The organism is Spartinivicinus poritis, from assembly GCF_028858535.1.
Classification (GTDB): Bacteria; Pseudomonadota; Gammaproteobacteria; order Pseudomonadales; family Zooshikellaceae; genus Spartinivicinus; species Spartinivicinus poritis.
In genome coordinates, this window is record NZ_JAPMOU010000003.1 from 1 (window position 1) to 57671 (window position 57671).

Consider the following 57671-nt stretch of genomic DNA (forward strand, 5'->3'; position numbering starts at 1 on the left):
CATTTGGCGTGGTCTTAATAGACTATATGAACTGAAGGCAGGCTTTGAGCTAGCCCAAAATTGTGGGTAATTAAATGCCATGGAGGGTGGGAATGCAGTTTATGCATGGTGGTATGGATACCACTAATTAGAGCAATGCAGGAGCAATTGCCGAGGAGCATTTAACTGTCATCGCTCCTCACCCCAATCACCTATTTCAATAGGCTCATGAGGCTTCGTCACTTGATGGCCTCACCTAAAAACCCTTCGCATTGGGTATATACCATGTTATCTGTACGCCTAAAAATCATGCGCGAAGAGTATAAGATTATTTACGAACAATTTTCTTTTCAGACTGATAATCTGCAACTGTAATGGGACTATGTCGACTCATATACTCACTGAGTACCTCAGCATCAACAAAGCCACTGTTGACATAATTGGGGTGATTATCCAATTTTGGATACCCATCTCCGCCTGCAGCAATATAACTATTTAAAGCCATCCGATAAGTTTTTGCAGGGTCGATTGACTGCCCTTTAATAGTGGCTTTAATCAGTTTGCCTTGCTTTATCAATAAATGAACACCAGAAAACTGCGCAAATGCACCTGAGTCTGTTGGTTTAGCAGCAAGCACCTTTAAATAGTCCAATAGCTCTTTACCAGTCAAATCGACTTTAGCCACTAAATTGCCAAACGGTTGCACTTTTAAAACATCTTTATAGGTAACAGAGCCCGGCTCTATACTGTCACGAATGCCTCCGGAGTTCATGACGGCTAAATCTGCCTGCATTTTTTCCTGTTGCGCTTTAGCAACCAACTCACCTAAATTGGTTGGCTGGAAACGGACCACATGACGATCGCCTTCTAATTTACCATCCAACTTGGCAACCTCTTTACCTAACTCCACCTGCCCTTTTTCCTGATATGGCGTTAAAAAGGCTTTCAACTCTCTGTCTTCAGCAATCGCTTTGCCAATTAATACCCGCTCTTCTTTATTACCTTGTTTAACCTTTTTCGTTAAATTAACTGGAATGAGCTGATAGTTAGTCAGGGTCAATTCCCCACCTGTAAACTCAAAGTCAGCCCGGCCTACATATTTGCCCCATTCATAGGCCTGCAAAATCAATGTGCCATTTTGCTTATCCGGTTTAAATAAAGGATCTTGAGAGTGCCCTCCCACAATGACATCCAAGCCATTCACCTGCCTGGCCAGACTAACATCACCGGGTGCATTAATCCCATGCTTAGCATTAGGGTAATGCCCCATATGGGTCACAGCAATAACCACTTGCGCCTGTTGTTTTAACTGAGGAACTAGTTGGCTAGCCTCAGTAATGGGGTTACGAAAATCAACTTCACTAATATATTCCGGATTACCTAATTTAGCAGTATCTTCTGTTGTTAAACCTAAAACAGCGACTTTTAATCCATTTAAATTAAACGTGGTATGCGCAGGAAACAGCCGTTTACCTTGCTGATCATAAATATTGGCTGATAAAAATGGAAAGTCGACCCAAGTCTGCTGTTTACGCAATACCGCCAGTGGATTATCAAATTCGTGATTACCAAGCGCCATGGCATCATAACCTAACCGTTCCATTCCTTTAAAATCTGGCTCAGCATCCTGCAAATCTGACTCAGGCACGCCTGTATTAATGTCTCCCCCAGACAATAACAACACATGGCCACCCTCAGCAGCAACCTCTTGACGAATTTGGTCTATTAAGGTTTTTCTTGCAGCCAGTCCATATTCACCATGACGGTTTGGCCAAAAGCGTCCATGGTGATCATTGGTATGCAGCAGAGTAACTTTGTATGTTTTTTCATCATCATACGACGCAGGCAACCACGCACAACTTGATACGACTACGGCTGCAGCAGCTAACACCCCTAACCGATATAAACGTGACTTCATTATGTGTTTCATATGCTTTACTTATTGTCTCAGTTTTTTAGGCAGCCGCTACTATACCAAAACCATTACCTAGTGATAATGTTTTTTAGACTAGTCTGACCCTACATTAAAAATGGTTTAAAAGGAGTGATGCAGGCTGTTCAGCAACCGCAATAAAAGGGGGTTAGCTATTCTTTTATTCCATCAAACAGATGCACATGGGGCATTAATATATAAAATAATTATTCAATAAAAGCTAATACTGGAAGGTAGCTGTTAATCGCTATTTTTCAGCCAATTTAGGTTTATCAATACATTCTTATCTGGTGAGCTATTATCAGGCAGTATCTAGCACTACCTGTTTTTTCTAGCAATAACCATTAACTATAAACAGATTAGGACACCTCTAATAATTGAACTAAAAGCTCTCAACCACATTAATTTGAGTAACTCCTAGTTCTCTCAACACCCCCGTAGCATTATCCAGTGAGTGGTATAACTTTTCGTGACCATGTTGATCAGTTAAAGGAAACTGATGGCCGCTTAAGTCTTCCACCACAACAGCCCAACCATTCCCTGTCTCACTGGTTTTAAGCAACCCTTCCCTTACCTGGTGACAGTTCACCATGGTTTGTAACTTGGCATATTCCATACTCACACCTATAACGATGACTACCCTATAAAGTATAGCTAATATAAAAAATAGGTAGTGAAGTCACTCTATTACAGTTAGCAAACAGCTGTAAAAAGCCTATAAAAAAATAACTTTAATTTACTCGTGCGCTAATAACCAGGTTTTCATTAATTTAGCCAGTTGTGCTTTTTCTTCTTCACTAAAACAAGCCAGCATTTGTTGTTCATTGTCCACATGTGCTACAACAGCAGTATCAACTAGCTGTAGGCCTGTTTCAGTTAGCGCAATCAACAAGCTCCTGCGGTCTGTTGCTGATGGCTGTCGCTTAATAAGTCCCCGTTGCTCAAGCTTATCTAACCTTGCTGTCATGGCTCCAGAGGTTAACATGGTGGTGTTATAAAGTGTTGTAGGTGTAAGTGGCTCGCCTCCTCTTTTTAAAGCAGCTAACACATCAAATTCAGCAATAGTCAAACCATGCGACTTAAGCACAGCTTTTATTTTTGGTTCAACAATACTGCTCATTCGACTTAAGCGACCAAAGATAGCCATTGGGCTCACATCCAAGTCTGGCCGCTGTTGTTGCCACTGTTCCAAAACCAAGTCCACATGGTCTTTTCGCATACATTCCACCATTGATGAAAAACCTGAGCTAGTCTGCCAGTGCTTAACTATTTTTTAAAGTATATCTTTCTATAAAGATACTTGACGTTATCTTTAAGCTAATTTACTTTATATAAAGATATTTTACGTAAAGGATTCGTTGTACGATGAAGTACTTGATTGCCGCACTTACACCCATTTTTTGGGGGAGCACTTATGCTATCGTCAACCTATGGCTAACTGACTTATCCCCCTTATGGGTTGCAACTTGGCGCGCATTACCTGCAGGCATTATTCTGATTTTACTTACCCCAAAAAAACTGCGGGTACTGCCAGTCAATGCCTTTAAATTGACTGGGCTAAGCTTAATCAATATCACAGCGTTTTTTGCACTGTTATTTATCGCCGCTTATCGACTGCCAGGGTCGGTTGCCGGTACTCTCACTTCCACACTGCCATTACAACTGCTGTTACTTAACTGGGTTTTTAATAAAATAAGGCCAGCTTGGTCTTGGCTGTCACTTTCATTACTTGGGGTAGCGGGGATTGTTTTATTATTGAACCCTTCTGCTAACCTAGACCCTATTGGTGTTACAGCCGCCTTAGGTGCCACATTATTAATTGCTACATCGGCTATTTGGGTACAACGCTGGCAAGTTGAAAATATTATTGGTTTGACCGGTTGGCAGTTACTGATTGGAGGCCTGTTATTGGTCCCTCTTGCCTGGATAGTTGAAGGCCCTGTACAAATCCCTGCAATGAATCAAGTGCCCGCCCTTTTATGGCTAAGCCTAGTCAACACCCTGTTAGCTTACTTGATTTGGTTTTGGTCTTTAAAACACTTGGGTAGCCATATCATTGGCTTATTGGCGTTACTTAACCCAATCACTGCCGTTGGATTGGGCTTGTTACTGGTAGGTGAGTCGCTTTCTTTCATGCAGTGGTTAGGTGTAACGTTAGTGTTAAGTGCACTAATTTTAATGAAGGTAATTAATCGAAAAACCCTGGTCAAAGCAAAACCTTCAATAAATTCACCTTCGACCAAACATAAAGCAGTTTAAAGGGCATCTCTAATAATAATGCAGCAAATAAATCTGCTGCATTATTAAACTGTTTAGCCTTGCAAAATAGGCTAACTAAACTGCATATTCTCAACTTCCCTTCGTTTAGCCGCTAAATTGACAAGGTATTGAATATTATCTTCACCAAAAATAATTCCAGCATGTACATCTTGCCCAGCCTCTAAAGCAGCTGCTTGACGAAAATCTTGGGCATCATACATTTTTAATGTGAGTTTCGGCTTATTTTCTTCATAATCAGGTATTACTACCTGCAATTTTTCTCCATTAGCATGAGGAGCAGTACCCTCTATCACAAAGTCATTGCCACTAAAATAATATTCCGCCCCTATACTGATATTAAATGGCAACCAGAGGGTAATATCGTCATTCCCATCAACATCCAATGTTTTTACTCCCTTAGCAGTTGATGTAAAACGCACCTGGTCTTGTCCACCCTGTGGTTTAATGCGGTCATTGCCTACCGAAGCAATAATGATATTACTGTCTCCATTTCCCAGCATCACATCTGTTTCTTCACTATCTTTAATCATTGGTTGCTCAGCGGTAGCCTGTATCGGTTGATGTAATGAGTTATCAACCACCTGCTCTCGAAAGTTGTCCTGATCAATAATAAAGTGAAAATAGGCTAATAATTGAGCTTTTTCTTTATCATTATCATTTGGGTAATAAAGCTTCCCTTTGCTAATATCCGTCAACACCCCTTTCTCTTTGACAATACGCTGAAACTCAGCAACTGACACCCCCTGCGTCTGACGATGAGTTAATCGGTTACCAGGGCCTGAGCCACTATCAACCACTAAATGCTGGCCCCTGGCACCATCATAACGGAACCACATACCTTTTAATGGTTCTTTATCATCAGCATCCTGATAAATACGCCAAGTAGTGGGATCTACAATAAAAGATTGGTTCTTATCAGGGGTATCACCAAACAACCAACGCCCATCTTCCAACACCTTAGCTTCATAAGGCGCAATGCGGGTATTTGCCTGATTGGGGTCTAAGCGTTGCTGGCTATTTTCCAAGGTGTTAAATACTACACTATGATTATTGATATCATAGTGTGCATTCCCATATCGATTCCCCTGCAAGTCATATACATCCCCTGTTAAAGGGCTGGCAATCATGCCATTAGCAAAGCGCCATAAGGGGCCATCCAGCTGTGCTAATCCCACCGAAGTCTTATCTATTTCAGAAACACCTGCAGGTTTTGTTAAACCTTGCTGTGATTTAGCCTCAAACCCGTAGACAGATAACTGCCCCTGTGCATCGGTATGAAAACTAGCTACCCCATCGTCAAACTGGGCAACAAAAGAGGTATAACCCGGTATCTGACCAACATTTAATAAAGCGTATTTGTCTTTGCTCATCCATAAGGTATTACCAGACTGTTGAATGTCAGCAAAGTTAACACCCTTAAAGCGTAACTGACTGCCATCATTAATCGTATCCAAAGCCACTCCCACACCTTTATCAACATCCAGCAGACTCAGCTGACTGCCTGCTGCACGAATGTGAAAAGTCCCATTGCCTTTTAAAGACAGCTGACTTTGTGCAGCTGATAAATTAATTTGTTGAGTTTTCTCATGCACATAATGAGTCGTTTGTGGCAATAGCTGAGTTAACGACTGAGCCCGCTGTGTAAGCGATTGTAATTGGCTTGGACCAAGGGTAATAGCAGAACCAGATTGACCTTGCACATTGAGTACAATAGAAGAGTGGTCTTCAATACGAATAAATCGGTCATGGTTTTGTTTATCACGAATGCGCAGCCCTTTACCATCATTCGTAGCGAAAACTTCCAAATGATCTAAGGCTACCCAATCAGTTAAATCAACGGTATTAATTTTTCCCGGAGCCAGGCTATTGTTATTGAGTCTCAGCGACTGTACATCTTCTGTAAGATAAAATGTACTTTTATCCCCTTCTGATTTAACAACCCCTTTTTTACTGCCAATATGGAAAATATTACTCTCCCCTTGGCCGGTTCTTAGCTTCAGGTTATCAGCATTACCGAGGATAAATGTTTTACCAGCGATTACACCTTGACTAGCACTTGTTCTTAAGTCGGCATCAATTTCTGCTGTTTTTGAATTACCTTGAATAAGCAGTGTTTCAGTTTCCGCTGCAGTAAGACTTGAGCCAGAAACCGTTTCTGTTATTTTAATAAAGCTTTCTTGCTTATCTAATCGATATTTCCACTCATATTCGAAGTCTTGAGATGGCCTGACTCGAATAGTATTAGGTGTTGGATTTGCTTCAGAATCCGGTAGTGCCGCTATACTGAACGCTGCAGTGTCGTTTCCCTCTTTCCCTACAAAATAAAGCTGCTTATTAGCATGATTAGACTCACCTTCTTTGGGTTCAGATTTTATCGCCGGGGCCACATAACGAACTACATCTGACAGATGTCCTCCCACATAACTTTGCTCAACCGCTTCATCAGTATAAAAGGTGTTTTGCTTATCCTTAAATCCTGCAACAACTGGAATTTTACTATCGCCGCCTAATGGATAATCTGACAAAAAGGTACGTGAACCTGTATTGATGGTTTTTTCCAGCCGCCAGGCATTCAAATTACCATGAGAAACATAACCCGTTGCATCAATTAACTCAATCCCGCTCCAGTTAGGATCAAAGTATTCATTCATATTAAAAAAGGTCACTTTATTACTATCACCAAAGCCCCTTTTTTCTGTTAGTACATGGGCTGGATTAGTCCTTACCTGGTGTACTTCATCACCATGTTCATCTTTTTCTTTAATCCTTAAGGTATGAGGGTATTTACCAAATAAAAATAATTCACTGGTCGGGAATAACCCAGAAGTATCAGTGATTGAGTCGCCTATGGTTCTAAATACCTGTTGTGATATTTGATCCTGTTCTGTTATCAATTGTTTGCGCGCATTAATCGCTTTTTGTCGCCGGGCGTCTTGTAACTCCTGATGCCACGACGTTTTATCATCCAGACCAAAGAATGCCGCAGCTCCGTAGCCTAACTTTTCATACCAGGCTAGCGGACGCACTTCTTTTTCAAAAGTATCAACTGTTTTTGCTGCTTGAATGCCTTGACTGATAGCAGATGCCACTAGCGCACCTACAGCCAGGAAAGGCCCTGCTGGTGTTGCAGCAAAGGCAACAGCCGCAAGTCCTAAAGCACCACTGGCAATGTCAAATGTTGATGAGGCAATGCCATAACCATCACCATTTCTAATTGCAGCATCTAAACCAAACGCACCATTAACAATATCTAAACCACTGGTAATCACCCCTAAAGGGCCTGCTGCCTTGCCGAGTTTACCTAACTTGCCAAGCTGGGCTAAGCCATCGGAACCGCCAAATACTTTTGCCAATGCCTTAGTAGCAGAGCCCGCTTTTGGTAGTTTTAAATTAAATTTCTTGGCTAAATCACCTACACTGGCAACACCCGATAATACTTCTTCGGCTGCACCTAATAACGTTGATGATGCTTGTAAGCGCTCTAATGGTGAATTACCAATCCCATACTCACCTAGAACTCTTAAGCCATTGGCAGTACCAAATGCAGAGTAAGCTGACAATGCTCTAGAGCCTTGCCCACTATCAATGATTTTTTTCCGAGTGTTATATCGTTTCTGTACGATATCAGCCAAGTTAAGTGTTAATTTGTCTGCATCCGATAAGTTTGAAACAGCACTTGCATCAACGGAGCGAGTCACAGACGCTGCTTGATTACTATTACTTGTGCCTGCCAGGTTGTTTCTGTCGTATGTTATTTCATAACTGCCATCTGCGTTAATATTAATTTCAGTAACATGAGGGCCAGCAAAAGGATCTACAACAGCTGTAGTATCGGTATTAGGTTGGCTATTAAGTTTGCTGACAATTGTTGATTTTTGACTATCAGCCCAGGCATTTAGCTGACCAAGAAATTGATCATAATCACTGGCGGTTGACAACAACGCTTTGGTTTTATCAACAAACGTTGTTTCAGATTGCGTTAGCGGAGCAGTGGCTGCCGTAGTGAGCCTTGCGTTTTGCACTAAATGCTGATTACGGGCAAAATTAGTTGAGTCATGCAATAAAGCCAATGTTGCTTGGTCAAAGTCCCAACTTAGTCGATGCGAAGCATCACCTAACAACGCATCAGTGAAGTCAGTGGTACTGGTAATTTGCTTGCCATCTACTTTTAAGCCAAGTGTATAAGCTTCTGATTTTTTTAGGCTAATCCAGCCGTTTTTATCACTCCACACACTAATGGTGGCATCGTTGGCTTTGATCCGCTCATATTCGGTAACCACCTTTGTTACACTACGATCAGCAGGATTATATGCACCTTGACTAACCACATTAGGCCGATTTGTCTGGCTGCCTTGTGTCGTATAATCCGGGGCTGGTTCGTAAGGCGGTTGTGCAGCTATTTTAAATTGCTGGGTAAAATCTTTTTTCGCCACAAACACTTTAAATGCACTGCCATTACCCTCTGCTGTAACCAGCTTTTTCAAATAATCATCAATCGCTCCGTCTTGCTGATGATGCTTATTATGAAATGCTTTAATTTGCTGGCCCTGAGCATTATACACATTAACCTGATCATGTTGGCTACGTGTCACCGTATAAACCGGCAACCAATGCTCGCCCACCTGTTGCATGATGACTGCTCCACCCGCACCAGGCTGCTTCATTTGACTAGCCGCTTCTGATGCCGCCTGAGAGGCTGACGCTTTCCCTTTAAAACGGCTATGATCAATGGTTTCAAATAAACCATTGGTACCAAAATTAGCTTCTTTACCTAAGTTTTCTTGATAGGCATCAAAGTGAGCGATATCAGCTAGTTCCTGTGGTGAAGCCTGACCGGTTGCTTCCAGTTGACGAATCTTAGCTATTTCCTGGCTATTCTTCACAAAATCCTTTTGCCTAGCATGAGCGCTTTGACCTAAATCATTATAAATTAACTGTAGTGCACGCCCTCTATTTTGAAACAACGATGAAATGCCACGGGTTTTATCGGTAATATCGGAAACACCTAGTTTATGGTTGACTGTTTCGGTGTAAATAGCGTTTGTAAACTTCATTTCATTAGTACTATTCACACTAACAAATACCGCTCCCAACCCTCTTTTATGTTTAATATTTCTATCTTCAATTAGGTTATAGCCTGATAATTCAAAGCTATCTTTATTATCCAAAATAGCCTGAATTTTATTTTTATCTGTTTCAGACAAAGATTCAAAATCCTGTCCAGATAAAATAGTATTAATTTCCTGATATTTATTATCCCGTAAACGAAATTCAACATTTAGTGATGTTGTGCCACCTTCTGTTTTATGCTTCAGCGCATTCTGCAATCGCCATTTAGCATCTGGATCATTTTGGAAGAATCGCTCTAAGGGGGGATACTTTTTAATGGTGTTATCAAGGTTATCTGCCGACAACGGTATACTGGTAATGTTGATAAATCGATTGGCCTTAGCAGTCTCATCACCGTCTGCTGGCACAACATCAGTTGGTTTGGGCGACTCAGTGGGTTTTGGATTACCTTTTAGATCAGGTAGTTTTTTTTCGCCAAACGTATAACTAAGAAACGAGCCACCTATTGTTGATGAAATAACACCATCGGGGCTGATTGAAGGATAAGTCACTTTTGCTGGCCTACCCCATAAAAACCCAGAAACTTTAAATTCGGTATCAGAAAAATAGCTAGACAGTTTGTCGTTCTGATACGTTAAACTAAAATCTGGTTTATCGGCATCAAAGGCTGAATCTGCTTTCCATCGCAATACGACATCTTTAGTCACATGCAAAGAGATACCAGGGACGAGCCCAGCGGATTTACCCAAGCCTACCGCACCTGAATTCCCCGTATTAAATGGAGAATCAACCCCACCACCAAACTTACCTGCTAAGTCACCTTCAAGCGTCAGAGGCTTGATTTCAAGTTCTTTACTCACTTGAATAGTATTTTTACCATTTGGCTTACGCTGGGCATTTTCCACAACCCAATTAAAGTCTAATTTATCGGTACCGTCTGTATTCGCTAACTTATTAATAAAAGCGGTTAAGTTTTCATCACTAAAATAAGCAGAGGCCCGTTGGTCACGCTTAGTTTTAGCCAGTGTGGCATCTACTTCCACATGAGCCCCTAACATGTATTTTTCACCTGGTTTTGATGCATAGCCTCCTACTTCTAAGGTAAGCCCTTTAAAGGTTGAAGTACCCCCCATCGTCACTTTAACCCCAGCTGCATCACGGCTGAACTGAATACTGTTATCCCCTTCCACACCCGTTTTGACCATTACGCCAACGTCGCCAATTCCTGAAGGGTGTGCCCAAACACCAGTGCTTGGCCATTTTAAGTCGATACCACCTCCTGCACCTAGCGAAAAACTGGCCCCTTCTGGCATCGACTGAATAAACTTATTAAATTCACTGGCAATGGTTTGGTTAGATGCATTGGATGGCAGCCCAAGTAAACGTTTTAACTGTTGTTTAGCACCATCACGATGAAACAACTCAGCACTATCCGCTACATTACGTTCAATGTTTTGCTGAACCGTAGGATCACCACGAAATAAATTCCGAAAAGCAGACTTAATGTTTTTAGCACTTTTAAACCAGCTAACAACGGTGGGTACAACCCCTGCTTGGTTATTAGTATGTGAACCTTTCTGGTCCTGATCAAAAACCCCAATAGAAATATCCACTTTACCCAATTTGCCTGTGGTATACATACGTTCCCAGACACTTTCCCAAGGGGTTTTGTCTTTAGTGCGAGAGGTTTGTTGCTCACTGGCCCCCTGTTGTCCATCAACGGTTTCCTGTACACCATCAGGGGATCGATTTAGCAAAGCATCAAGAATTTTTCTCGCTGTTGGACTCCAACGATTGATCTGATTGACTTTACTCCTGTCATTCGCATCAGGGCGTTCTTCATCTTGGCTCGTCTCAGCAACAGCTTCATCTGCTGTCTGTAGTGAGGATTTAGATTTAGTTAACAGCCTGGTCAGCTGTTTCATTGATAAGTCGGAAGTATTGATACCTTTACTAGTAGTTGAGTCATCACGTTGATCCAAATCAGACTGGGTGATAGGTTGGTTTTTATTTGAGTCCGTAGAAGATATTATTGTCATGTATTACTCCCCTCAATTCGGTACCAATCACTTTTTCTAAGCTTTCTTTTCAATTTTTCTCTAAACTTTCTCTCAACAACCTCCCTGTCACTCCAGCTATTTAGATTAATCTTATTTAAATTAACTAAGCGTTGGTTAATTTAGTCTTTTATAAGTAGAAAGCACTATATTACTTTCTTATTAATCACTGTACTATAAACACTGAGCAATCCTTGCTTGTGAATTGTGAAATATCTTATCCATCATTATGCAAGTATTTTTAAAGCACCAATACTTTACCAACTCATAATTTATGATAAATTAGTCACATTAAAATAAAGAGCCTCACTCTTTTGTGTGGGTAAATCTATACAACTTTGCGCAATCAATAATACAAGAATAATAAGTCACCACTACCTACCATGCTCTCAAATATGCATATATCTGTTAAATAATACCAGTTATCCACTTAGTGAAAGAATTTACCCACTATTAAAAAAAAATCTAAGCAAACTATTAGTTTAGCTTCACATTTTTATTCAGTTTATGTCTTTTTTTATTTGTAAATTACAATTACAGTTGCCTTACCAGGTCCAATTTGATTAGGAGAAAAACAATGAGTGGTGTACAAGGTATTACTGGTTCAGGTTGTGTTCAACATACTCAACAGACATGCTGTCCACAAGATAATAGCCAAGGCAAAGGTGATAAGGGAGTGGGTCAGGACGACTTAATGAAGTTGATACAAATGCTCATTCAACTGTTAATGCAAAGTATGCAGAACGAACAAAACTCAGAAAACAATCCAGAAGAAAACAGTCAATGTGGTACTAAAGGTCCAGAACAATCCTCGGCAAGCCCTGTAAAAAGTGCAGAGTCTTCAGCAAGAGGCTAAATTCAAGCATTATATATCTAGTACTTGGCAACAAAAAATCGTTGCCAAGTTAAGATAAAATTTTTAAATCAATGTTGCTACAATATTTTTAGGTGCCTTGCCTAGCAAATACATATAATCGTCACTTACCGTTGAAAAATGGTTATTCATTGTTGCCAAAGTTAATAAAATAAATTGATTGCTGTAATAATAAGAGTAGCCTAATCTAATATAAAATGATTTCAAGTTGTCGATTGAAATATTTTTATACATAAAAGGTGTATTGAGATATTGGTTGAAAATAAAAGATACCTCATCCAAATCATAGTTAGTAGGCCCCGTTAGATGAATATGGTAGTGCGGTTGCTCACATTTAAGTCCTAAAAATAGGAGTATTTCAACCAAATCATCAAGCATAAAAAAACTAATCCGTTTATTATCAATGGCATCATAATAAACCTGATTGGATAATATAAATAAAAAGGGATTAACAAATGAATCAAAGCAAACGCCAGGTTTAATATAGAAAATATGCTTTGAAGAAGTAAAAGTATCCTCAACCATATTTTTAATCAAGCATGTATTATATTCATAAGGAAATGCATATAGCATCGGTTGATAGACAACTACCTTAGTGGGAGCATAGTGAGCAATATTCTTAAGCTGTTTTTTTAATTGGTTTACATAATGTTTAGATGCTATTGGCGGGCATAAAACATACAGAATATCTAAATAAGTCTGATCCGACAAAACAGATATATTATCAGTATTAATAGGATAATAGTGAGTAAAGCTACCTGAACAGATAGCGACTTGTACAGTTTCACTCCTATTACCAAATTCATTGACCAGTTTATGTTCAATTTTATCATGATTGAATAAATCAATAATCATAATCAACACTCCATACTGCCATAAAGCAACTATACCCTTCAATCTGTTTATCTTTATTATCAACCATTGAATGAGTATAGATATATTTTTTTGTTATTAGTTATTACCGTACACAATATTGATTTTATTCTTCTCTTTTTGTCTATAGTTTTTTACTATTTTTTTGATACTTTTTATATATATATCTGGCCCCCTTATATAAATGACAGACTCCAATGGATGATGCTTGATTGTAAACTTATCGTCGTATACCTCCAAGTCTTTTAGCAAACTTATTAATTTACGGTAACTGATATCTTCTATACTAAGGATTTCATTTTTAATATCATCTTGTTTAACAATATATAACTTATAACCATCAAAATACCAAGTCGTACCAGACAATCGGCATAAATAGTGTAAATACTCTAAAGCAGACATTTCAGGTAAATCAACTGGTTTAACTCCACTAATTTCTTCTGGTAGCTGTAATGGTGTATCCATATTGAAAGAAAAGTCAAGGAAAGCTTGCTTTATTGAACGGTCGTTACTTTTAAACAGGTAGGGACTATCTGCCCACTCAGGTTGGGCAACCACTTTACAAGTGCTTACTAATAATAACAGCAAAACTAACCGATTAGTTAACTTCATAATTAATTGTTTCAATAATATTCAATTGATAGTCAGGATGCAGCTCTTCTAGTGACAGTACATATGCATAGATTTGATTTTGTCGAAGTAATTTAAATAAATACCGCCTGACCTCTTTAGAAACAAAAAAGACCGCTTGCTGTTTGTCGGACTCAAATGGAAAGCCGGTTACTTTTTGTTTGAATAAATTAAATAAATTCTGTATTTGTTCTGCAGGTAGGTCAAGAAAGTAACTATTACCTGTAGCACGTATTGCATTTTCTATCTCTTGCTCTAGTTGATAGCTTAACTTATAAGCTGAAATTTTTCTGGCATAGGCAAACTGGTTTGATATTTGTAAAGCAAGATCTGCTCTTACTAATTCAATAAGTTCTTCAATATCCTGTTCATTTTTGCCATGTTTAACAACAGCTTCGAGAATTGCTCGTATATGTTTGAGTGGCACCCGCTCATCTAACAGCCGCTTTAATAGATCAGCGAGCCCAGCAATAGGTAATACTTCTAGGGTTTCGCTGACTAATACACTATATTCTAGGTTGATTTGATCTAGTAAAGATCGGGTTTCTTGAATCCCCATAAAATTGGCAGAAAAACGAATCAATGTATTTGACAAGTTATGGAAGAAAAATGACTTTGCTTCAAATGCTTTCCCCATCGTTCCTTTATCATAGACATTCGGATTAACCAAAAAAAACTGATGATACCCCCAACACTCATTGACAGGCGTAAAGTCTTTTTCATTATAAGTATCTGGTAGTTTTTTAAGTATCTTCTTATCTTTGTGGAATTTGCCTTCATACAGAGGTACATCATCAATAGCTATCAAGTAATGGTCATCTTTGATCTTAGAATCTATTATTTGTCGATGCGATGGCAGCCTGATGCCAAATACACTATGAAAACTTTCTTCGAGCACCTGAAACTGCCTAACAAAATGTTCATCTTTACATAAAAAATCAAGGGTTGGAGACACTTTGATGGTAATACCAGGAAAAGGCTTATACTTCTCTTCATCAGTTAAACTATTATCTCTATCATCAAACCAGGTCACTTCTTTGAGGGTTTTCTGGTTTTTTTCTTTAAAGATAATATGAGCTCCCATTGCACCTAAGGTACTTCCAAGCAGTAAAAATAGCACGGTAGGAAACCCTGGAAGGAAAGCGAAGATACACAACAAAATACCTGCAAATACCATACTTTGAGGATAAACAGAAATTTGCTTAGTAATTTCTGTACTTAAGTCTTCTTTGTCCTCATTAACAACTCGGGTAATAATAATTCCCGCAGCAATGGAAATAAATAAAGCAGGTATTTGTGCTGTAAGCCCATCACCTATTGTCAAAATAGAATAAATATTGAGGGCTTGATCAAACTCCAATTGATGTTGCGCCATGCCAATAGATAATCCACCAACAATATTCACTACTGTAATGACTAAACCTGCAATGGCATCTCCTTTAACAAACTTCATTGCACCATCCATAGAACCAAATAATTCACTTTCCTTTTGTAAGTGCGTTCTTCGTCTTACCGCTGTTTGCATATCAATCATGCCACTACGCAAATCAGCATCAATGCTCATCTGCTTACCCGGCATACCATCGAGTGAAAAACGGGCACAAACTTCAGCAACACGTTCTGAGCCTTTGGTAATAACAATAAACTGAACAAGTGTAATAATAAGAAAAATAATAAGACCAACTGCTACATTGCCTTGAATAACAAAGTCACCAAATGTGGAAATAATGTCACCCGCTTCAGCATCAAGTAAAATTAGGCGTGTAGTTGTTACAGAAAGAGCTAAACGAAATACTGTCGCAAAGAGAAGAACGGATGGTAAGGTAGTAAAGTCAACGGGATCTTTGAGGTAAATAGCAACAATAATGGTAATAACAGCAAAACTAATATTCAGGGCAATTAAAAAATCAACTAATAAGGTTGGCAATGGTATGATCATCATGACGACGATGAGCAAAATTAAACCAACAAAAATAACATCCTTACGCCCACTAAGAATAGAATAAACTTTCTTTTTACTGAGTTGGCTGGTAATATCCATCTCGCTTAACCAAAATTAGGCTGTTGGGCTAATCGTTTTACTATGTTGTTGACAGCTGTCCAGCTAATTGCAAATTTTCTACTCAAACTTGCAATAGGATAACGCTCAGAAAATAGCGCCACACGCTCTTCAAATGAGGTAGTAAACCGAGAACGAGGATTTGCCCAATCAACCATTAAAGAATGACAGCCATGGTTAGAACAATTTACCCGAGGTACCATTGTTGTAATGTAAGTTTTAAAGTCACAAGTGTCTAAATGCCGCCATTTTCGAGTACGCTTATCATAACGTGAGCATGACTCTCCGCATATTGGACAGGCAAAGTGGGCTTCATCTTTAAAATCAATAAAAATGTAAACCAATCGTTTTTGTTCATCTACATGAACAGCAGGTATATACCAGGGGTGCTCTAATGATAATAGTTTAGAGAACAGATCAACATCATACATTATTATTTACCTCAAGCTGTTCTTTAGTTTAGCAAGTTGACGATTAAAATAGACTTTATCAGGAATGACTTGCATTAATTCATGCAGTTTTTGTTTTTGCCCTGATAAGCTATAAACGATAGCCAAGTTATATAACGCATTTTTAGGATAAACCCGTGAAGCAATTAACTGCCTTAAAATAACTTCTGCTTCATGGTACTTCCCTTCTAGCAAGTAAGAAACAGCCAAGTTATTGTATACTTGTTTATCATTACTATTTTTAGCAAGTAACTTTCTATAATAGCTCCTTGCATGCTGATATTTACCAATAGAATCAAGCGCAACAGCCATTCCATTAAGTGCTTTATAATCATTCTCGTCAAACTTTAATGCCTTAGCAAAATGATTAATTGCTTCATGGGCATTGCCTTTTTGTAACGACACTTTACCAAGGCCTACCCATGCCGCTACTTTCGTATTGGCATCACTTGTCACCTGTTGATAATAAAATGCTGCATTGATTAAATCGCCTAATTTAAGGTAATTTTCTGCTAACTGTAAAGCTATTCTGGGTTCTTTTCTTTGTTTATATAAAGGCTGCAAAATCTTAATGGCATTGACATAATCATCGACAGAACTTGCTGTTGCTGCGAGATCTTGATGGGGCTTGGTATAATCCGTGGAAATAGCCGTTTCTTCGGTAAAAAAGGCCCTGTCAATACCTTTATTCAAGGAACATCCTGTTAGTAAAACGAAACTAATGAGCGTGATTATATTTTTCATTAAAATACATGCCCCACTGATGCAGGTAGTTTAATCGCATTATTATTGGGCTTTCTGCTAATCTTCCGTTCAAATGTATTAGGTAGCCGAACTGACTCAACCCAGCTATCCTGATAAGACTGCTGTGATAAGTCATATACTTCTGGAGTTACAATAACAATCAGCTCTCTAGCTGTTTGACTTTCCTTTTTTTGCTCAAACAAGCTACTGAGTAAAGGCACCCCTTCTAATCTAGGCACATTATTTCTCTCAATCTCTTTTTGTTTATAAAATAATCCACCGATAGCAAAGCTTTGACCTGATAGTAGTTCAGTAGTTGAGGTTACCCTTCTTACATTATATCCCGGTAAGACTGTTTGCCCATTATTATAAGTCACTTGACTTTGGTTGCTCACTTCTGCATGAAAACTGACGTGGATTCGATTACTTGGAAGCAATTTTGGAGTAAAGTCTAAAATAATACCATGAGATTTATAGTTAACATTTGAAAAGCCATCCTGATTAATAATTGGAATAGGTGTTTCACCTCCTACCAGAATTTTGGCTTCTTGCCCACTAAGTGTAGTTAAACTAGGTTCAGAAACAATGGATACCAATCCTTTTTGATGTAGTACATTGATGATTGATGAAATATCTGTTTTTGAAGTATTAAAACCTATAGAACTCGTAAAGCTGCCAGCATCTACAACATTATTAGCATTAAAAAAACGTAATGCATTACCAATAGCGAGAGTATAATTACCTAGTCTAAAAAGTGAACGCCAATTCGTGCCAAATACTTTACTTAAGTCTTCTTTGACTTCTACTATTTTTAATTTCAGGTTAATTTGTAAGTTATTTTCAACCTGAGTCTTGTCAACCAGATTAATTGTTTTAGGTATTATCGATTGAATTCTATTAATCGCTTGCTGTTGATCAGCCTGAGTTTTGAAGCTACCTTCCACAACCAAATTAGCATTATTTATCTTAATTTTAAGCTCATTGTCTATTATTGTATCGTTGATTAAATATTTTAGCTTATTTACATCATAGTACACTTCAACGTGCTTTCGCCAATATTCATTACCATCAATATCAACCGCTATCACGTCTGTATTACCAATCCCCACAGGAATCAAATAAAAGGTACTATCACTAATTTGTTTCAGTTTTGCTACACTATCCGACTGAACAAATAAAGTTTTTACCTGGCTATTAACTGAAAGCGTAAATCCTCTATCAAGTGAAAGATAAATTTTATCCACTTTCGCATAAGTGTTTGTGACAAGTACTATATGTAATAGTATTAATATTATTATCTTATTCATTATAGCCAACCACACTGGTTAAATACGATATAGGTATTGGTTCGCCTACTTTTAGATTATCAAATAATTCTTGAGCAATCTTTGCGTTATTTACAATTTTCATGTTTTTATTTCTTCCATAAGACAACATGTTTTGCATACTGGACTTATCTGCTTTACCGACAATCACAGGCACCTTATCCTCTTTAACAGATAACGCAACCGCAACCCCACTATTATCAGTAATAACAAAATTTGCACTACTTAACCCAACAATTTCACCATAGTTAAGTAACTCATTACTTTGTCGTCTAATTTCAGATTTAACCTCTGGATTACCTTGGGTATCTTTGGTTTCTTGTTTTAGCTCATATTGAGACATTTTCATTTCTTTTAGGAACAACTTTTTCTGAACAAGCAGGTCTATTATCATATAAAAAGCTAACATCAAAACAATAGCAATAATGATTTCTTTTAGAGACTCTTGCAACAAATACCAAAAACAATTTTTACCACAATCAATTATATTAAGTGCATCATTAATATACTTCATGATAATATAGGTAACTATACCTGCCACCAACATGGTTTTGATCAAATTAAATAAAAATTCAATTAAATTCTTCTTTTTAAATATATTTTTTAAATTATCTACTGGATTTATTTTTTTAATTTTAGGCTTTAATGGCTCAAACGAAAAAACAAACCCTGAAAAACCTAAACTTATCACCAAATTAATCAGTATAATCAACACATATAAAGGAAGTATAAACCCCCAAAATATATCAGACAATACAACAAGAAATGACTCACTTTTTATTAAAAAACCATATTTTGCATCTGCAGCTATATTTATAAACTCAGTAAGTTTTTCATTCAAGCTTGCATAAAATATAAACACATAAATAAGCAAGCAGCTAATAATAACGAAGTTAGAAACCTCTTTGCTTTTTGGAATTTGACCTTTCTCTCTTGCTTTATCTAGCTTATGATCGGTCGCTTCAAATGACTTTTCTTGGCTATCATCACTCATCTTATTATTCTTTCAAATTGTAATACATAGCATTCAAAACAGAAGTAATCACTAACCTCCATTTTCCCAACTAACAATATTAAAAACGCAGATATTAGAAGTGCTTTAATTGGCATAACAAGCATAGTTGGATTTAATTGTGGTAGTTGTTTTGCTAAAACTAGTGTACCTAAATCCACAAGTATAGAGATTATAATAACAGGTGAGATGATAAACAAAGCTTTTGAAAATAGCTCATTTAAAATATTCAACATAGCATTAACATCATCCAAGTCATATTTTGGGAACATCACATGTATTGGCCATGTTTTATATGTTAAAATACTATACTTTATGAATTCATCAAAATAGCCTGATGAAAACATAATAATTACTGACATATAACCAACCAGGGCTCCTGTTGGTGTTCCTTCTCCACCAGATAGAAAACTTCCACTATATGGAAGCTGAGCACCTTTAAAAGCATCCATTAAAGCTCCGGATAGTGAAAACACATGAAAAGGCATATTAAAAATAATTCCAATAATTATTCCCACACCCACTTCTTTAAAAATTATCATAAAAATTAAAAGAGAGTTCCCGCTTAAATCAACATGCTTTATACTCATATTATAACTTAGCGGTAACACCATCAAAGCCAACGCAGCAACTATCCCTATTTTTATCACTCTAGGTATAACACTGTTATTTGTGTAGTGAAGCCCCATAAATATTCCAGCCATTCTGGGCATTACTGCTATCAACGCATACACTACATTTTGATATTCAACCAAATTATTCATTCATTGATTTTTTATAATTTCAAAAATTTGATCTGTATAATTTGTTATATATGTAGATGACCATCCTAACGAGGCCATTAATACTATAGATATAGTAATTATTTTTACACTCATTGCTAGAGTTTGTTCTTGTATTTGAGTTAAAGCTTGTAATATAGCAATAATTAACGAGGCTAGTGTAGCAACTAATATTGGTGGAAATGATATAAGTAAGACTAACCATAGGCCCTCAACAACAATAAATCTTATTAAGTCACTTTCCATACAAAACCTACTAAATAGTATAAGTAAGTAATAAACTTTCTATTAAGATCGTCCAACCATCAACAGATACAAATAGCAGAAGCTTTATTGGTAATGATATTAATGATGGAGACATCATCATCGACCCCATAGCAAGTAATATATTAGTAACAACCAAGTCTATTATTAAAAAAGGTAAAAAAATCAAAAAACCAATTTCAAATGCTTTTTTAAGTTCAGAAATAACAAATGCAGGGACTACTATCAGAATTGAGTTTTGTTTAATATTGGACTTAAATTCTTTTGGCCAAACTTCTTCACTTATAGCAACAAACATTTCTTTTGCTTCATTAGATGCATACTTTTCTAAGTGTTCTCTTATTGGCTTCGTGCTTTTATCAACAACGACATACCAATCTGTAATTTTTTTATTAAAAAAATTACCTTCCTTTTCAATAATTTTAAATGTTGCATCAAATACTGGAGCCATGAGAAATATACTTAAAACCAAAGCAACCCCCATAAGAAGCATAGCGGGAGGAGTTTGCTGTAATCCTAATGCATTTCGAAGCAACATGAAAACAATACTTATTTTTGTAAATGCTGTCGTCATTACAACAATTAGGGGTAATAGTGATACGAAAAACCCAACAATAATTACTGGTATTGCTTCTTGCATAATTCTATACTTTTATTAACATAGATTAGTTATTTTTACACCGTAATGATCTTCAATTGCTACTAATTTACCTTGACCAAACCTATAACCATTTACATAAATATCTATACTTTCGCTAAGTTGCTTTTCAAGCTTTATATATTGATTATCATTAAAGCCCGATAAATCATCTACATTGAGTGTTAACTCATCAATAACAAATGATATTTTTGCTTTTAAATTGCTCATTTGGATTTTTGTACTCATATCTGTATACCAATTATCATTCAACTTATAAGTGTAGTTATCTTGGTTGATCACTAGTTTAGTAAACAGGTTATTTTGCGGCTCCCAAAGCCTCAGCTCACTATCCGCTGTATCTAATAAAATAACATCCCCTTGACTAAGCGACTTTATTGATTCAATTTCTCCATATAACCTATATTTTTCTACTAAACATTTAAAATTGATTTTGTTGATATTTTCTTGGTCAAGATACTTTAGCCACTTTCCACAACTAATTTTTATGTATCCATTTTTTAATTGTTTAACTTTCAACCACATCCAATCTGTTATTTTTGGTTGTTTCAATATACCTATATAGTGCAAATCGCTTACTTTAATATGTTTGCCAATATCAACCACTAAGCTTTCAACAAATATTTTCTTTAGCTTATCGTTTAAATATTCAATACCTGTATATATTTTCTTGTTAATCAGGTACTCATTCACTAATTCCACATTTACAGCCATTATTAACAAGTTACTTTTATATGACAGCTGCAAATAGATATATTTAATTTTTTTAACTTCAGTTTCAATTATTTCGATAGGACAAATTGATCTATTTATAAACTGATAGCCTTTATTAACTAAGTTGTGCTTTGCACACTCTCTTGTGTTTTTTTTAGGCAAAAGGAGTTTCTTGATTTTCATAAATCAATTCATATTTATATATTTTTCGACTAACAGCTATTTTTTTTTGTTTAACATCGGCTAACTCTTTATTTTTTTCATCGAGCCTTTGTTGCAACTTGTTTATTTGGTGAGAACTATTATTTATTTTATTGTTAAGATATCTGATATTTAATTTATTTTTTTTTATTTCCTCAATAGAGGTTGCTTTGTCTATACTCTTAATGCATTGCTTGACTTCACTATAAAACTTTTGTTGCTCCTGTTCTTGAATGGATATCTCATTTTTTAGTGTGGATATTTTTTTTTCAATATTTTGTATCGTTTGACAAAGCATTAGTTCTTTATGACGATAGACATCAAGGAGGGATTGGATGGTTTTAGCTATTGTTGGCCAAGTCGAGTAAGCCATTGCATGGTTTCTTCTATATCATTTTTATCAGATAAGCCTTGCTGCAAAAATTGATTAATCGCTTCTTGATTAGCAAGTGCTTGATCTAACTTAAGATCATTGCCAGCCGTATATTCACCAACACGTATAATAAATTGATTTTCTTTTACCAAACTAAGTTGGCTCGTTATTGTGTTTGCTAAGTTAATTTGTTGCTGATTGACTAATTGAACCATTAATCGACTCTTACTCTTCAGCACATCAATAGCAGGATAATGACCTTTTTCGGCCAACTGTCTCGATAAAATCAGATGACCATCTAAAAGCGAGCGAGCCTCGTCAGCAACAGGCTCATCAGGATTATCTCCTTCCATTAGTACTGTATAAAAAGCTGTGATGCTGCCTTTGTTGGTTTTACCTGGCCGCTCGACCAATTGAGCCATGCGCAAAAATACAGAAGGCGGATATCCGCCTCGGGCAGGAGGTTCTCCTGCCATTAACCCCAACATTCGTTGGGCTCTCGCATAACGGGTCAAGCTATCAAATAACAGCAACACTTTTAGCCCCTGGTCACGATAGTGCTCAGCTAACCGGGTGGCAGAGTTAGCCGCTTTAACCTGTTCTAAGGGTGTTTTATCTGAAGTAGCACAGACAATAATAGTACGATTGATTCGCCCTGTTTCTTTGACCAATCTCACAAACTCTTTTACTTCCCTACCCCGCTCACCAATTAAGGCAATAATGACTAGATCTACTTTGGCATGAGCAATCATCATCGCAAGTAAGGTTGATTTACCTACACCTGCCGCAGCAAAAATGCCTAAGCGTTGACCTACACCACAAGTGTTTAAACCATCAATGGCACGTATGCCAGTTTCAAACGTTTCATCAATTTCCTGACGATCCCAAGGTGATGGCGGTTTTGCTTCAATATTGACCATCACAGGTTGCTGATGCTGTAGATGAATACAGTTTAGCGCTTCACCTCGGTAATTAACCACTTTGCCAAACAGCGCTGATGATACTTGTAGTGTTAAACCCTGTTCTAACTTAACTACTTGAGCACTTAAACTCAGTTGAGAAATGTGATCTGTTGGCGCCAACACAGACTTATTTTGTTCAACAGAAATCACTTCAGCAAAAAAAACGTTTTGATTAAAGTGATCAATTATTTTACAAAGCTCACCTAATTTTAGATCAACCAACCCAGTTTCAATGGTGGTTTGAGACACTTTAGTAACAGCACCCGCTTGGCTATAGGGAGTCAGCCGGTCCAGCTCAGTGAGCACTTGTAAAAAATAGTTTTCTAACATAATAAAAATTCAAGTACTAACTTCTTTACTCAGTTTCTGTTTGGCTCGGTCTAATACTTGGTTTAATAGTTGAGTTTGAGAAGTATTATCAGCAACAATTGTCATGTCTTTGGTCTGAATGACAAATTCATTCAATTTTAGATTGATATCAGTCTTAAAGAATAAGACTTTACAGAGAGGATTTTCACTACATTGTAAGTTAGCTTTAGCTTCAGCCAGAATATCCGGGTGAATGATAATAGCCACCTCATTTGCCCTGAGTAAATTAGTCAATTCATCATGTAGTACCTTATTAATCCTGGCAGATACCTCAAGCGTGCCAATCATTTTTTGATGTAATTGCTTTATCAAATCATCAAAAAAAGGAATAGCCGAAGTAATCAATGATTGCTTCACTAGCTTGTTAGTCAACATTTCATTTACCACATGCTCATAAGCGTGGGCATAAGCATCATAGTAAGCTTGTTGTTTCAGATGTTGTGTTTGTTCTTGTGCTTCTGCTATCAGCTGTTGTGCTTGAGTCCTAGCCTGTTCAATTTTATTATCTAATTCAGACTTTATTTTATCGGCAATCTGCTGTGAAGCAATAATTTTAACATGCTCATTGTTCTTTATTACTTGTAAACTCATTGCCTCTCCACTGCCCAGTATAAGTTGTCAAAATATTGGCTTTGGTTACCAAAGCTCGAACATAAATAACGATTAGGTAACTTTAACTTCATACGCGCTGATAGAGAGCTGGGTAACATTAATACCCAAGTACTCATCATTTCACATAATGTGCAACTAATATGTTTTCTAAAAGAAAAGTAATCTCTAATCACTTTATTAATTTTTTGCTTTGGTGAACTACTAATAATAAGAGATAAATCATCTTCTGAAATGAGCTTATTGAGTGCTATTAATTTACTTCTATCAATAACAGCACAAAGAGAATTATAGTGACTACGTAAAGCTGCCATATAAAAGGCTTTAACAATAAAGCCTCTTGGCTTCAGAGTCAACTTCAGCTCTGGTTTACTATCAAAGGTATAAAAAAACTGATTATTATAAACTGTTTTGTTAATGTAGAGAGACAGGTCTTTTACATATACATCATCGTTTAATAAATGTTTATGTAGGTTTCTATTGATTTTATAATACTGACAGGCAAGTTTGGCTAACTCATTGGGGTGAGAGTAGCTAATTGGTCGAAAGTTTAAGTCTATAATATTACTTTCCATGAGCGAAGTGGTTTTCATATAATCGAAACCCAAGTAAAGATACACCAACAATTGAGCACATAACTAACAATGTAATTAATAAGTTTATACCTGTATTTGTTCCATTATTTTTATCACTTGCTACTACCCCTATACCACTAGTGTTAGTTTCAGCAAGGTAAGGAAATACTGTAACAGCCACATTTTTGTATGTCACCCCAGTGATACTTTTTGCTACCATTTTCTTTATCTGAGGCACATAGTGGTTAACATTATAGTTAGGCAATGCTTTTATCATTACTGAGGCTGTATTTGGCACTTTAGGTTCTTTTGAGTAACGTTTCTTTTTGTCATTTATAACAATGTGTACTCTTGCCTCAACCACTCCATCAATCATAGAAATAGTATGACTAAGCTCCTCGCTTAACGCATATACTGTTCTGTTTTTTTCTTCCGTCTGGCTAGAAATCAATCCATCCTTCTTAAAGACATCCCCAATACTTGCATACTTCTTTTTGGGTAACCCATGGCGTTTCAATACCATTGATGCTTTTATAAAGTCATCTTTAGCAACAATTACTTTAACCCCTAATTTTTTAGTAGTTACTACTTCAGACTTTATATTATTTCTAAAAAGTGTTACAGAAACTTCATTTGCTTCTCGTTCGGTAAGCCCAGTTACTAATTCTTTATCACATCCAGATAGCACTATTACTATCAGTAGCATAATTAGTCTTTTCATGATGCGCGTGTTAATTCCATTAGTTTGGTAGGAATATTTGTAGCCACTTGTTTCATAATAGTAAATGTTAAATATTTCAGTGACAAACTATATATATGGTTTGCATCTTTTTTGTAACTTTTTAACAAGTCTTGAATAGCTGCTATACTGGATTCGTCATAGTTACCACTTTCAACCATCGTTTTCTCTATTCTTGCAGCTACTTTCTCGACTTCCCTTACATACTGCTTACCACTATATAAGGAAGTATTATCAAAAATTTGTGAAAATGACTGTTGATTAGCTATTTGCGGTGCCATTGCAAAGTTAAATAGTGAGTCCATTAATCCCCCTTTGACTTTATACTGAACCAATAAATGATTTTGTAAACTCAATCATCTCAGAGTTCATCAACTCATTTTTTTCAAAGTCATTCAGCTTAAATTTTGCTTCACTTTTCTTACCTGACATTATCATAGCAAACAGCAAAATCACCCTTGCTTCTTCTAAACAGTTAGAAGATTGTTTAATTGTTTTACTAAGCAAGTTTATAGCTTTATTATAATTACCGTTATAAACTTCAATCAAAGCATAACCCACATCTCCTGCAGCAGACGTTGGATATATTTCTTTTATGCAATCAAAAATAATCTTTGATTTTTTCCCTTGACCACTTTCGACTCCTGCAAAAGCAATTTGTATCATTTGCCCTCTAATCTCATCTGGCATTTGGTAAAACTCGCTCATTATGATGCCCCTACTTTTAATGATAATCTTTGACCACTATTATTACTAAATAATAATATACTTTCATTTATTTTATTTAAAACCCATCCACTAGGTAATTTAGCTCCTATATGATATTTAACGCCATTACTGAGTTTAATATAGGGTTTTTCACCTATCCACATACCAGCTACAACAAGATCTTGCAAGAGTACAGAGCGATTATCTATATATGTTTTTTTTATCTCACTTATATTGTATTTAATTTCAATCAACTTAATTATTTCATCAACAATACCCGTCTGTCTTCCAATAAAGTTACCTGCAAGATAAAACTTATCATCCCTATATTCAATGTACGATCTCTCAATAATATTAAAATCTTTTAGCTGCCTTTCTAGTGTTGAGTTTAGATCTTTTAGGGTAAAAACACGCTTAGAATTAACCAAACCAATTTTTATATTATTTTTTAATTCTAATATTAATTCGTTCAACTTACTCTCACTTTCAATAAACCCTTGAAGCTCTACCCTATCTTCACCAAGCTCAACTGAAAGTCTATTACTATACTCACTCGCTATTATCTCTAGAGACGTATTCAGAACAAACTGATCAGGCTTATTAGGTAATACTATACTGGCATAGGCTACTTGATCTTTTTCTCCTATTCCCAAAAGAAATGGTAAGAAAACTGCTCCTATTGTTAACAGCATGAACAAATAGTTACTACTTAGCCACTTACTTACCCGCACACTATGTTTGCTACTTTTATTTAGTGTTAAGTTACTCTTTTTATTTAAAATTTTAATACACTTAAAAGAAAAATCATCAATATTAAAATAGCTATTATATTTTACTTTTTGTTTTTTATCTTGCCCTACGCTATCTACCTCTAAAAACTTATCAAAAAAAGAGACTGTTACTACTCCCTTTATTCCATTAATAACAACCTCACTACTTAAGTCCGATGACATACGTACTATATTATCGCTTATATCAACCCTATTTATAAAGTCACTATCTTTATAAATATACAAATTATAGCAAGCAATATCGTTATTGTTTTTCATAGCAGAACTATTTATTAGCTACCAGTGGTTGATAAAGCAAGATTATAATTATTGGACTTATTCACCCACTATTATCAGAATCACTTTGCTCTGTGTTCCCTCCCTCTGCTTGACCTGCTAGTGCTTTATCTAGCTTTTCACTAATACCTTTAAGTAAAGCAACTATTTCAGATAAATATCCTAGCTGATTTTGCTTTTGCCCAGTAATTTCTTCTACTTGCGCCCTAAAAGAATCTCCTAATGGTCCATCTAACCATGAAACACCAAAATCGCTCATAATATAACTCCTATAAAAAAGCCTCCGAAGAGGCTTACCAAGCTATTAATAACGAATGTTATTAAGTTGTCCAAGTTCACTAACCAGTTTAGTTAAAACTTGTCTAGCCCTAGCCAATTCACCAAACTGCTTTGCTAAATTCGCAACTTTTTGTGCATCTTCAGCAAACTCATTGGCTACACTTGTGTTTGCACCATTAACCTGACCAGTTGCATTACCGGCTTGTGCTTGACCATTTGCATTTACTGGCATATCTATACCTCCAATTGTAGTTATTTTTGGGGTTTTCTATTTATAACACTTTATTTGCCCCATGATTGCAGCCATAAAAGCTGCATTACCTGCTTGACTAAAAATATCAACTTCAGCCAAACAAATAATAGGTTTAAATATTTACAAATAAAAATCAAGACGAACCTGGAATATCATTCGCCAACATTATAGCTGCTTGATATGCATTTTTAATCAAGTTATTTTTCTTATTTTCTTTTGGCGAAAGTCCTTTATTTTTATATCCAGCTAATTTAGCCAACTCGATTTTAAATTCTTCTATTAAGTTTTTTTTGCTTTCTTTTGTTAGCTCAAATTGACTTGTTAACATAGGTACACCTTTTTTCTTTTTTTATAGTTATACGCTCTTCCGTAATTATTACTATGATCTCGCGCATATTTGAGCAAAGTTTCATTATCAAAAATCATGATATAACCACTTCTAAACCCGCGTATAAATATATTAAAATCCAAGCTGTTATTAATATAAAAGCGCAATTTTTTACTGTTCAACTATTGCTAATATATACTAAACTATTGATTTATATAACATTAAAAATACCCAAGTGATTTCATTTACACTTTGACTATACATAGTCTTGGCTGTTATTATGTATGTAAAATTCACCTCAACAGGTTACTTCATTAGCTATTAAGCATATTTATCTATAGTTTTATAGTTAATGTATTAGTTGAGTATGACATTATTATTTCTTTATATGCCAGCTTACAGTTTAACGCCAAAGACCAACCTATTTATTCCACACAAAAAAATGAATCATTCGATAAACTAACGACACAGTTAACATTTTTTACCTTACCAACTATTGCCACATCCATTAATCTTTTGTTTTATATAAAGACTTTTTTGGGGTAATCACCCCATTACTGCCTTACCCACCTAGTTTTAGGTGGGATTTTTTTATCATGATTACACATGTTGAGTTGTCGATTTACATCCACTTAACACAATAAGCGTCTCACCTTCCCAATCAACAGGTGCTAATAAGCAACCAGCTTGTTTTGCAAGCTGTTGAAGTATTATCAATGAATGAATGTAATCTTTACTGGGTAGGCAAGAAATTGTCTATGTAAAGTCTAACCGTCTTTCTTTACAGAGTAGCTCTAAATCTTTGGCTAAATCTACGAATGGTAGAATGCTATGAAGACATTGTCTTCAGCATTCGTATTACTGGCAGCTAGTTATTTTTGTAATATCAAAAAAAAAGCAGGCCAAAGGCCTGCTTTTTTTCATCGCATTTTTAACTGACTATTGAGAAGCTCTCTTAAATAGTTCTTCTACAATACTAGTTAATGGTTGGCTATAACGAGACATCCAAGTTGCTTGACTTCTCCAGCTTTGAGGAATACTTTCACCTTCTTTCCACTCACCGTTACCAGTCACATAGCTCATCGCACGATCGTTAGGGCCAGGTGTCCATAAGAAATCAGGATGCTTATTGGTATACCACTCACCACCAATAATATTGCCACTCTTATCCAGCTCTAAGTCATAGGTATAACGGACAGATGTGATACCATCAAAACGAGAGTCGTCATATTCACGATGAGATGGGCTGGTTTCAACCACATAACTCATCCGCATTCTAACCCCTACAACATTTTTGGCATTAGATGCACGATATTTCTTAAACTTATCTTTTGAGTAATTTTCAATAGCAATCATTGCATCTTTGGCATTGTCATAGGCAACACCTGTTTCTGGGTTAAAGTAAGTATAAGAATAGCTGTAAACTGGCTGGTTCCATACTTGATAGTCATAGGTTGCATCAATAATAAAGCTACGCTTGCTTACACCTAACTGGTTAACAACAGACTGGTGCCAGCTACCTGGGTTAGTATCAAAGCATTTTTGATCTTTAACCCGACCATTTTCATCTCTAGCTGGGTTTTTGGTGTTACAACGACCACCAATAAAGCGCACACCGGGTGATGCTTCAGCCCACAGTAAAGTACCCAGTGCTTTAATATCTGATGGATAGAATTTAATGTCTTCGCCATTAGCACCTTTAACTACAATGCTGTGTTTTGGTCGAGGTAACATATAGGCAGCTGGAGCCCAACCATGACATAATCCCATCCAACGCTCAACACTACCATTACGGTCGTAGTATGATTTACCCATATTCCAGTTTGAAGCCGTCATACTATAGCCACTATCACCTACTAGCAGGTCATATTTTTCAGAAGGCGATAAATCATCAATATTACCAGCTACTACATAACTGTCAGGTGTTTTAGTTTGGTTTGTATAGGTCCAGTAATCATTCCAATCACTACTATTCCAAAAACCATTGTCAGCATAACGAGCGCCTAGCCCACCTTTGTATAAAGCCCAGTAGTCATCAGACCAAGGTACTTCGTCTAACTGAGCACTATGCAGATTTTGCTGGTCCATCGTATGCACATTACGAATTAATTGGTAACCGCTATCAACTAAACGAGCAGGATTGTCATTATACTGACTGGCTGCTCTCGCATACCCTACTCTTTTTTGTGCTTTTACAATGGATTTTTTAAATTGGTCTTTTTTAGTTACATAAGCTTTTGACTCGATTTCTTCTTGAGAAAACTTAGATACGACAGTAGCAGCTTGCCCTTGGTGGTTTTCTTTTACTGGAATTTCATCCATTACCTGCAGAGGATTTTGATGAAATCTATCTAAAAATTGTGTTATATCTGCTTGCTCTGCCTGACTGACACCTGCATTAGCTTGAATTGTTGCAGCTAATAAAGTCATTGCAAAGAGAGGTTTGTAAGTTTTCATTAAGTCTTCCTTTATTTAGATTTTTATTACTGCTTTTTTTTAACAAAAGCAATTCCCTACCAGCCTATATTAAAGTAGCCAGTAAACCTTTTATTTATGGCAGTAAATATACGCCATATTAAAACTATTTTTTCTTTATAAAAGCTCTATCTAAAGCGGATACCCACTTCATCTATTATAATTCTAAGTATAAATAGCCCTGTAAAACATCATAAAAAATAAAATGCCAATGAATATCCAACTTGACAAAATACATACTAAAGCGCTGAAAGTTAGTGTTATTGTCTATTAAACACAGCCACTAACCAGGATAAATCTGGCAGGAATACTGAAGATACAAATACACAATTTTTTAACCGATATGGTTTCAAGTTTATCCTTGTACTTTTGTACTGGATCATCATTGCTGCTTTCACCTAACTTTTGAGAAATTAAATTTTACAATCTCTCAAGCAATCACATCATTTAGGTTTATTATAATCATCAGGTGTTAGTGTAATCATGACATAAATCAATCGCCAACACCCTGTTTAATGGGCCGGATTATGTCACATTCATGTTTTATTTGGCTAGTTTTCCTTTAAAAAAATAGAGAGCCAATTAATACACAACATAAATCGTATGCAAGTACTTACAGTTGTGTAACATTAGAACAATTTGACGTTTTTATAGCTAAAAAAATAATATATATACAACTAACGTCTAATACACCATGAGTTATATGATTTATTTTCCTACTAATTATGAATATTATTTATTTGGCTTATTATATAGTCAGTTCTTTACTGTTAGAAAGGGCTAAATAATGAATAATATTACGTAATCACTTACTTGATAAGCTAGAAAAAATGCATTATAGAAAATTTATTGAAGGGGGGGGGCGAAGGGTATAAAAACTACACCCTTCATTTATTGATATATTTTTTAGAGCGCGGCAGTTTCAGCCAGCTCAAAGTGCTGTCGATACCTAACAATATCCTCAATGGATACAATTGGCATATGGTGAGCATTAGCAAACTGTAGAATTTCTTGCTGATTAGCCATCGTGCCATCAGCATTCATTAGCTCGCATAAAACGCCAGCAGGCTTTAACTCTGCTAATGCCATTAAATCAATAACACCTTCGGTATGCCCTCGGCGAGTCAGTACCCCACCAGCTCGCGCCCTTAAAGGAAATACATGGCCAGGACAACGCAAATCCGCTGGTTTGGCATCAGAAGCAATCGCTGCTTGAATGGTTGTAACTCGATCAATAGCAGAAACACCGGTAGTGACTCCCTCTGCCGCTTCAATGGATATGGTAAAAGCCGTGCCATAATGACTGGTATTTTTAGCCACCATCATGGGTAAGTCCAGCGCCTGTAGGGTTTCATCAGTGAGGCATAAGCAGACAATACCACTACATTCTCTTATCAACATGGCCATTTGCTTCTCTGTGATAAATTCTGCAGCAAATACCAAGTCGGCCTCATTCTCTCGATCATCGTCATCAACCAGTAAAACACCTTGGCCTTGTCTTAATGCAGACAGAGCCCGTTCCACTCGTTGGGTAAAAGCATTTAACTGCTTATTTAGAAACTGATTCATGATAGTACTCCAATGCATAAACATGAATCAGGGCATGGGAAAATGCATACCTTTAGCTATGAAATACAACCTAGTGGCCCATGAGCAAAATAAGGTAACAACTGTACCCATGCTTACCCACACCCCACTAGCAACAGCTGAACAACAAAATTCCAACCAAGTAGATATTCAACTTCAATAGTTTTGGCTGTAATCGCCTATACTCGCTAGCTTAATAGCGAGTTGTGTTTTCAGCTATAGCTATATTGCATCCATAAAAGAACAATATAAGCTGTACTACATTATGCAACTATCGTAGTAGCATACGCCACCCTCTCCCATCCGGACTATCACCGTCGGCTTTGGAATTACACCAAATCTGCTGACCTTGGCCATATAGTGTTCAACCTTGTAAAGGAGAGCTACTAACCAAGCGCTCGCGGGCTTTCTTAGTGCTGAAACCATTTCGAGCCAATAAGATCACCGCCGGTGGGGAATTTCACCCCGCCCTGAGAATAACGAAATTGACGGGTGCTAATATATAAGAAGAGATAGAGAAAAGACAACCCACTTTAGGAAAACTGATATCAGTAAGTCTATACTGAGCAGTAGCTTGTCGTTAATAAGAATAAATGAAGTATAAATGCCTCAACAACTTTCAATGCCCAATGCCATTCATTACTTAGTATTTTGCATTGTCTTCATACTAATAACACCACTTTCAGCCTCTGAGGCTGAGCAGCCGCTTGAAGATTTACTAACCCTTGAGTTAGAAGAGCTGATGATGATTACAGTGGTATCTAAACGAGAAGAATCTATTGAAAATGCGCCCGGTATTGTAACCATAATCTCTTCTGATGAAATCCAAAAATTTGGTGGGCGGAATTTACGCGATATCTTAAACCGTCAAATCAATATGATGATTGTTGGAAACCATATATTTCAGGAAAACCAAGTATCACTTCGAGCAGCACTAAATGGCCTGTTAGATAATCAGGTTCTGTACTTGTTAAATGGTCGCCCATTAACAAACTCACAAGGCCAGGGTGTGCACATGGACTTATACCTAAACTTTCCAATAGCGATTATTGAGCAAATTGAAATAGTAAGAGGACCAGGGTCGGTACTTTATGGAACCAATGCTTTTGCTGGTATTATTAATATTAAAACCAAGCAACCTTCAGAGTCCTTTTCACCATTATTATCACTGACTGGTGGTTCTTACGACACTAAATCCGCAAGTTTCACACAAGGAAATACATTCGATAAGTTTTCCTTTATAACAGCAATTCACGTAACCGATTTCAATGGGGATCAAGATATTAATTATCAAGATGCATTTGGCAATACTGACTCCTACCCCGCAGGTGGAAATGGGCTAGGGCTTGTCTCTAATGCAACATATGATAACTTAAACTTCAATATGTATTTAGGGCAAGCAACTAGAAATAACCTTGGTGCAGTTATTTTGTTCCCTGAGCATGAAGCCACAGTAAAGCATTTAACATTTGATATAGGCTATCAATATGATTTCAACCAAAACTGGTATTTAAAGACTAATTATGCTTTTTACAAAGACTGGGTAGATTTTACTAGTAACTTTGATCTAAGCAATCATCCTGAAGGTTTAGATACAGAAGTCAATAGTGACCTTTACTCGTTCGAACTCAATTTATTAGGTAGTATTAATGACCAGACCAATTTATTAGCAGGTATTAACCCACTGTATTCAGATGGAAACTCATCAGAGGGTGCAACTAATGGAAAGTGGAATACCTGGCAAGCTAGTGCATATATGCAAGTTGATCATCAGCTATACAAGTGGTTAAAAATAGTAGGAGGTATTCAATTAAATAAAGCCAAAGAGTTAGACAAAGATTACTCCCCAAGAGGAGGATTGATTTTTGACTTTGATAATGGCTGGTATAGTAAATTGTTGTATGGCAGTGCCTTTCGAATAGCTAATGTATCATTACGCTTTTTCGATGGTGCTTTTTTTCAAAACAATAGAGATTTAAAACCAGAAACAATAAATACTCTTGATTTTCAAGTTGGTCTCAGAAAGCCTAATTACAGCTTTTCTACAACTTATTATATGAGTAAAATTAAAAATTCTCATATATTTGAAGAAGTTCCCAATACTTCCAAACGCCAAATGATTAATTCTGGCTCAGTTGACTTTGAAGGGATTGAAATTGAAGGAAAATGGAACTTATCAAATACGATTAATGTAGTTGGAAACATAGCATACCAAACAAATGAGAATAGTGATGATATTAAAGACTCAACCTTTGTACCTAACTTAATGGTAAAGCTTGGTATTTCCTACAAGAATCAAATGGGCTACAGCTTTTCTTTATTTAATAGCTATTTTAGTGAACCAACGCCTCTTGATAAAGTAGCACCTGCTTTTAGTTTAAATGTTAACCCTAAAGCCAATAGTTACAATCTACTAAGTGCCAACTTAGCACTAAACCTAGGTAAATTAACAGAAACAAGAGAGCTCTCAAATATAAAAGTCAGCTTTTATATTGACAACCTACTAAATAAAAATATATTTTTTCCCAACTACGCAACAAGAAACGTTAGTACTTTTCCAAACTACCAAGGCAGGTCAGTTTATGGTACAGTTGAAATTTCTTTTTGATATTACCAAGTGCACTACACTCATAGAAAATAAATTTGCAAGCCTATCTCAAGTTTTCCAATTCTCAAATAGGCAAGATAAGCTCATTAAAGACAGGTTAGGTATTTCTTTAAGGTTAACTCCTGTTACATCGATAGGGTCTTACACCACAAAAGATTGTGAAAAGAGCTTATGAACGAGATGTTGCTAAAATTAATCAATGGAAAAAAGAAAGCCGTCCAAAGATAAAGCGATTAGAAAAAAAGTACGTCTATTTGTAGCTGGACTGAAAGGTAAACTAATCATTGTTCTCCTGCCACCCCATGCCCCTAATCTTAATTCTGATGAAATGGTATAGAATTACATCCTGCAGAAGGGTACTGCTCGAATGCCACTTAAGAAAGGTGAGTCATTGTTAGAAGAACATTTATCAATTTAGAATTAATTGCACAAAATAAAACATAAATAAAGTCATTTTTTAGAGAAATAACGGTATCCTTTTGTATACTCAAGAGCACCTATAGTAAAAAAACACACTGCTGTTTACTCTATAACCTCGCCACATAGAACAATCCAACAATTATCAAAAGTTCAGTACCATTTATTATAAAACAGGTCGTTAATTGGAATGCATACTATTAATCAGCCCACTTACAATCTATTCGTTTAAATAACTGTGTCCCTTAAAGGCCTAATTTAATGTACAAAACTGTATATACTTTAATAAAAACGATTGCTCCCTTATGCTTACTTATGGCATCACTAGCACAAGCTCATGACTCAGTTCAAGAGCTAGCCTATTGTGAAGCTGAGCCAGATGGTAGAAGTCCTGATTGTTATAATATTAGTGACAGAAGACGAATTAACAGTAATTTTAGAGACATGTTAGATGATGGTTGGCAATTAACCAGTGTAGTGGCAAACTCAACCACTGGATTAAATTACTTTTACTTTACCCGATTACGCGATTAAAGCCCTATATTACATGAGTTGTTTCCTATTTGTAAAAGGCTGCTATTTAATAATAAATAGCAGCCTTTAATTGAAGTAACTCAATTTGTTTACTGATGTGTGACTAGGCTTTTTTCCAAAGTTTGAGGGTTAATGGTAAACAATTTCCCATCAGCCGATTTAAAATGAATATGCCGATGCCAATCATCTTTTCTAAATTGTTGTACCACTAATCCAGCTTGATTGTCCGCTGTTCTCAATACAATACTATCATCTAAATGAATAGATGCCTGCCAGTCTGAGTAATCGATAGCATTAACTAAGATATCATCATAGTTTGCATTAAATAATGCAGTATCCGTTTGTAAATCTTCTGAGAAGTTGTCAATGACCACTAAGCCATCTCGACCAGGCTGATAAACATACATATCTTTACCATCTTCGCCTTTGAGCGTGTCATAGCTGTATAACGACCCGCCATTACCTCCTCCTCGCAGTACATTGTTTTGTTCATTGCCAATGAGTCGATCACCAAAGGTGCTACCGGTCAATTGCTCCATACCCTCTCTTACCCATTGCTTAGCATCAAAGATAACACTTTCACTAGCAGAAGAGGCATCAACACCTTGCTTTTTAACAGTCATACGACCATTTTCGTCTTTATCAACAGTAAACTTGATAAAATCTTTGCTGACAAAGGTCATATGTTGATAACTATCACCTAACGTATAATTTTTTACCGTTAATGATATTCTTCCTGCCTGGGAGTTATGAACCAAAGACTGCATTGCTTGCGTTTGCGTTCGGTAATCCTGGCTGACGGTTTCATATCGATTCGCTAAATTTTTTATTGCGTCTGCAAATGTTTGATCAGGATTATGACTGGCGACAAACTCTTGGGTAAATTGTCGTAGTCGACCACCCAGTTCTTTGCCTAATAATAAGTCAATTGCATTATAGAAATCACTGCGGACTGTTTCACCACTCAACGACGCTGTCTTAGCGGTTAATAAAGTCTTAAACTGGTGTTGAGTTAAATTTGGGGTGACTTGCAGCTGCTCATTGATGTAGCTTGCAGCATCTCTAAATAGGGTCGCACGTTGTGCCAGTTGATCTGCTTGCTGTTGCGTTTTAACTTTATCTGCCTTTGCTTGCATAACGAGATCGTTACCTTTAAATGCCACCACCACATCATCGAACCGCGCATCCAGCATAACCATATCTTGCGCTTTGTCTTGCGCATAATTATCAATCGCTACATCATTAGTGCGATCATAATAAGATTGCACAATATATAAGTCACTATTTTCACCCCCTTTCAGTTTATCTACACCCACCTCACTGGTTCCATAGCCATTGATAATATTCGCTTGTGCATTACCCGTTAGTGTATCAAAAGCTTTACCCCCAGTTATTTGTGTGACTTGGGTATAGGGTTGCTCTCTGCCATCAAAGATATTAACATTCGTTGACGCTGAACCATCATACCCTACTACCGTTAAATGCACTTCGCTATTATCATCCACGGTTTTAAATCGATGATTAGTCCCATCATGGTGTTCTGATAATGTTCTGCGACCCTGCGTATGATCTCCCCAGCGATCTTTTACTTTATTATCAATAGATAAAATAAAACCATCTTTACTTTTAATTTGTAAGTGTTGATTTGACTCACCTTTAAACCAGTCTGTGACATTGACTTGGCGTTCTTGCCCCTTACCATCGGTATATAATACTAATAAATCATTACTCCAACTTGCAGACTCCCCCTGTAGCGCAATTTTTGTTGCTACTTTCGCTTGTTGTTCAGTTAATGGTTTTTCCCACAGTTGCTGAGTCAATGCAATTAATTCATTCATTGACTTACCTGCTGCTTTAGCCTCTTGTAAAGGTTTGCTTAGTTTTTGGGTAAATGCAGCACTGAACAGATTGGTAAACGCATTTTCTACTCGTGTTCTAGGCCGATACGCACGAATATTCATTAAGTTAGCGTTTAGATCCAAGGTATCTATTTCAGCTTTGCCTTGTTGATCAAGGTTATCTATCGTTAAGACTTTCGCTGCATGTTGTCCACTCACATAAGTATCAGCACCATCACCGCCCTTAACCCGAATTTGCTGAGGCCCTAAATAAAATAAATCATCGCCAGCTTCTCCATCAATACTGTACTGATAACGACTAATATCAGGCCCCACCGGCTTTCCCTGTTCATCTTTTGGTTGTTCTTGAACCGTATAAAAAACATTATTTAACTTATTACCTTTATACTCACCCTGTAGTGAGTTAGGGTCAGTCGGTATGCTGCCGTCTTCATTTCGTTTAATCACATGTTTGCTATTTATAGGAATAACCCACAGCATTTTAACCGTACGTTCTTCCATTTCTGTCTTAAGTGACTGTCCTATCCCCAACACCATATTCTGTACATCATCAGTGCTGGGTGTATAAGTTCTGGTTTGCTGCTGGCCAGTCACATCCGGTACATTATCAATACTTAATGTTGACGCTTCACCAGGATTAGCTAAATCAAATTTAATTCCCCCTCCATAGGGTGCCGCAGGCCCACTTGAAAAATCAATTGTGGCAGCCCCACCTGTTTCAGGTCGATGAATACTGTAATAATTTCGATAGTTACTCAACATATTGAGTAATTGCGCATCCTCTCGAGACTGTTTTTCAAGTGCTTCACTTTGCCTAATAGCATTAATAATATTGCCAATGGGGTGAAATTGATAAAATAACTGTTCAATCCCATCAGCCAAACCGGCGAAAAAGGCTTCTGCTTTTTTAGTCCACGGCGCATCATCGGCAACCGCATCCATTTTAGCTTTAATACTGTCGTATAAGGTACCAAAGCCAAGCCTTGCAATACTAAATACTATCGACAGCGCTTCAAATACGGGGGATAATGGTGAAGGAATAGAAGCCAATACACCGGTGACCGTTGCTAATAAATCCAAGGTAAAATTAACCGCACCCCGTACTTTATCAGGATCCTTTAGGTCTTCAACCATCCCATGAACACCCAGGCCTATACCGATTAAAGGTGTGGCTTTACCCAAAATTTTACCCAGCATTTTTATACCAGCAGCACCGGTTAAACCACTTTTTAAAATTTTGGCCGAAAAATCAGCACTGACACGTCGGGCTGCTATTTCCGAAAGCTCTTCAGCGAGCTTAGAGGCCCCTTTGGATAGATATTTACCGGTACCTGAGACGAGTTTTCTTGGTAAATTACGCCCAGCACTGTCAGTGGTTAAATCAGCAACCCCATAGGCAGTCAGTGCTGAATTTTTTATCACCCCTCCCACATCACCTTGCTCGGCCGCACGCGCAATCCCTTCAATACCCATCAGGGTCATATAGATACCAAAAGCACGTGATGTTTGATTCACCCCTTTTGAGAATTTACTGCCACTGGTTTGAAGTTCTTGTTTAAATCCTGCAAGCACCTTGGCTTCTTGTAGCCGATTAGGGTCTATTTGGGCTTGATAACTTGTTAATTGATCCCCTTCCGTTACAACTCTAAATGTAATTTTTCCATTATCATCCACTTGCCATGAAGCCAATTGGCCTTCAATGCCATCTTGGTTTATTTTTGCCAAAGCAACATCACGAATTAATTGATTATCATGATGTTGTGCTGCACGTAACTCTTGAGCGGGTTTAACCAATTCAGACAGTTCATAGCCTTCAACTTCATCAGTTAAACCACTCAAAGATACACTTGGACTCGAGTTTGTGATAAAAGGCTCATTAAGTCGAACAACCTGATTTTGAAGTTGCCCATCAGCCATAAAGTATACAACTTTTGTTCTATAACGAGGTACACTATTACCACTTATAGAACTCCCTTGTGAATCTTTCGAATTATCGTGAGGTTGAATATACTTCCGACCAGCGCTGTCGACATAAGTATACCCAGGCCTTGCACTGACACTGGTTTTAACGCCTTCAACATGAAGTGCTTGCATCAGTGATGCACCAAATCCATTAATATCAGTAGGGTCTTTACTTGCTGAGTGACATGACACCAAACTAATGCGACCAATATCCCCACCTTGATATTTGCTACCAAAAGTACTTTTGAATACACCATTTTCACCAACCAATGCTGTTGATAAGGCTTGAGGGGAAACTGCAAACTGCGCACTATCGCCAATACCATTTACTTGTCCATGCCCAACAACAAAAATGCGCGTTTTTCCATTAATCGCTGGCAAGTCTTTAATTCGGTTACCATTTGCACTAGTCATGGTATCAGTAGCTGGGTCCCATTTAAGTCGGGTCGTTCCTTTATACTTGCCTGCTAATCGTTCTGCACTTTGAGAGACAGCCTGGTCATTGCCAATTTCAAGAATAATATTATTGTTGTATTTTATCTTTTCTGGTGGAAGGGCATGGTTTTTCGTTGCTGGTTTATCCTTATCTATTACATTAGAAGTTTGACTAGTAGACTGTTCTGTTTCTATAGTAAGCGCTGGATTAGTAGCTTCTGAGTTGGTAAACCTGGTCCTATTTTCAGTAATCCACTGTTTTGCATTATTTTCATTTAAAGTCCAACCGCTTTTCATTTCCTCTTCTGTGAATTGGTTTACTTTTTCAGGATCAAAGACAAATAGCCTATCATTATAGCTACGGTTCAACACATCTTGTTGGGACGAATATAAGCTATTGACTATTTTATTTGCTTCAAAATTATATATACCAGGCCCTGTTAATGTTATGGTTGCACGAGCACCAGGCTTCAAACCATCATTGCGATATGACAATACTGCATCTATTAGCTTTAAAGCATTTTGATCATCTAGTCCTGGCATCTTTGTTTTAACCGTATTAAGAATAACATCCATATTCTCGTTGACCACTGTAGGATCAACATCATTTATGATAAAGTCATAATTTATGTCTTTTAATGATCCAAATATACTGTAATTTTTCTTAATCGTGCCAAGCATATTATCGAAGGCCTGACTATTACTATGTCCAGCTACCAGCTGATTAATATAGCTAACAGTACCATTTTTTGGCAAATTACCACTACCAGCTCCTACTAAAAACCCAGTCTCATTGACATGTAACTGACCTAGTGATACAAAAATATCAGATAATTGGCTAAACCGAGTATCACTGTTAATAACAGCTTTTTTTAGCTCATTTTTTATATCTTGAGGGAGCTGACCATATTGACGACTCACTTTAGGCTTACTCGTTAGCTCACTGCACTGATCGATCAACGCTTGGGTTTTTATCGCATCCCATTCAAAGTCTGATAAATTATTAGGCTTTTCGATATGATCAAAAATAGTACTAATATTTTTCTTGTTATTACCAGGTAACATATCAACATCTGTATACACTCCCCCCATTTCTTTGAGTGCAACAAGCCTTATAATATCTGAAGACGCTGCTAAGTTATGGCGAAGTCCCATTTCTTGCTGATATATTTTTTGTAAGTCTACGTCTACAAAATATTGAGAAGCATCTTTTAGGTGAAACCCCTGATTTTTTAAATTTTTCATTTCACTATAATTAGCTTCTCTCTTTGCTTCTACTGTTTTTCTATCTAAACCTAGTCGATCAACCAAAAAATCTATTCTATGTTGATCCGTTAATAATCCACCATCTGCTTTTTTATATAAATAATTTTGAAGCGTTACGACTCGCCTTGCATACTCCTTAAAAAATTCTTTCCTCAACGTTATATCACTTCCATCAATATTTTTATACTTTTCACTTTTAAACAAATCCTGCTTAACATGATCTTCAATTCTTTTTTTAGTTTCATGAGCTAATAGTGCATTTGAATCATACCAAACAACGGCTTGATAATGAGGGTTTACCTGTTGCCAAAGTGACATATAGTTTTTCTGGACATCACCAAGTGCTCCGCCAACCCATACAAAGTGAAGGTTTTTATTAACTGGCTTCGCTTGGTGTAAGTAGTCAAATACATTTTTTGCATCTGAAACTTGATTAAGTAACTGCCCCATTAACTGATTTCTTTTAGAACTTGGATGATAACTTATATAAGCCTTAGCAGCTGACTCTAAGTTACTTAATGCTTGCAATCTTTGGCTGATATCTTGAGAAACGGTCGCTTCATAGTTTTGATAAGCATCCAATACACGTTGATATTTTTCTCCCTTTGTTTTAGGGCGACCTAAGCTATTTGTGAGTTCACTGTTTTTCTTCTCGAAGACATCTAATGGCACTACTGGATTAGGTAATTGCGCTTGAAGTTCACCAAGAGAACTACTGCCAGCAAGCGATAAATCACCTCTGGATTGTAAGCTTTTAGTTAAGCCTGGCTTAGTCGTGTTTGGAAATGAAAACGCAGGATTTTTCTCGACAGAATAACCCTTGTTTTCTAAAAATTGATAAGTTTTCTGAAGTTGACTATCATCATGAATGATATAGGGCTTTTGTTCACCAGGCACAAATAAAATTAATGGAAAATCCTGACCTGGGCTAAATGGATTACCGGATTCATCATTATGATGGATTAATCGTCCACCTTGGTATCCAGCCGCATTAATTTTGCTATTCAGTTCAGTCATTAACTGTTGTCCATAGGGATGAAGATTACCAATATTAGGATCTTCATTGCCACCAGCCCCCTGGTTTCTTACATGGTTAATGTATGGTTTAGCCACCTCACCATGTATCGCCCTAGGTGCAGGATTTAATGGTCGCGGGTTAGCATTTCTATTTTTTGTTGGCCAAATACCAAATAAATCATAATCTGCTGTTACTACGGATTTTGCACCACTCGGATTCACTGCATCTGGAACAGGTGGGTTAGTTAACCCCATCACTGGCCTAGGGTTACCATGATGAGTAAGTGATTGATAGTCTGGTAAATGCTCTAATTGCCAAGATCCACTAGCCGTTTGGGTTAGCCTAAAATAGGTTTGACTACCATCTCCATAGTGACCTTTAATGATTTTAGTCGTCGCTGTAGATGACACCGTTTCTATTAGTTTTTTAGCAATTAGATACGCAATTCGATGATCGGATAGCTCAATTTGTACTGCTTTTGCGCCTTTTTGCATTGCCTCATCAATCGTTTTTTGTTGCTTTGTTACTGCAGCTACACCCTGCCCTCTCACTTTACTGAGCATTGGATCTGTGACAACAAAACCCGCTGTAGGCCCTCCAGTACTGGATTTAGCTTTAATATGAAAATTTTTAGAGGCGTAACCTTCTTGTAACAAGCCTATAGAATGTTGATTAGGTGCTCTTACTACCAACACCGTTTTATGTCGATTCGCAACGGTTTGAATTTCATCTCCATAGAGAAAATTATCTACTGATGATAAATTGAGTTTGCCATCCTGTTGTTGGCCTTGATTCCCTTGCCCATCTTGTTTACCACTTAATGACTGAATTGCTCCTGGTACAACTACTTGCGCTAATACTGAAGGGAGACCAGTTTGAGGCTTGTTTTTTAGTACCTTTCCTTTTTTCTTAGGTTGACGAGTTTTGGTAATTGGCTGAATATCATCTGTTAGATCAGATGGACTAGTTGAACTTGGCTGATTAACTGATGGAATATCCATTTACCTGGCCTCTAAGACAATTGAATAATGAAAGGGAATATTTAATTTCCAGGCAATTATTCAATAATGCATTAGTAGGCGACAACAAAGAAATTCAAGCCCCATCACATAATGTCATACAAAATTTTTTTTTGTGTGGGTGATGAGAAGGCAGCCAACCCATCTGTTTGAAATGAAACAGAGTGATCTATACAAACCCACTAATTGATAGTCTTAAAGGATAATACGTTATTTTATTTCAACTTTATATTTAGTAAAGTAGTCTCTTACTTTCCCCGATTCAACCAACTCTTGTATTACTTTATTAAATTTATCCTTTAATACTGCATGAGGAGACCCTTTGGCAACAGCATAGTTATGCAAAATTATGCCTTTTGGCCGATAGTTTAAATATCTAAAACTTATATTTTTATCGTTTAATAGCTTTTCAACGTCTACAATTTCTGTTTCAGATGCCGTTAAAATATGAATTTTTCTTTCATCAAATGCTTTAATTAAAGCAGGTAAAGACCGATAATAAATTTTTCTTAGCGTCTCCGCTTGGTCAAGTGCTTTAAAATAGGAGTTACCTTGAATTAATCCGAGCCTGAATTTAAACTTCTCCAGAGTAACAAAGCGCCCTACCTCTATTTGACTAGCCTCTTTAACTAAAAAGTAGGTTTTATGCTGCTGTTCGCCAATCGGTTTAACAAACTCGACAACCTCATCTGTTTGCAGCTTATCAGGTACATTCGGTATGATATCTACCAATCCTGTTTTTACATCTCGTAAAGTCCTGTCCATAGAAGACTTTCGCCAGATCACTTGGTAACCAAGCTCTTCCGCTGCCGCATTTAAAATATCCACTAATGCACCAGTTGGTTCTCCATCTTGCTCATACATTAATGGTGGTATATCTCTGAAATCACTTCGCAATATTTTCAAGTTAGCAAATGCAATCTGTGGTAAACAGTAAGCAACCATTAATAGTGTAAAAAACAATCTCTTCATACTAGCCTCATTAAGCTTAGTATTAATTGTAACATGTTTCGAATGTATACGAAAAACAGTCTGACCTGGTTTATTCAGACCAACAGATAGCTCATTCGTTATGTAAAATTAGTTGAATCAGTTGGTATATTGAAAATGTCTTAATTATTTTGTTAAAAAGTAAACAGCTTCATTATTTGAAATACATCACATAATAGCTACATCGTATGTTTTTCAGTCTAGCCAACCCCCACCATTCACTGTATATAAAACAACCATATTAGCTTCTCACAACAAGCCATGTAGCCATTAATCGTTCATATCAACTGGTACTGAATGAAGCCGGATAAAGTACCCTCTAATCATTTAAACAATCATTGGAGGTTTCCTAAAGTCCAACATAGACTTTCAAGTCAAACCACAAGAACTTTAATTTGAAGAGCAAATACAAGCTGCTACTCTAAATCAGCGCAATATCATCTAAAAAGATGTCAATTGTTGTATTTCTATCTTAATCAGATGGAAAAATTGTATATATGAAACTTTATGACTACACAACTTGAAATACAGGTTATCAACCGTTGACTCTTTTTCTTATAAGTTATTTATAATTTTAAAATGAAAATTCAATAGTGATTTTATTGTGATCATTTTTACCATCATCATCCTCGGGCTTGGGCTCACCACAGGCTTTATTGCTGGATTTTTGGGTTTCGGCGGGGGCGTATTTCTTGCTCCTGCGCTAATCCTATTAGCACCTATAATGACTGGCAATGTACTGAGTTTAGAGCAGATAACAGGCATTACTGCAGCACAAGGGCTGATCGGCTCGATCAGCAGCTGGTATTTTCATCGCCAGCATACTCAAAGTGTAAAGTTTGGCTGTACTATTGGCGTCCCTATGGGGCTAGGAGCAATGACGTCTAGTTGCTTTATATTACAGCTTGGTGAGTTATGGATTTTAACAACATTTACATTAATGCTGTCTTTTGCTTTGATTATTAGTATTACTGTACCTAATTTTGTTGCATATAACGGGTCAAATCATTCACTATTATTTTCTACCTCATTAGGTATCGGATTATTAAATGGTGTCATTGGCCAAGGTGGTGCTTTCTTTTTTATTCCTTTTTTCGCTTATATTATAGGCCTACCCATACGCCAAGTGGTCAGCTCAGCTGGCATTATTGGGGCATTCTCAGTCAGTAGCAGTTTGATGCCCCGATTATTTTGCGACTTAATACCCTGGCTATGGGTTATTATCATCACGCCAGCCGTCATCATAGGCAGTTATATCGGTACTCACCTGCATCACCAAGTAAGTGATCGAAAACTTCGATGGTCTATCACATTCTTTTTAGGACTGTCACTCGTTCAACTTATTAACAAGATGAAAGGGCTTTTGTTTTAGTCGCTTATAATGATGTTTTTCGTCATTCATTACTGTAAACACAAGTGTAGTGTTCTACTTCTAGTATCATGCTATATGCCCCTTGCTATATAGCCACTCCATTATCTTACTTGATACTAATGAGCAGTTCTGTTTATCCTGATGACCTAACCATTTTACTTCCTCAATTTCAGCATGAGCTCGAATTTCACCACTAAACTCTGCTAAATAGCAGGTCATCTTAACCTGAGTACCTTCTGAACGACCATGGGCTTGCGCTTTAAATGTTGCTATATATTCAAGCGTCTCAGGTTTAAGCTCGATTGATAATTCTTCTTTAATTTCTCGAATAAGTGCTGCTTGGTCTGTTTCACCCACTTCCCGTTTTCCTCCAGGAATATAGTATGTATCTTTACCTTTAGATCGAGTACCCAGTATTTTTTTATCTTTTATAAAAATCCATGCCAACTTATCTATTTCTTTCATTGTTATCTCATTCACGAAGGGTAGACCATTGCTGCTTAGTGATTTTATACAACACATGCTCCCGTAATGGGCTTTCTGCAGACACACTAGGGTGCTCAAAATTTTGCCTGGTATTGACCATCCCCAGCCTTTGCATCACCGCTTGTGATTGTTTATTAGTTACTGATGTAAAAGAAACCACTTCATTCAAGTTCAACGTATCAAACGCAAACTGTAATGCAGCTTGTGCGGCTTCTGTTGCATAACCAACTCCCCAATATGCTTTAGCCAAGCGCCAACCAATTTCAACACAAGGGGTAAAAGGCAGCTCCGCTTCAGGTTGATGAAGGCCCACAAAACCAATAAATTGTGCAGTATCTTTTAACTCTACCGCCCATAATCCCCATCCTCGTTTGGCAATCAAAGAGACTAATTTATCCGCAAATGCATCACTTTGCACAGCTGATAAACAACTGGGAAAGTACTTCATAACTACAGGATCAGCATTGAGAGCAGCAAAGAACTTATAATCCTCCGACTGCCATTGGCGAAGTGTTAACCGCTCTGTTTTAAGTGTTGCTATTTCAACCATTTATACTACTTCCAAACAACGTGTCGTAAAAGCTAGTTAGAATATAGTAACTAAGGCAATGCGACTACCTTTGCCAACTTCAACTCTGGCCACATGACCTCCTTGAATTTTTAACTATTAATGAACATCACTCTGACGTACAACTGCGACCTTATTTGACGAAAACTCCCAGATAGGCCTAACTTTTCTATCGTGTATAAAAGTCAACCATATGGCTCTTAAAGCTACCTAGTGCTCCTCCTCACTTCCAATAATCGATTACCGATACTTATCGAATATTGCCTTTAGTGTTCCATTTGAGTGTAGATCCCTGATCAATGGATTCAGTTGCTTTGTAGAGATAGGTGTACTTTCCTTACCATCAACGCCCAATCATATCTTTTTCGGGGTATCAAAACATAATCCACATCAATCGCCAGCTCTCGAGCAATAGTGTCACCAAGATCCTTAATAATGCCTCTAACCAGCTGCTTATCTTCAATAAATGCATAAGGTTTGGCATTTGCCTGATCAAAAAGAATCTTAAAGGTATCAGACACAACGAGTTTGGAAACCGAAAGAGTAAAAACAATCAAGATGATTAAACTGCCTGATAACCCAATTTTAGTGGCACACGTAGCATCTGTTTTAGATCGAAAAAAACTCATAAAATCTTAACTTTCAGTCAACTTTCAATGGCTGACTTGCACCTATGTATACCAAGTTACCATTCATGGTTAGTTTAGCAGCCTGCTGAAAAAGAGGGTTGGCTAGGGTCTCAACCAAAAATAGACTGTGTGGCATGAAGCTAAGTTACTGCGTTTATCAACAACAACTGGGCGACTTCATTAGAGCACTAAACTGCTGGAGCAAGCAGTTATTCACTGGGATTGAGCTATGCCATTTTTCGCCATAGTTTACCTTAAAAAATCACTTTATTTACTCCTAGTAAGGCTATAATGGTCTTCTAGTGTGCAATTATTTGTATGAAATCAAATAGTGAAAGGTAATGTTTTAAATCTTATAAAAAATAATGCCAAAACTATTTTTTATAAAATCTAGCCTGATTACTGCCGATGCGCTAACTTGTAATAATTAAATTGGAGTATAAGAATTTGTTTAAATTTTCCTTTACTAGTTTTTTTATTTGCTGCCTATCTTTTACCATGTATGGCTGCACAAGCTATAACTCTTCGAGTCCGACCAACACTAATGTCACTATAAATACCCAACTAGAACAAGATTTTCAGAGGTTAGAGCAAAGTGTAAATGGGCGTTTAGGTGTCTATATTTTAGATACTCAAACCAATACGACTTGGCTATATAACCATGAAAGTCGGTTTAGGATGATGAGTACCTTTAAGGCTTTGGCATGTGGGATGGTGTTAGCTCGTGTAGAGACGTCAGACGAAAATTTAGATCGAATGCTTACTATAGAACAGGAGGATATCATTGCCAACTCATGGAATCCCTATACTGCAAAACATGTAGGCGAGCAAATTTCAATGAAGAAGCTGTGCGATGTAGTAATGGCTCAAAGTGATAATTCAGCTGCAAATATGGTGCTTACCTCACTCGGTGGACCCAATCAACTAACAACGTATTTACGCTCAATTGGAGATGATAGGACGCGATTAGACAGATTAGAACCAAAACTTAATTATGCTGATGGCGATAAAGATACAACAACACCTCAAGCAATTGCTGAAACAATAAATAAATTTGTATTAGGTGATGAACTATCTGATCCGAGACATAAGAACATAATGATTAACTGGTTGAAGTCTAACAAATACAGCAGTAACCAACTGAGAGCTGGAATTCCATCCCACTGGGAAGTGGGTGATCGAACAGGAGCAGCTTCAGATGGTTCAAAAGGAATAGTCTCTATTATCTGGCCACCACATAGAAGCCCTATAATAGCTGCAATTTATGTTACAGATGTGACACATCCAGGCGCTACTGAAGAAGAGATCAAGACTGTAAAGTTGAAGATAGATAAGCTTTTTGCTGATGTTGGCACACTCATAGTAGAACAAATTATTTCAGAAAACAAAGACAACTAACATATACACATTGAGTGACTCAAAAGTGTGCTTGATCAAAAATCAACCTTTTAGTACCTGTTGTTTTCAACAGTAAAGGGTAGTTAAAGTAGAGTATGCACATAAATGAGTCACCATTCAAAAAAATGACTAACATTTTTCAATGTCAATTCACCTTAATCTTGAAATCAACTTAGTTTAGTTTGATAGTGCTCTGAAATCACTATCTATAAATTTGCTTAACCTACGACTCATTATTGCCTTGTAAATGCCAATTTTTTTCACTTCGTTGAAAGCTTCCCTTGTTTTATTAACTATACTTATAGGTGTTTTTTTACTATATGCCATAAAAATTCCTTGTGTAAAACCCTTAAGGGTATAGGCATTTTGCAGTAAAGAGCAGTCTAATGTTTTATTAGACTGACAAAATTGAAATACACCAATATTACTCACAGGAGTTAAATCAAACCTATTTGCTAATAACATTTTAAGATTTTGATCATATTTATTATTAAGGATTAAATTTTTAAAGCCATTTTTTACTAAGTATTGATGTCTTACATCATTTCTCATAACTCCAATAGTGAATTTTTTTGCATCCTTTAAATTATATATATCAATATCATCTCTAAATTTAAGCTTATAAAATCCATACGTTAATGGAAGAACTTGACCTACCCAATGAAATAGCTTTTCACGTTCTTTTGATCTAACCATAGACATTACAAGTATATTTTCTTTTTCTAATGCCATAGTGTAAACCCTTGCCCATGGTTTAATATCAAATTCATAATCAATAAACCCTGCATAAACAATGGTTATCATAGCCAATTCTGCAAGTTCACCTCGAATTGATCTATTTTCAACAAAATAAAGGGAGTTCTCTTCCGATAAAATCTGAATTTTATCAGCATTAACAAATGCTGTTTTTAGAAAAAACAAAGATAAAATAGATAACAATTTCACTAAACGAGTCATTTGAATAATGGGGCTACCTAGTAATTGATTATAAGCTCTTTGTTCCTTGGTGTTACGTGTTTTTTTGACAATGTCTAGCTCCTAGCTCATCGTATCCTAGGATTTATTTATAGACTAGCATCACTGGGTTAGGAATACCTGAGTATGTAGCTACTGGTTGTATTGATAGTTACCAAGTAGATACCCCTTAGCTCATAGTAATCAGGGCAATAACCATAAACCACAATAAATCCAGAATTTCGGAGTGACAGCTTGGTGCGAGATAGGTGGTAGCACTGTGATATAGCTATTACGCGACTGCCTTTTTCAACAAAGCCAAATGTATTCTTAGAGGTCTGGCTTGACGTGTAACCATCAGCATCAACAATGATTGCACCATTTGGAATGCCACTTTTCAATAGGTAGTACTGTATAACGTCAATTTCACTGAAGCCTTCTTTTCCCATTCCACTACTCACCACCGCCCTAACCTGACTACTTTCAAGCAGTGCGATTGATGGTGACTGGGTGGTTTGATAGGCATTATCATATCATACCTACCCAGGTACTCTTCAGTTACAACTATAATAACTACATAACAATGAGTTTTACTTAGTAGAAAAAGATGTTTTGGTATAAATTTAGCGTACTCATTTTAGCGTTATTACTTGCCTGTACAAGCAGCGCTCGAACAAATGAAAAGATAAGTGTTGTTTTTATCAGTTGCTGCCTGCCTAAAGGTTTTTTTTGGCCAAAAGTAGAATCATTTATGCGTGCAGCTGCTCAGGATTTAAACATAAATCTTGAGGTGCTATACGCAGGAATGGATTATATGGTTATGAGGCGTATGGCTGAAAATGTCGTCAAACGAGACGTTAAACCTGATTACATGATTATAGACAACTATAAGCGCATGGCAGGAAAAATAATAAAGTCCACTAGCCAATCAAAAGTAAAGATTTTTTTGATGGCTAATGGTCTGACTGAGGAGCAAACATCTATATTTGGCCAACCTCGTGAGAAATATCCAAATTGGATAGGCGAGTTGACACCTGACAATTACTTTGCTGGACATCAGTTGGCTAAAGCCATGATTGAGGACTACCTGAAGAGAGACCTTAAAAAAGTAAAAAAAACGATCAATATAATTGCTTTGTCAGGTGATACTGCTACCCCTGCTAGTATTGAGCGAGTTAACGGATTAAGAGGGGCTGTATTAAATTACAGTAATGTTTCTATCAAGCAGGTTATTCCATGTAACTGGCAAAAGCAAGAAGCCTATAGAAGGACAAACCTTATTCTTAAGCGATATTCTGATATTAATATTTTTTGGGCTGCTAATGATGAAATGGCTTTAGGCGCAATAGAAAGTGTAATTAGGTCTGGTAAAACTCCCGGCAAGGACATTATGTTTGGTGGTATAAATTGGAAAAAAGCAGCTTTACAAAAGATTAGTGATGGCTCAATGGTTATAAGTATGGGAGGACACTTTATGATAGGGGGATGGAGTCTAGTAATGTTACATGACTATCATTTTGGAAAGGACTTTATCTATACCGAAGGCCTAAAACTTAAAATGAAAATATTTGACGAGCTTAATAAAAATAACTTAAATCGGTATTTGTCAAAGTTAGGGGATGAAGACTGGGATAAAATTGATTTTAAATATTTCAGTAAAGTTTATAATAAAAATATAGATAAATATGACTTTAGTGTACGTTCTGTTTTAAACCATTTGGATTCAGGGGGATAGCAGGTTATATACCCCCGCTTACCCGATGATGCCTTTATAACCCTTGAAACCAGTATTTTAACCAAGCAGGAACCTCTCTCACGATTGAGTAGATATCCCTTAGCTCATAGTAATCTGGGCAATAACCATAAACCGTAATAAATCCAGCATTTCGGAGTGACAGCTTGGCACGAGATAGGTGGTAGCACTGTGATATAGCTATTACGCGACTGCCTTTTTCAACAAGGCCAAATGCATTCTTAGAGGTCTGGCTTGACGTGTAACCATCAGCATCAACAATGATTGCACCATTTGGAATGCCACTTTTCAGTAGGTAGTGCTGCATGACGTCAGCTTCACTGAAGCCTTCTTTTCCGGTTCCACCACTCACCACCAGCGCCCTAACCTGACCTCTTTCAAGCAGTGCGATTGATGCATCTAGCCTCGCTTTTAGTCTTTTGGAGGGAGTACCGTCTGGGTTTACTTTGTTTCCATATACTATGCCGTAGTCAGCTTGCACTTCACCCTCTTCGATTGAGTCAACATATAATGTAACCATGGCAGTTAAATAAACAATACTTAATGAGTAAATAAGCTTTTTAAGCATCTCAATCTCGAAAATGAAAGCATGTACAATCTGCTCATGATCTTCAGTGTCAAATAGTTAAGCCGATACATGCCATAAGTTCATTAGTTGATTTACAGTCCTTAAAACAGGACTCATGATTTACCTTATTACCCATTAACACAAAATCGAAGCCAAGCTGCTGACATGCTCTTTTATCCCAGCTATCGTCTCCAATACTTACAAGGCACATCGAAATCCACATGATAATGCTCATCATGCCTTACCCAGGAACGCTTTTGAGAAAATTGGATATTATTACGTAAGTAGCTACCGTATTTGGTTTTGAATAAATTTGGTTGTAACGTAGGATCAAATATCACTCGCCAAATATCATGGCCTTGTTCTCTCGCGGCCTTATGCAGGGCAACAAGATGAGCAGCGAACGCGTTATAATCGATTTTATATTTATCAAACTCACTATTTTTGTCAAACTCAATGTCATAGCCAAACTTATTTAATGGTGTGGTTGGTAAATGGACTGACTCACCTTTTGAGTTTACAACAGGCACCATAAAATCGACTGATAAGCCATTTTGATGGGTTTTATGGGGTGAGAATTTACCGCCCTCAGAAAAGCCTGTTTCGGCATATTTAAACACTTTATCAGGCAATGATTGCTTTAGTTGTGCATAGGCATTAACGATAATCGCTTTTACTGACGAATGCACATAGGTCCGCCCTGCTAACTGAGCAACAATACTATAGCCAATAAAATTTTCACCTTCACTGGGCAACTGAACACCGTTTTGCAATCTGCCATTAGCGGTCGTTCCATAACAGGTGCTGGTATCAGCAGCGTAAGCGTCAAATGGTAAAGCAACTATAACAACTAACAAAAATTTCATCTTAAATTGGTAATATCTTAATCACAGCCAAGGGTTGGGTATAAAACAAATAATGATCAGCCCAGCGGCATTGGTTGCTAACCCAATTCGACTGGCTAATGATTTTATGCCTTTAATACGCACAACAACAGCTGTTGATAGCCCGCTTACACCGAGAATAGCAGCCAATGCATAGAGGTATTTTACCAAACTCAGTAGATCAATGATGGGAGATACCGGTGCTTTGAATGCAGGCTCTGTTTTGGTGGCGTTGGACGCTAACTCCCCTTTAACATTCAAATACGCCTGATGCAGTGTTTCGCCTTCAAACCAGTGCTGTGAACCATAATCAGCTATCAATGCAAAGACTAATGCAATAACACCTAAAACAATGACTAAATAATCAGCTTTCATTATTTGTTAAAAACTACTACTGAGTGTGCCTTGGTGGAAAATCATTTGCCAATGTCTACCTGTTTTTTTCCAGATTGAGCTTCTTAAAGTATATCTATCACTTGCTTGTGCTAACTTTCTGACAGACCGATAAGTCACTTGGGCAACATCATCTGCTAAAAGTCGACATTGAAAATCAAAGGCGGTTATTTCAACATTTTGCTCAAGTGGCAACCACTTAAGTACTTCCTGCTTACCAAAACAATCTCCTGATGCACCATACTCAATAAAGTCATCAGCGATAAGGCAACTTAATGCTTCAACTGAGTGCCTTGCCCCTGTAGAGTGAAGCTGTTTTTCTAAATCAATTAGGTGTTCTGCTAACTGTAACGTTTGCATAGCATCCATACTTCATTTGTGTATAGTGATTAAAACTGCCCATTACATACGACAGTTCGTTACTTGCTGATTAAATGCCGTTAAAAATGCAGGATATCGTGTAATAAAGGGGATAGCAAAATAAACAGCCAATGGTTTTGACTTAAAAGGCTCAGCAATCAACAGACCATACCAACGGTTATCTTTCAGCACATGCTCCATAACATCACTACTGGCTAACGCAGCATCAATCCGCTTAAGCTTTAACATTTGCACTAGCTGTTTAGTACTCGTAGGAGGAACAGTTAGCACTTGATAACCTTTCTGTTTTAAGTAGCTATGCATATTCGCCCCCAAAAAACTGCTAACTCTTGCTTGGGCCTTAAATTGTTTATTTGTTGGCTTGACCTTAGCGCTCTTAAGAAAATACCAAGTCCATTGTTGCGCTAAAATATCTCTCGACTTTATTGCATATTTATCCCGCTCAGCGTTTTGTGATGCAGCAAAGAAGCCATCAGCTATTCCAGTAACGACTTCGCGCTGGGCCCTTTTCCAAGGTAACACACGTAAGTCAAACGCCACTCCTAACTGACCCAACGCACACTCAACCACTTGGTACGCCAATCCATCAAAATGCCCTGCTGGCTGATAGCTACCATAAGGCGCTTGATTATGCGTTGTCAGCAGTATTTTACCAGGAAGAGATGCCCAGCAGACAGGTAAACATAAGATAGCGATAATTAAACTTGATAGGCAACTGACCGTAAAATGCATAAATAAAGACGACATTGCAGTATGGGTAGTTATTCTAACTAATGAAAAGCATTATCAAAAAGTATTTTTTAATAAATACATTATTTTACAACCGACAAGGGGACAATCAGACTATCTGTTCACCAGCCATGAGTTTGATCGTTTCTCTCATCCTTCTGTCTCCTAATATTCACTGATATAATCGTCAGATAGCTTAAGAAATAGTAGGTTGGCAGCTTAGCGGCTGCACAGCGTACACTGATTCAGCAGATAACATTCAATAGATTACAACAGGAGCAATGCATTAATGGCCATTACCTCCATTAAAGAGGCGTTAGCAGGGGCAGTTTCTTCAGGTGGTGAAATTACGATTCAAGGATGGATCCGTACCCGTCGTGACTCAAAAGCGGGTATTTCATTTCTCAATGTACATGATGGTTCTTGCTTTGACCCCATTCAGGTCGTTGTTCCTAAAGCGTTAGATAATTACGAAGAAACTGTTTTACATATTACCAGTGGCTGTGCAGTGACAATTACTGGCACACTAGTCCAGTCACAAGGCAAAGGACAGTCATTCGAAATTCAAGCCACGCAAGTGGTAGTTGTTGGCTGGGTTGAAAACCCTGATAGTTACCCTATTCAACCAAAGCCACATACTGTTGAGTTTCTTAGAGAGGTCGCCCACTTAAGACCCCGCACCAATTTAATTGGCGCTGTCACTCGGGTAAGAAATACGGTATCACAAGCCATTCATCAATTTTTCAATGAAAACGGCTATTGCTGGATTCATACACCTATTATTACAGCCAGCGACTGTGAAGGTGCCGGAGAGCTATTTCGGGTCAGTGCTTTAGATATGCACAACTTGCCTCGTACAGAGCAAGGCAATATTGACTTCAGTCAGGACTTTTTTGGCTGCGAGTCTTTTTTAACTGTATCAGGCCAATTAAATGTTGAAGCATATTGTTTAGCGATGAGCAAAGTATATACGTTTGGCCCCACTTTCCGTGCCGAAAACTCCAACACCAGCCGTCATTTAGCTGAGTTCTGGATGGTAGAGCCTGAAATTGCCTTTGCTGACTTAAACGATGTGATTCAACTGGCTGAAAATATGCTCAAGTATGTTTTTAACAAAGTACTTAATGAACGTGCTGATGATATGGACTTCTTTGCCAAGCGCATTGAAAAGACGGCTATTTCTCGCCTACAACATATTTTAGAAAGCCAGTTTGTAGAAATTGACTACACTGATGCCATTAAAATTCTCCAGGATTCAGGCAAAAAGTTTGAGCATCCTGTTAGCTGGGGTATCGATTTACAAACAGAACATGAGCGCTTTCTTAGCGAAGAGCATGTTAAAGCACCAGTCGTTGTCAGCAATTACCCCAAAGAGATTAAAGCATTTTACATGCGGATGAATGATGATAATAAAACAGTGGCTGCGATGGACGTATTAGCCCCAGGTATCGGTGAAATTATTGGCGGCTCCCAACGGGAAGAGCGCTTAGACAAACTAGACCTGCGTTTAGACGAAATGGGCATCCCCAAAGAAAGCTTAGACTGGTATCGTGACTTACGTCGCTATGGCACCGTTCCTCATGGTGGATTTGGCTTAGGCCTAGAGCGGCTGGTTTCCTATATTACCGGCGTTGCTAATGTACGTGATGTCATTCCATTCCCAAGAACTCGTCGCAATGCTGCCTTCTAATTATTGGCTTAACGCCTAACCATTATTTATGGGCACCTCTAATAATTGTTTATGGCCTCTGCGCAACCTGACGAACTCTTGAACAAAACAGCTTGCGAAGCCAAAAAGAAAAAAGCCGCCTTAAAGGCGGCTTTGAAAATAGCTCATAAAAAGTTAAATGTACTGACAGGTAAAACTATATCTTACACTTTTTATTATTGGCAGAATAACTGCGCAATGTCTATATTTCTGTCGTAATGACGATAGGTTTTACAAAACACATCATAATTTTTATAAGAGTTTTCCTGCTCAAATAAAGTAAGATAAAACTCATCAGCAATAAAAATCACCACTCGATTTGCATAACAGCCAATCGCAATGGGCAGATCCCCTTTTAATAGTTTTTTGATAGCCGGATAATAAGGTGAAGCTTTTACCGCATCCACCGCTGTCTCAGATGAATAATAAAGTGATACTTCTTTACCAACTCCCAAGCCATGATCAACGGTATAGGGTAACAACTGCTCATCCCTCAATGCCTCTAAACCTGGGATTTGCTGTGATACAGCTAACAATATCCCTTTGAAACGATGAGGTACTTTCAATGAAATTAGAGTCCCCCATACAGCTCCTCTCTGTAGCCACTCCGTGGTTTCAATGGCTAGCTGCTGATCAGCCAACCCTATTTCCAAGTCACAAATATCGTACTGGACACCTTCTAATTCACCTGTAAAACCTAAATGACAACTGGGTTTAGCTTTTTGCCGCGAAAGTAATCCACAATGGAATAAACTTTTATTAATTCCATCATGCTGCATATAATTTCTTGCTTTACAGTCATTAATAAATGCAACATGTTTATATAATTTATGATAATATTCAGCAAAACTTTCAGGAATACGTCGATCACTGGCGGTATAAACTAACAACAGCAACAGTACTAAAATAAAATAAGCAAGTGAGGCCAGTGTTAATAATATAAACCCTGAACCCACATCATTCGCTAAAAAGCCTGTGACTAGCAGTACATTGACATAGCCCAAGCCTAATAACTGATAAAGCCTACTTTCGGAACGTATTGCATTAATTCTTTTACTTTCAGGCCGAACAATATCAGGAACAAAACTTTGTTTAAAATAAGTCGCTATTTCTCGGTAGGCGTGCATTGATTTTGCTCTAACCCAGTTAATCCAAATCCAGTCAGGTTAAAGAGTACCTAGTAGAGGGGTTAAGGTCACTATCACCAGTGTATTAATTAATTAATCTGTGGCACTTCCCATGCCACCCTTGTGACAGGTTATGCAGTTAATCCAAAACACCCCCTTATAAGAACAGAGAGTGTTATTATTCCTGTTTAAGAATTTTGCAAATATTGGAAATATTATTTAGGAAGGTAAAATAAAAAGGAGCTACACCCGAAGGGCAACTGGCTCATCTGTGTGTGGCTGTTCAAATGCACTGAAAGAAAAATCAACGGTGGTCAACTCCGTTTGTAAGTCGATGCTTTCCTCAATAAAATCTGCCAGATCTTGCTGAAATAAACTAAAATCC

At 37.2% G+C, this 57671-nt stretch carries 51 protein-coding genes and 1 riboswitch (1 of these 52 running past the window's edge); of the genes, 9 read left to right on the top strand and 42 right to left on the bottom strand.

Annotated elements, in window-relative coordinates:
• Window positions 1-307: 307 nt before the first annotated feature.
• The 3 genes from ushA to ORQ98_RS02990 all read right to left on the bottom strand — a co-directional run bounded on the left by ushA (window position 308) and on the right by ORQ98_RS02990 (window position 3131).
• Window positions 308-1897: a bifunctional UDP-sugar hydrolase/5'-nucleotidase UshA gene (ushA, locus tag ORQ98_RS02980; protein WP_274687298.1), complete on the bottom strand. Its 1590-nt coding sequence runs from the start codon at window positions 1895-1897 to the stop codon at window positions 308-310.
• 397 nt (window positions 1898-2294) lie between these two features.
• Window positions 2295-2528, bottom strand: coding sequence for a hypothetical protein (locus ORQ98_RS02985; protein WP_274687299.1), 234 nt, complete (start codon window positions 2526-2528; stop codon window positions 2295-2297).
• A 120-nt stretch (window positions 2529-2648) separates the two neighbouring features.
• Entirely contained in the window at window positions 2649-3131 is a 483-nt protein-coding gene (locus ORQ98_RS02990) for a MarR family winged helix-turn-helix transcriptional regulator (RefSeq protein ID WP_274687300.1), read from the bottom strand.
• A gap of 146 nt (window positions 3132-3277) precedes the next feature.
• On the opposite strand from ORQ98_RS02990, the gene ORQ98_RS02995 reads away from it, so the two are divergent.
• Window positions 3278-4171 (top strand): DMT family transporter, encoded by an 894-nt coding sequence (locus tag ORQ98_RS02995; RefSeq protein ID WP_274687301.1) that lies wholly within the window; start codon window positions 3278-3280, stop codon window positions 4169-4171.
• A 71-nt stretch (window positions 4172-4242) separates the two neighbouring features.
• Here the strand turns inward: ORQ98_RS02995 and ORQ98_RS03000 are convergent, their stop codons facing one another.
• On the bottom strand, window positions 4243-11301 hold the full coding sequence (locus ORQ98_RS03000) for a hypothetical protein (RefSeq protein ID WP_274687302.1): 7059 nt from the start codon (window positions 11299-11301) through the stop codon (window positions 4243-4245).
• 595 nt (window positions 11302-11896) lie between these two features.
• On the opposite strand from ORQ98_RS03000, the gene ORQ98_RS03005 reads away from it, so the two are divergent.
• Window positions 11897-12175 (top strand): hypothetical protein, encoded by a 279-nt coding sequence (locus ORQ98_RS03005; RefSeq protein WP_274687303.1) that lies wholly within the window; start codon window positions 11897-11899, stop codon window positions 12173-12175.
• Window positions 12176-12238: 63 nt separating this feature from the next.
• Here ORQ98_RS03005 and ORQ98_RS03010 read toward each other — a convergent pair whose 3' ends face one another.
• The 24 genes from ORQ98_RS03010 to ribB form a co-directional block, all read right to left on the bottom strand.
• Window positions 12239-13048 carry a Rossmann-fold NAD(P)-binding domain-containing protein gene (locus ORQ98_RS03010; RefSeq protein ID WP_274687304.1) on the bottom strand — a complete coding sequence of 270 codons (810 nt, stop codon included), beginning with the start codon at window positions 13046-13048 and terminating at the stop codon, window positions 12239-12241.
• Window positions 13049-13144: 96 nt separating this feature from the next.
• Window positions 13145-13678: a hypothetical protein gene (locus tag ORQ98_RS03015; protein WP_274687305.1), complete on the bottom strand. Its 534-nt coding sequence runs from the start codon at window positions 13676-13678 to the stop codon at window positions 13145-13147.
• Window positions 13665-15737, bottom strand: a complete 2073-nt coding sequence (gene sctV / locus ORQ98_RS03020) for a type III secretion system export apparatus subunit SctV (RefSeq protein ID WP_274687306.1) — start codon at window positions 15735-15737, stop codon at window positions 13665-13667. The genes ORQ98_RS03015 and sctV overlap by 14 nt, the downstream gene beginning before the upstream one ends.
• Before the next feature lie 5 nt (window positions 15738-15742).
• Window positions 15743-16186 (bottom strand): helix-turn-helix domain-containing protein, encoded by a 444-nt coding sequence (locus ORQ98_RS03025; RefSeq protein WP_274687307.1) that lies wholly within the window; start codon window positions 16184-16186, stop codon window positions 15743-15745.
• 6 nt (window positions 16187-16192) lie between these two features.
• A complete protein-coding gene (locus ORQ98_RS03030; protein WP_274687308.1) occupies window positions 16193-16897 on the bottom strand; it encodes a tetratricopeptide repeat protein in 705 nt (234 codons plus the stop codon).
• Between the two features lie 50 nt (window positions 16898-16947).
• The gene (locus tag ORQ98_RS03035) at window positions 16948-18255 is read right to left on the bottom strand and encodes a type II and III secretion system protein family protein (protein WP_274687309.1); all 1308 of its coding nucleotides are present in this window, start codon (window positions 18253-18255) and stop codon (window positions 16948-16950) included.
• Window positions 18248-19267: an EscU/YscU/HrcU family type III secretion system export apparatus switch protein gene (locus tag ORQ98_RS03040; RefSeq protein WP_274687310.1), complete on the bottom strand. Its 1020-nt coding sequence runs from the start codon at window positions 19265-19267 to the stop codon at window positions 18248-18250. Before ORQ98_RS03040 ends, ORQ98_RS03035 begins: the two co-directional genes overlap by 8 nt.
• Window positions 19264-20049, bottom strand: coding sequence for a flagellar biosynthetic protein FliR (locus ORQ98_RS03045; RefSeq protein WP_274687311.1), 786 nt, complete (start codon window positions 20047-20049; stop codon window positions 19264-19266). Before ORQ98_RS03045 ends, ORQ98_RS03040 begins: the two co-directional genes overlap by 4 nt.
• Window positions 20050-20313 carry a type III secretion system export apparatus subunit SctS gene (gene sctS / locus ORQ98_RS03050; RefSeq protein ID WP_274687312.1) on the bottom strand — a complete coding sequence of 88 codons (264 nt, stop codon included), beginning with the start codon at window positions 20311-20313 and terminating at the stop codon, window positions 20050-20052.
• 10 nt (window positions 20314-20323) lie between these two features.
• Complete coding sequence (sctR, locus tag ORQ98_RS03055) at window positions 20324-20971, bottom strand: type III secretion system export apparatus subunit SctR (RefSeq protein ID WP_274687313.1); 648 nt, start codon at window positions 20969-20971, stop codon at window positions 20324-20326.
• Between the two features lie 15 nt (window positions 20972-20986).
• Window positions 20987-21886: a FliM/FliN family flagellar motor switch protein gene (locus ORQ98_RS03060; RefSeq protein ID WP_274687314.1), complete on the bottom strand. Its 900-nt coding sequence runs from the start codon at window positions 21884-21886 to the stop codon at window positions 20987-20989.
• Entirely contained in the window at window positions 21858-22277 is a 420-nt protein-coding gene (locus ORQ98_RS03065; protein WP_274687315.1) for a coiled-coil domain-containing protein, read from the bottom strand. The genes ORQ98_RS03060 and ORQ98_RS03065 overlap by 29 nt, the downstream gene beginning before the upstream one ends.
• The gene (locus ORQ98_RS03070; protein ID WP_274687316.1) at window positions 22250-23569 is read right to left on the bottom strand and encodes a FliI/YscN family ATPase; all 1320 of its coding nucleotides are present in this window, start codon (window positions 23567-23569) and stop codon (window positions 22250-22252) included. Before ORQ98_RS03070 ends, ORQ98_RS03065 begins: the two co-directional genes overlap by 28 nt.
• 9 nt (window positions 23570-23578) lie before the next feature.
• Complete coding sequence (locus ORQ98_RS03075) at window positions 23579-24199, bottom strand: HrpE/YscL family type III secretion apparatus protein (RefSeq protein ID WP_274687317.1); 621 nt, start codon at window positions 24197-24199, stop codon at window positions 23579-23581.
• Window positions 24196-24810 (bottom strand): hypothetical protein, encoded by a 615-nt coding sequence (locus ORQ98_RS03080; RefSeq protein WP_274687318.1) that lies wholly within the window; start codon window positions 24808-24810, stop codon window positions 24196-24198. The genes ORQ98_RS03075 and ORQ98_RS03080 overlap by 4 nt, the downstream gene beginning before the upstream one ends.
• Window positions 24782-25513, bottom strand: a complete 732-nt coding sequence (gene sctJ / locus ORQ98_RS03085) for a type III secretion system inner membrane ring lipoprotein SctJ (protein WP_274687319.1) — start codon at window positions 25511-25513, stop codon at window positions 24782-24784. The genes ORQ98_RS03080 and sctJ overlap by 29 nt, the downstream gene beginning before the upstream one ends.
• Window positions 25510-25836 carry a hypothetical protein gene (locus ORQ98_RS03090; RefSeq protein WP_274687320.1) on the bottom strand — a complete coding sequence of 109 codons (327 nt, stop codon included), beginning with the start codon at window positions 25834-25836 and terminating at the stop codon, window positions 25510-25512. The genes sctJ and ORQ98_RS03090 overlap by 4 nt, the downstream gene beginning before the upstream one ends.
• A gap of 16 nt (window positions 25837-25852) precedes the next feature.
• Entirely contained in the window at window positions 25853-26239 is a 387-nt protein-coding gene (locus ORQ98_RS03095; protein ID WP_274687321.1) for a tetratricopeptide repeat protein, read from the bottom strand.
• A complete protein-coding gene (locus tag ORQ98_RS03100) occupies window positions 26239-27288 on the bottom strand; it encodes a SctD/MshK family protein (RefSeq protein ID WP_274687322.1) in 1050 nt (349 codons plus the stop codon). The genes ORQ98_RS03095 and ORQ98_RS03100 overlap by 1 nt, the downstream gene beginning before the upstream one ends.
• A gap of 61 nt (window positions 27289-27349) precedes the next feature.
• Window positions 27350-27565: a hypothetical protein gene (locus ORQ98_RS03105; RefSeq protein ID WP_274687323.1), complete on the bottom strand. Its 216-nt coding sequence runs from the start codon at window positions 27563-27565 to the stop codon at window positions 27350-27352.
• 45 nt (window positions 27566-27610) lie between these two features.
• Complete coding sequence (locus ORQ98_RS03110; RefSeq protein ID WP_274687324.1) at window positions 27611-27817, bottom strand: hypothetical protein; 207 nt, start codon at window positions 27815-27817, stop codon at window positions 27611-27613.
• A gap of 154 nt (window positions 27818-27971) precedes the next feature.
• A complete protein-coding gene (locus ORQ98_RS03115) occupies window positions 27972-28166 on the bottom strand; it encodes a hypothetical protein (protein WP_274687325.1) in 195 nt (64 codons plus the stop codon).
• Window positions 28167-29105: 939 nt separating this feature from the next.
• Window positions 29106-30623, bottom strand: a complete 1518-nt coding sequence (locus ORQ98_RS03120) for a hypothetical protein (protein ID WP_274687326.1) — start codon at window positions 30621-30623, stop codon at window positions 29106-29108.
• A 924-nt stretch (window positions 30624-31547) separates the two neighbouring features.
• Complete coding sequence (ribB, locus tag ORQ98_RS03125; protein ID WP_274687327.1) at window positions 31548-32210, bottom strand: 3,4-dihydroxy-2-butanone-4-phosphate synthase; 663 nt, start codon at window positions 32208-32210, stop codon at window positions 31548-31550.
• 58 nt (window positions 32211-32268) lie between these two features.
• On the opposite strand from ribB, the gene ORQ98_RS03130 reads away from it, so the two are divergent.
• From ORQ98_RS03130 to ORQ98_RS03140, 3 genes are all read left to right on the top strand, one after another.
• A complete protein-coding gene (locus tag ORQ98_RS03130) occupies window positions 32269-32391 on the top strand; it encodes a hypothetical protein (protein WP_274687328.1) in 123 nt (40 codons plus the stop codon).
• 124 nt (window positions 32392-32515) lie between these two features.
• A riboswitch (FMN riboswitch) is annotated at window positions 32516-32710 on the bottom strand.
• A 122-nt stretch (window positions 32711-32832) separates the two neighbouring features.
• Window positions 32833-34836: a TonB-dependent receptor plug domain-containing protein gene (locus ORQ98_RS03135; RefSeq protein ID WP_274687329.1), complete on the top strand. Its 2004-nt coding sequence runs from the start codon at window positions 32833-32835 to the stop codon at window positions 34834-34836.
• 678 nt (window positions 34837-35514) lie between these two features.
• Window positions 35515-35787, top strand: coding sequence for a hypothetical protein (locus ORQ98_RS03140; RefSeq protein ID WP_274687330.1), 273 nt, complete (start codon window positions 35515-35517; stop codon window positions 35785-35787).
• A gap of 89 nt (window positions 35788-35876) precedes the next feature.
• Here the strand turns inward: ORQ98_RS03140 and ORQ98_RS03145 are convergent, their stop codons facing one another.
• Together ORQ98_RS03145 and ORQ98_RS03150 are read right to left on the bottom strand one after the other, a co-directional pair.
• On the bottom strand, window positions 35877-43328 hold the full coding sequence (locus tag ORQ98_RS03145) for a TcdA/TcdB catalytic glycosyltransferase domain-containing protein (protein ID WP_274687331.1): 7452 nt from the start codon (window positions 43326-43328) through the stop codon (window positions 35877-35879).
• A 228-nt stretch (window positions 43329-43556) separates the two neighbouring features.
• Window positions 43557-44318: a substrate-binding periplasmic protein gene (locus ORQ98_RS03150; RefSeq protein ID WP_274687332.1), complete on the bottom strand. Its 762-nt coding sequence runs from the start codon at window positions 44316-44318 to the stop codon at window positions 43557-43559.
• A gap of 622 nt (window positions 44319-44940) precedes the next feature.
• On the opposite strand from ORQ98_RS03150, the gene ORQ98_RS03155 reads away from it, so the two are divergent.
• A complete protein-coding gene (locus ORQ98_RS03155; RefSeq protein ID WP_274687333.1) occupies window positions 44941-45708 on the top strand; it encodes a sulfite exporter TauE/SafE family protein in 768 nt (255 codons plus the stop codon).
• A gap of 66 nt (window positions 45709-45774) precedes the next feature.
• Here the strand turns inward: ORQ98_RS03155 and ORQ98_RS03160 are convergent, their stop codons facing one another.
• From ORQ98_RS03160 to ORQ98_RS03170, 3 genes are all read right to left on the bottom strand, one after another.
• On the bottom strand, window positions 45775-46173 hold the full coding sequence (locus tag ORQ98_RS03160; RefSeq protein ID WP_274687334.1) for an NUDIX hydrolase: 399 nt from the start codon (window positions 46171-46173) through the stop codon (window positions 45775-45777).
• A gap of 7 nt (window positions 46174-46180) precedes the next feature.
• Window positions 46181-46744: a GNAT family N-acetyltransferase gene (locus ORQ98_RS03165; RefSeq protein WP_274687335.1), complete on the bottom strand. Its 564-nt coding sequence runs from the start codon at window positions 46742-46744 to the stop codon at window positions 46181-46183.
• A gap of 323 nt (window positions 46745-47067) precedes the next feature.
• On the bottom strand, window positions 47068-47391 hold the full coding sequence (locus ORQ98_RS03170) for a hypothetical protein (RefSeq protein WP_274687336.1): 324 nt from the start codon (window positions 47389-47391) through the stop codon (window positions 47068-47070).
• 447 nt (window positions 47392-47838) lie between these two features.
• Between ORQ98_RS03170 and bla the strand changes: the two genes are divergently transcribed.
• The gene (bla, locus tag ORQ98_RS03175) at window positions 47839-48789 is read left to right on the top strand and encodes a class A beta-lactamase (protein ID WP_274687337.1); all 951 of its coding nucleotides are present in this window, start codon (window positions 47839-47841) and stop codon (window positions 48787-48789) included.
• A gap of 177 nt (window positions 48790-48966) precedes the next feature.
• Here bla and ORQ98_RS03180 read toward each other — a convergent pair whose 3' ends face one another.
• Together ORQ98_RS03180 and ORQ98_RS03185 are read right to left on the bottom strand one after the other, a co-directional pair.
• Window positions 48967-49746 carry a substrate-binding periplasmic protein gene (locus tag ORQ98_RS03180; protein ID WP_274687338.1) on the bottom strand — a complete coding sequence of 260 codons (780 nt, stop codon included), beginning with the start codon at window positions 49744-49746 and terminating at the stop codon, window positions 48967-48969.
• Between the two features lie 128 nt (window positions 49747-49874).
• Window positions 49875-50240: an ElyC/SanA/YdcF family protein gene (locus ORQ98_RS03185; RefSeq protein ID WP_342455179.1), complete on the bottom strand. Its 366-nt coding sequence runs from the start codon at window positions 50238-50240 to the stop codon at window positions 49875-49877.
• Between the two features lie 110 nt (window positions 50241-50350).
• Here ORQ98_RS03185 and ORQ98_RS03190 point away from each other — a divergent pair, with 110 nt between their 5' ends.
• The gene (locus ORQ98_RS03190; RefSeq protein ID WP_274687339.1) at window positions 50351-51478 is read left to right on the top strand and encodes an ABC transporter substrate-binding protein; all 1128 of its coding nucleotides are present in this window, start codon (window positions 50351-50353) and stop codon (window positions 51476-51478) included.
• A 34-nt stretch (window positions 51479-51512) separates the two neighbouring features.
• Here the strand turns inward: ORQ98_RS03190 and ORQ98_RS03195 are convergent, their stop codons facing one another.
• The 5 genes from ORQ98_RS03195 to ORQ98_RS03215 form a co-directional block, all read right to left on the bottom strand.
• Window positions 51513-52064 (bottom strand): YdcF family protein, encoded by a 552-nt coding sequence (locus ORQ98_RS03195; protein WP_274687340.1) that lies wholly within the window; start codon window positions 52062-52064, stop codon window positions 51513-51515.
• A gap of 182 nt (window positions 52065-52246) precedes the next feature.
• Window positions 52247-52930 carry a penicillin-insensitive murein endopeptidase gene (locus ORQ98_RS03200; protein ID WP_274687341.1) on the bottom strand — a complete coding sequence of 228 codons (684 nt, stop codon included), beginning with the start codon at window positions 52928-52930 and terminating at the stop codon, window positions 52247-52249.
• A gap of 21 nt (window positions 52931-52951) precedes the next feature.
• On the bottom strand, window positions 52952-53323 hold the full coding sequence (locus ORQ98_RS03205) for a hypothetical protein (protein ID WP_274687342.1): 372 nt from the start codon (window positions 53321-53323) through the stop codon (window positions 52952-52954).
• A gap of 6 nt (window positions 53324-53329) precedes the next feature.
• Window positions 53330-53701, bottom strand: a complete 372-nt coding sequence (locus tag ORQ98_RS03210) for a nuclear transport factor 2 family protein (RefSeq protein WP_274687343.1) — start codon at window positions 53699-53701, stop codon at window positions 53330-53332.
• 42 nt (window positions 53702-53743) lie between these two features.
• Window positions 53744-54454: a substrate-binding periplasmic protein gene (locus tag ORQ98_RS03215; protein WP_274687344.1), complete on the bottom strand. Its 711-nt coding sequence runs from the start codon at window positions 54452-54454 to the stop codon at window positions 53744-53746.
• Between the two features lie 286 nt (window positions 54455-54740).
• Here ORQ98_RS03215 and asnS point away from each other — a divergent pair, with 286 nt between their 5' ends.
• The gene (gene asnS / locus ORQ98_RS03220) at window positions 54741-56141 is read left to right on the top strand and encodes an asparagine--tRNA ligase (RefSeq protein ID WP_274687345.1); all 1401 of its coding nucleotides are present in this window, start codon (window positions 54741-54743) and stop codon (window positions 56139-56141) included.
• Window positions 56142-56335: 194 nt separating this feature from the next.
• Here the strand turns inward: asnS and ORQ98_RS03225 are convergent, their stop codons facing one another.
• Together ORQ98_RS03225 and ORQ98_RS03230 are read right to left on the bottom strand one after the other, a co-directional pair.
• Window positions 56336-57286, bottom strand: coding sequence for a hypothetical protein (locus ORQ98_RS03225; protein ID WP_274687346.1), 951 nt, complete (start codon window positions 57284-57286; stop codon window positions 56336-56338).
• A 243-nt stretch (window positions 57287-57529) separates the two neighbouring features.
• Window positions 57530-57671, bottom strand: partial view of a CesT family type III secretion system chaperone gene (locus ORQ98_RS03230; RefSeq protein WP_274687347.1) — the 3' portion only. Its footprint extends 323 nt past the window's final position; only the last 142 of its 465 coding nucleotides appear in the window; the start codon falls outside the window, past its right edge; its stop codon occupies window positions 57530-57532.

Bases quoted from the DNA above. Each gene is read 5' to 3' on its own strand.
- ORQ98_RS03060 (WP_274687314.1), bottom strand. From the start codon at position 21,886: ATGAAAATCAAGAAACTCCTTTTGCCTAAAAAAAACACAAGAGAGTGT.
- ORQ98_RS03000 (WP_274687302.1), bottom strand. From the start codon at position 11,301: ATGACAATAATATCTTCTACGGACTCAAATAAAAACCAACCTATCACC.
- ORQ98_RS03200 (WP_274687341.1), bottom strand. From the start codon at position 52,930: ATGAAATTTTTGTTAGTTGTTATAGTTGCTTTACCATTTGACGCTTAC.
- ORQ98_RS03135 (WP_274687329.1), top strand. From the start codon at position 32,833: ATGCCTCAACAACTTTCAATGCCCAATGCCATTCATTACTTAGTATTT.
- asnS (WP_274687345.1), top strand. From the start codon at position 54,741: ATGGCCATTACCTCCATTAAAGAGGCGTTAGCAGGGGCAGTTTCTTCA.
- ORQ98_RS02990 (WP_274687300.1), bottom strand. From the start codon at position 3,131: ATGCGAAAAGACCATGTGGACTTGGTTTTGGAACAGTGGCAACAACAG.
- ORQ98_RS03130 (WP_274687328.1), top strand. From the start codon at position 32,269: ATGAAATACAACCTAGTGGCCCATGAGCAAAATAAGGTAACAACTGTA.
- ORQ98_RS03170 (WP_274687336.1), bottom strand. From the start codon at position 47,391: ATGAGTTTTTTTCGATCTAAAACAGATGCTACGTGTGCCACTAAAATT.
- ORQ98_RS02985 (WP_274687299.1), bottom strand. From the start codon at position 2,528: ATGGAATATGCCAAGTTACAAACCATGGTGAACTGTCACCAGGTAAGG.
- ORQ98_RS03075 (WP_274687317.1), bottom strand. From the start codon at position 24,199: ATGAGTTTACAAGTAATAAAGAACAATGAGCATGTTAAAATTATTGCT.
- ORQ98_RS03065 (WP_274687315.1), bottom strand. From the start codon at position 22,277: ATGGCTTACTCGACTTGGCCAACAATAGCTAAAACCATCCAATCCCTC.
- sctJ (WP_274687319.1), bottom strand. From the start codon at position 25,513: ATGAAAAGACTAATTATGCTACTGATAGTAATAGTGCTATCTGGATGT.
- ORQ98_RS03120 (WP_274687326.1), bottom strand. From the start codon at position 30,623: ATGAAAACTTACAAACCTCTCTTTGCAATGACTTTATTAGCTGCAACA.
- ushA (WP_274687298.1), bottom strand. From the start codon at position 1,897: ATGAAGTCACGTTTATATCGGTTAGGGGTGTTAGCTGCTGCAGCCGTA.
- ribB (WP_274687327.1), bottom strand. From the start codon at position 32,210: ATGAATCAGTTTCTAAATAAGCAGTTAAATGCTTTTACCCAACGAGTG.
- ORQ98_RS03190 (WP_274687339.1), top strand. From the start codon at position 50,351: ATGTTTTGGTATAAATTTAGCGTACTCATTTTAGCGTTATTACTTGCC.
- ORQ98_RS03070 (WP_274687316.1), bottom strand. From the start codon at position 23,569: ATGTTAGAAAACTATTTTTTACAAGTGCTCACTGAGCTGGACCGGCTG.
- ORQ98_RS03105 (WP_274687323.1), bottom strand. From the start codon at position 27,565: ATGAGCGATTTTGGTGTTTCATGGTTAGATGGACCATTAGGAGATTCT.
- ORQ98_RS03005 (WP_274687303.1), top strand. From the start codon at position 11,897: ATGAGTGGTGTACAAGGTATTACTGGTTCAGGTTGTGTTCAACATACT.
- ORQ98_RS03100 (WP_274687322.1), bottom strand. From the start codon at position 27,288: ATGAAAAACAATAACGATATTGCTTGCTATAATTTGTATATTTATAAA.
- ORQ98_RS03090 (WP_274687320.1), bottom strand. From the start codon at position 25,836: ATGGACTCACTATTTAACTTTGCAATGGCACCGCAAATAGCTAATCAA.
- ORQ98_RS03080 (WP_274687318.1), bottom strand. From the start codon at position 24,810: ATGAAAACCACTTCGCTCATGGAAAGTAATATTATAGACTTAAACTTT.
- ORQ98_RS03035 (WP_274687309.1), bottom strand. From the start codon at position 18,255: ATGAATAAGATAATAATATTAATACTATTACATATAGTACTTGTCACA.
- sctV (WP_274687306.1), bottom strand. From the start codon at position 15,737: ATGGATATTACCAGCCAACTCAGTAAAAAGAAAGTTTATTCTATTCTT.
- ORQ98_RS03115 (WP_274687325.1), bottom strand. From the start codon at position 28,166: ATGTTAACAAGTCAATTTGAGCTAACAAAAGAAAGCAAAAAAAACTTA.
- ORQ98_RS03025 (WP_274687307.1), bottom strand. From the start codon at position 16,186: ATGTATGATGTTGATCTGTTCTCTAAACTATTATCATTAGAGCACCCC.
- ORQ98_RS03210 (WP_274687343.1), bottom strand. From the start codon at position 53,701: ATGCAAACGTTACAGTTAGCAGAACACCTAATTGATTTAGAAAAACAG.
- ORQ98_RS03205 (WP_274687342.1), bottom strand. From the start codon at position 53,323: ATGAAAGCTGATTATTTAGTCATTGTTTTAGGTGTTATTGCATTAGTC.
- ORQ98_RS03045 (WP_274687311.1), bottom strand. From the start codon at position 20,049: ATGAATAATTTGGTTGAATATCAAAATGTAGTGTATGCGTTGATAGCA.
- ORQ98_RS03165 (WP_274687335.1), bottom strand. From the start codon at position 46,744: ATGGTTGAAATAGCAACACTTAAAACAGAGCGGTTAACACTTCGCCAA.
- ORQ98_RS03180 (WP_274687338.1), bottom strand. From the start codon at position 49,746: ATGACTCGTTTAGTGAAATTGTTATCTATTTTATCTTTGTTTTTTCTA.
- ORQ98_RS03225 (WP_274687346.1), bottom strand. From the start codon at position 57,286: ATGCACGCCTACCGAGAAATAGCGACTTATTTTAAACAAAGTTTTGTT.
- ORQ98_RS03140 (WP_274687330.1), top strand. From the start codon at position 35,515: ATGTACAAAACTGTATATACTTTAATAAAAACGATTGCTCCCTTATGC.
- ORQ98_RS03095 (WP_274687321.1), bottom strand. From the start codon at position 26,239: ATGAGCGAGTTTTACCAAATGCCAGATGAGATTAGAGGGCAAATGATA.
- ORQ98_RS03110 (WP_274687324.1), bottom strand. From the start codon at position 27,817: ATGCCAGTAAATGCAAATGGTCAAGCACAAGCCGGTAATGCAACTGGT.
- ORQ98_RS03150 (WP_274687332.1), bottom strand. From the start codon at position 44,318: ATGAAGAGATTGTTTTTTACACTATTAATGGTTGCTTACTGTTTACCA.
- ORQ98_RS03145 (WP_274687331.1), bottom strand. From the start codon at position 43,328: ATGGATATTCCATCAGTTAATCAGCCAAGTTCAACTAGTCCATCTGAT.
- ORQ98_RS03010 (WP_274687304.1), bottom strand. From the start codon at position 13,048: ATGATTATTGATTTATTCAATCATGATAAAATTGAACATAAACTGGTC.
- ORQ98_RS03160 (WP_274687334.1), bottom strand. From the start codon at position 46,173: ATGAAAGAAATAGATAAGTTGGCATGGATTTTTATAAAAGATAAAAAA.
- ORQ98_RS03195 (WP_274687340.1), bottom strand. From the start codon at position 52,064: ATGCTTAAAAAGCTTATTTACTCATTAAGTATTGTTTATTTAACTGCC.
- sctS (WP_274687312.1), bottom strand. From the start codon at position 20,313: ATGGAAAGTGACTTAATAAGATTTATTGTTGTTGAGGGCCTATGGTTA.
- ORQ98_RS03215 (WP_274687344.1), bottom strand. From the start codon at position 54,454: ATGCATTTTACGGTCAGTTGCCTATCAAGTTTAATTATCGCTATCTTA.
- ORQ98_RS03040 (WP_274687310.1), bottom strand. From the start codon at position 19,267: ATGAGTGATGATAGCCAAGAAAAGTCATTTGAAGCGACCGATCATAAG.
- sctR (WP_274687313.1), bottom strand. From the start codon at position 20,971: ATGCAAGAAGCAATACCAGTAATTATTGTTGGGTTTTTCGTATCACTA.
- ORQ98_RS03015 (WP_274687305.1), bottom strand. From the start codon at position 13,678: ATGAAGTTAACTAATCGGTTAGTTTTGCTGTTATTATTAGTAAGCACT.
- ORQ98_RS02995 (WP_274687301.1), top strand. From the start codon at position 3,278: ATGAAGTACTTGATTGCCGCACTTACACCCATTTTTTGGGGGAGCACT.